60 protein-coding genes (1 of these 60 only partly in view) are annotated in these 56,256 nt (G+C 60.1%); 10 read left to right on the top strand and 50 right to left on the bottom strand.

The genetic code is table 11. From position 1 onward, the window contains the following. A protein-coding gene (locus AB4N33_RS00300; protein ID WP_476456126.1) for an NEL-type E3 ubiquitin ligase domain-containing protein crosses the window boundary here: on the bottom strand, positions 1-1,295 show its 5' end (the start). Its footprint begins 3,526 nt before the window's first position; the window shows 1,295 of its 4,821 coding nt (coding positions 1-1,295); its start codon is at positions 1,293-1,295; the stop codon falls past the left edge of the window. 239 nt (positions 1,296-1,534) lie between these two features. Between AB4N33_RS00300 and AB4N33_RS00295 the strand changes: the two genes are divergently transcribed. From AB4N33_RS00295 to AB4N33_RS00280, 4 genes are all read left to right on the top strand, one after another. Next, a complete protein-coding gene (locus AB4N33_RS00295; protein WP_476456125.1) occupies positions 1,535-3,307 on the top strand; it encodes an N-acetylglutaminylglutamine amidotransferase in 1,773 nt (590 codons plus the stop codon). A 3-nt stretch (positions 3,308-3,310) separates the two neighbouring features. Then, positions 3,311-5,056, top strand: coding sequence for an N-acetylglutaminylglutamine synthetase (gene ngg, locus AB4N33_RS00290; protein ID WP_460122009.1), 1,746 nt, complete (start codon positions 3,311-3,313; stop codon positions 5,054-5,056). 57 nt (positions 5,057-5,113) lie between these two features. Further along, positions 5,114-6,304, top strand: coding sequence for an osmoprotectant NAGGN system M42 family peptidase (locus AB4N33_RS00285; protein WP_460122007.1), 1,191 nt, complete (start codon positions 5,114-5,116; stop codon positions 6,302-6,304). Between the two features lie 181 nt (positions 6,305-6,485). Beyond that, complete coding sequence (locus tag AB4N33_RS00280) at positions 6,486-6,713, top strand: YheU family protein (RefSeq protein ID WP_003199186.1); 228 nt, start codon at positions 6,486-6,488, stop codon at positions 6,711-6,713. Positions 6,714-6,718: 5 nt separating this feature from the next. Here AB4N33_RS00280 and csrA read toward each other — a convergent pair whose 3' ends face one another. From csrA to AB4N33_RS00265, 3 genes are all read right to left on the bottom strand, one after another. After that, entirely contained in the window at positions 6,719-6,904 is a 186-nt protein-coding gene (gene csrA / locus AB4N33_RS00275; RefSeq protein ID WP_460122006.1) for a carbon storage regulator CsrA, read from the bottom strand. A gap of 142 nt (positions 6,905-7,046) precedes the next feature. Further along, positions 7,047-7,379, bottom strand: coding sequence for a YnfA family protein (locus tag AB4N33_RS00270; RefSeq protein WP_460122004.1), 333 nt, complete (start codon positions 7,377-7,379; stop codon positions 7,047-7,049). Between the two features lie 65 nt (positions 7,380-7,444). Next, a complete protein-coding gene (locus AB4N33_RS00265; protein WP_460122002.1) occupies positions 7,445-8,260 on the bottom strand; it encodes an SDR family oxidoreductase in 816 nt (271 codons plus the stop codon). Between the two features lie 278 nt (positions 8,261-8,538). Here AB4N33_RS00265 and AB4N33_RS00260 point away from each other — a divergent pair, with 278 nt between their 5' ends. After that, a complete protein-coding gene (locus AB4N33_RS00260; protein WP_174602692.1) occupies positions 8,539-8,697 on the top strand; it encodes a DUF3309 family protein in 159 nt (52 codons plus the stop codon). Between the two features lie 71 nt (positions 8,698-8,768). On the opposite strand, the gene AB4N33_RS00255 is transcribed toward AB4N33_RS00260, so the two are convergent. The 10 genes from AB4N33_RS00255 to AB4N33_RS00210 all read right to left on the bottom strand — a co-directional run bounded on the left by AB4N33_RS00255 (position 8,769) and on the right by AB4N33_RS00210 (position 18,364). Next, on the bottom strand, positions 8,769-10,862 hold the full coding sequence (locus AB4N33_RS00255) for an LTA synthase family protein (protein WP_476456124.1): 2,094 nt from the start codon (positions 10,860-10,862) through the stop codon (positions 8,769-8,771). A gap of 344 nt (positions 10,863-11,206) precedes the next feature. Then, positions 11,207-11,812: an START domain-containing protein gene (locus tag AB4N33_RS00250; RefSeq protein WP_476456123.1), complete on the bottom strand. Its 606-nt coding sequence runs from the start codon at positions 11,810-11,812 to the stop codon at positions 11,207-11,209. A gap of 40 nt (positions 11,813-11,852) precedes the next feature. After that, positions 11,853-12,107 carry a YkgJ family cysteine cluster protein gene (locus AB4N33_RS00245; protein ID WP_460121996.1) on the bottom strand — a complete coding sequence of 85 codons (255 nt, stop codon included), beginning with the start codon at positions 12,105-12,107 and terminating at the stop codon, positions 11,853-11,855. A 141-nt stretch (positions 12,108-12,248) separates the two neighbouring features. Continuing rightward, entirely contained in the window at positions 12,249-12,752 is a 504-nt protein-coding gene (locus tag AB4N33_RS00240; protein ID WP_460121994.1) for a translation initiation factor 2, read from the bottom strand. A 90-nt stretch (positions 12,753-12,842) separates the two neighbouring features. Then, on the bottom strand, positions 12,843-14,282 hold the full coding sequence (locus AB4N33_RS00235; RefSeq protein WP_460121992.1) for an aminotransferase-like domain-containing protein: 1,440 nt from the start codon (positions 14,280-14,282) through the stop codon (positions 12,843-12,845). 210 nt (positions 14,283-14,492) lie between these two features. Further along, positions 14,493-15,305, bottom strand: a complete 813-nt coding sequence (locus tag AB4N33_RS00230) for an OmpA family protein (protein WP_476456122.1) — start codon at positions 15,303-15,305, stop codon at positions 14,493-14,495. Further along, a complete protein-coding gene (locus AB4N33_RS00225) occupies positions 15,302-15,658 on the bottom strand; it encodes a DUF4398 domain-containing protein (RefSeq protein WP_460121989.1) in 357 nt (118 codons plus the stop codon). The genes AB4N33_RS00230 and AB4N33_RS00225 overlap by 4 nt, the downstream gene beginning before the upstream one ends. Positions 15,659-15,667: 9 nt before the next feature. After that, positions 15,668-16,489, bottom strand: a complete 822-nt coding sequence (locus AB4N33_RS00220) for a substrate-binding periplasmic protein (protein ID WP_476456121.1) — start codon at positions 16,487-16,489, stop codon at positions 15,668-15,670. 193 nt (positions 16,490-16,682) lie between these two features. Further along, positions 16,683-17,612, bottom strand: coding sequence for an electron transfer flavoprotein subunit alpha/FixB family protein (locus AB4N33_RS00215; protein ID WP_460141137.1), 930 nt, complete (start codon positions 17,610-17,612; stop codon positions 16,683-16,685). 2 nt (positions 17,613-17,614) lie between these two features. Next, entirely contained in the window at positions 17,615-18,364 is a 750-nt protein-coding gene (locus AB4N33_RS00210; RefSeq protein ID WP_192306085.1) for an electron transfer flavoprotein subunit beta/FixA family protein, read from the bottom strand. A 547-nt stretch (positions 18,365-18,911) separates the two neighbouring features. Here AB4N33_RS00210 and AB4N33_RS00205 point away from each other — a divergent pair. Beyond that, on the top strand, positions 18,912-20,576 hold the full coding sequence (locus tag AB4N33_RS00205) for an electron transfer flavoprotein-ubiquinone oxidoreductase (protein WP_460141136.1): 1,665 nt from the start codon (positions 18,912-18,914) through the stop codon (positions 20,574-20,576). 134 nt (positions 20,577-20,710) lie between these two features. On the opposite strand, the gene AB4N33_RS00200 is transcribed toward AB4N33_RS00205, so the two are convergent. From AB4N33_RS00200 to AB4N33_RS00175, 6 genes are all read right to left on the bottom strand, one after another. Next, positions 20,711-21,514: an IclR family transcriptional regulator gene (locus tag AB4N33_RS00200; RefSeq protein ID WP_476456120.1), complete on the bottom strand. Its 804-nt coding sequence runs from the start codon at positions 21,512-21,514 to the stop codon at positions 20,711-20,713. A gap of 60 nt (positions 21,515-21,574) precedes the next feature. Continuing rightward, the gene (locus tag AB4N33_RS00195; RefSeq protein WP_460121980.1) at positions 21,575-22,885 is read right to left on the bottom strand and encodes an MFS transporter; all 1,311 of its coding nucleotides are present in this window, start codon (positions 22,883-22,885) and stop codon (positions 21,575-21,577) included. A gap of 172 nt (positions 22,886-23,057) precedes the next feature. Next, the gene (gene dgoD / locus AB4N33_RS00190) at positions 23,058-24,206 is read right to left on the bottom strand and encodes a galactonate dehydratase (RefSeq protein ID WP_224536146.1); all 1,149 of its coding nucleotides are present in this window, start codon (positions 24,204-24,206) and stop codon (positions 23,058-23,060) included. A gap of 47 nt (positions 24,207-24,253) precedes the next feature. Continuing rightward, entirely contained in the window at positions 24,254-24,874 is a 621-nt protein-coding gene (locus AB4N33_RS00185) for a 2-dehydro-3-deoxy-6-phosphogalactonate aldolase (protein ID WP_476456119.1), read from the bottom strand. Positions 24,875-24,893: 19 nt separating this feature from the next. Further along, a complete protein-coding gene (locus tag AB4N33_RS00180) occupies positions 24,894-25,886 on the bottom strand; it encodes a 2-dehydro-3-deoxygalactonokinase (protein ID WP_476456118.1) in 993 nt (330 codons plus the stop codon). 153 nt (positions 25,887-26,039) lie between these two features. After that, the gene (locus AB4N33_RS00175) at positions 26,040-26,522 is read right to left on the bottom strand and encodes a GNAT family N-acetyltransferase (protein ID WP_460121974.1); all 483 of its coding nucleotides are present in this window, start codon (positions 26,520-26,522) and stop codon (positions 26,040-26,042) included. 192 nt (positions 26,523-26,714) lie between these two features. Here AB4N33_RS00175 and AB4N33_RS00170 point away from each other — a divergent pair, with 192 nt between their 5' ends. From AB4N33_RS00170 to AB4N33_RS00160, 3 genes are all read left to right on the top strand, one after another. After that, complete coding sequence (locus AB4N33_RS00170; RefSeq protein ID WP_476456117.1) at positions 26,715-27,917, top strand: MFS transporter; 1,203 nt, start codon at positions 26,715-26,717, stop codon at positions 27,915-27,917. A gap of 85 nt (positions 27,918-28,002) precedes the next feature. Further along, positions 28,003-28,326: a hypothetical protein gene (locus AB4N33_RS00165; RefSeq protein WP_460121970.1), complete on the top strand. Its 324-nt coding sequence runs from the start codon at positions 28,003-28,005 to the stop codon at positions 28,324-28,326. A 40-nt stretch (positions 28,327-28,366) separates the two neighbouring features. Further along, on the top strand, positions 28,367-28,621 hold the full coding sequence (locus AB4N33_RS00160) for a hypothetical protein (protein WP_460121968.1): 255 nt from the start codon (positions 28,367-28,369) through the stop codon (positions 28,619-28,621). A gap of 92 nt (positions 28,622-28,713) precedes the next feature. On the opposite strand, the gene AB4N33_RS00155 is transcribed toward AB4N33_RS00160, so the two are convergent. From AB4N33_RS00155 to AB4N33_RS00025, 27 genes are all read right to left on the bottom strand, one after another. Next, the gene (locus AB4N33_RS00155; protein ID WP_476456116.1) at positions 28,714-29,637 is read right to left on the bottom strand and encodes a PfkB family carbohydrate kinase; all 924 of its coding nucleotides are present in this window, start codon (positions 29,635-29,637) and stop codon (positions 28,714-28,716) included. Further along, positions 29,630-31,096: a purine-cytosine permease family protein gene (locus AB4N33_RS00150; RefSeq protein WP_460121963.1), complete on the bottom strand. Its 1,467-nt coding sequence runs from the start codon at positions 31,094-31,096 to the stop codon at positions 29,630-29,632. The genes AB4N33_RS00155 and AB4N33_RS00150 overlap by 8 nt, the downstream gene beginning before the upstream one ends. Before the next feature lie 234 nt (positions 31,097-31,330). Further along, the gene (locus AB4N33_RS00145) at positions 31,331-32,329 is read right to left on the bottom strand and encodes an ADP-ribosylglycohydrolase family protein (protein WP_476456115.1); all 999 of its coding nucleotides are present in this window, start codon (positions 32,327-32,329) and stop codon (positions 31,331-31,333) included. Continuing rightward, a complete protein-coding gene (locus AB4N33_RS00140; RefSeq protein ID WP_460121959.1) occupies positions 32,326-33,039 on the bottom strand; it encodes a GntR family transcriptional regulator in 714 nt (237 codons plus the stop codon). Before AB4N33_RS00140 ends, AB4N33_RS00145 begins: the two co-directional genes overlap by 4 nt. A 205-nt stretch (positions 33,040-33,244) precedes the next feature. After that, positions 33,245-34,213 (bottom strand): L-arabinose ABC transporter permease AraH, encoded by a 969-nt coding sequence (araH, locus tag AB4N33_RS00135; protein WP_460121957.1) that lies wholly within the window; start codon positions 34,211-34,213, stop codon positions 33,245-33,247. 12 nt (positions 34,214-34,225) lie between these two features. Further along, on the bottom strand, positions 34,226-35,770 hold the full coding sequence (gene araG, locus AB4N33_RS00130; RefSeq protein WP_460121955.1) for an L-arabinose ABC transporter ATP-binding protein AraG: 1,545 nt from the start codon (positions 35,768-35,770) through the stop codon (positions 34,226-34,228). A gap of 65 nt (positions 35,771-35,835) precedes the next feature. Continuing rightward, positions 35,836-36,840 (bottom strand): substrate-binding domain-containing protein, encoded by a 1,005-nt coding sequence (locus AB4N33_RS00125; RefSeq protein WP_460121954.1) that lies wholly within the window; start codon positions 36,838-36,840, stop codon positions 35,836-35,838. A 122-nt stretch (positions 36,841-36,962) separates the two neighbouring features. Then, complete coding sequence (locus AB4N33_RS00120; RefSeq protein WP_460121952.1) at positions 36,963-37,781, bottom strand: SDR family oxidoreductase; 819 nt, start codon at positions 37,779-37,781, stop codon at positions 36,963-36,965. 199 nt (positions 37,782-37,980) lie between these two features. After that, positions 37,981-38,856: an SMP-30/gluconolactonase/LRE family protein gene (locus tag AB4N33_RS00115; RefSeq protein ID WP_476456114.1), complete on the bottom strand. Its 876-nt coding sequence runs from the start codon at positions 38,854-38,856 to the stop codon at positions 37,981-37,983. Positions 38,857-38,895: 39 nt separating this feature from the next. Further along, positions 38,896-39,612 carry a FadR/GntR family transcriptional regulator gene (locus tag AB4N33_RS00110; protein ID WP_460121948.1) on the bottom strand — a complete coding sequence of 239 codons (717 nt, stop codon included), beginning with the start codon at positions 39,610-39,612 and terminating at the stop codon, positions 38,896-38,898. Between the two features lie 146 nt (positions 39,613-39,758). Continuing rightward, positions 39,759-40,319 carry a DUF1285 domain-containing protein gene (locus tag AB4N33_RS00105; RefSeq protein ID WP_460121947.1) on the bottom strand — a complete coding sequence of 187 codons (561 nt, stop codon included), beginning with the start codon at positions 40,317-40,319 and terminating at the stop codon, positions 39,759-39,761. A 16-nt stretch (positions 40,320-40,335) separates the two neighbouring features. Beyond that, complete coding sequence (locus AB4N33_RS00100; RefSeq protein ID WP_460121945.1) at positions 40,336-40,944, bottom strand: DUF4823 domain-containing protein; 609 nt, start codon at positions 40,942-40,944, stop codon at positions 40,336-40,338. Positions 40,945-41,076: 132 nt separating this feature from the next. Beyond that, the gene (locus AB4N33_RS00095) at positions 41,077-42,045 is read right to left on the bottom strand and encodes a GTP 3',8-cyclase MoaA (protein ID WP_476456113.1); all 969 of its coding nucleotides are present in this window, start codon (positions 42,043-42,045) and stop codon (positions 41,077-41,079) included. A 138-nt stretch (positions 42,046-42,183) separates the two neighbouring features. Continuing rightward, positions 42,184-42,822 carry a TetR/AcrR family transcriptional regulator gene (locus AB4N33_RS00090; RefSeq protein ID WP_008031613.1) on the bottom strand — a complete coding sequence of 213 codons (639 nt, stop codon included), beginning with the start codon at positions 42,820-42,822 and terminating at the stop codon, positions 42,184-42,186. Positions 42,823-43,163: 341 nt separating this feature from the next. Then, positions 43,164-43,949, bottom strand: coding sequence for a TatD family hydrolase (locus tag AB4N33_RS00085; protein ID WP_460121940.1), 786 nt, complete (start codon positions 43,947-43,949; stop codon positions 43,164-43,166). Between the two features lie 15 nt (positions 43,950-43,964). Further along, positions 43,965-44,321 (bottom strand): PilZ domain-containing protein, encoded by a 357-nt coding sequence (locus AB4N33_RS00080; RefSeq protein ID WP_460121938.1) that lies wholly within the window; start codon positions 44,319-44,321, stop codon positions 43,965-43,967. Positions 44,322-44,363: 42 nt separating this feature from the next. Further along, positions 44,364-45,350, bottom strand: coding sequence for a DNA polymerase III subunit delta' (locus AB4N33_RS00075; protein WP_460121936.1), 987 nt, complete (start codon positions 45,348-45,350; stop codon positions 44,364-44,366). After that, the gene (gene tmk, locus AB4N33_RS00070) at positions 45,343-45,975 is read right to left on the bottom strand and encodes a dTMP kinase (RefSeq protein WP_460121934.1); all 633 of its coding nucleotides are present in this window, start codon (positions 45,973-45,975) and stop codon (positions 45,343-45,345) included. Before tmk ends, AB4N33_RS00075 begins: the two co-directional genes overlap by 8 nt. Before the next feature lie 19 nt (positions 45,976-45,994). Beyond that, the gene (mltG, locus tag AB4N33_RS00065) at positions 45,995-47,221 is read right to left on the bottom strand and encodes an endolytic transglycosylase MltG (RefSeq protein WP_476456112.1); all 1,227 of its coding nucleotides are present in this window, start codon (positions 47,219-47,221) and stop codon (positions 45,995-45,997) included. A 3-nt stretch (positions 47,222-47,224) separates the two neighbouring features. Beyond that, complete coding sequence (gene pabC / locus AB4N33_RS00060) at positions 47,225-48,040, bottom strand: aminodeoxychorismate lyase (protein WP_476456111.1); 816 nt, start codon at positions 48,038-48,040, stop codon at positions 47,225-47,227. After that, positions 48,040-49,284 carry a beta-ketoacyl-ACP synthase II gene (gene fabF / locus AB4N33_RS00055; RefSeq protein ID WP_460121928.1) on the bottom strand — a complete coding sequence of 415 codons (1,245 nt, stop codon included), beginning with the start codon at positions 49,282-49,284 and terminating at the stop codon, positions 48,040-48,042. The genes pabC and fabF overlap by 1 nt, the downstream gene beginning before the upstream one ends. Before the next feature lie 109 nt (positions 49,285-49,393). Beyond that, the gene (acpP, locus tag AB4N33_RS00050; protein WP_368554645.1) at positions 49,394-49,630 is read right to left on the bottom strand and encodes an acyl carrier protein; all 237 of its coding nucleotides are present in this window, start codon (positions 49,628-49,630) and stop codon (positions 49,394-49,396) included. Between the two features lie 197 nt (positions 49,631-49,827). Then, entirely contained in the window at positions 49,828-50,568 is a 741-nt protein-coding gene (gene fabG, locus AB4N33_RS00045; protein WP_460121926.1) for a 3-oxoacyl-ACP reductase FabG, read from the bottom strand. Between the two features lie 16 nt (positions 50,569-50,584). Beyond that, on the bottom strand, positions 50,585-51,523 hold the full coding sequence (gene fabD, locus AB4N33_RS00040; protein WP_460121924.1) for an ACP S-malonyltransferase: 939 nt from the start codon (positions 51,521-51,523) through the stop codon (positions 50,585-50,587). 125 nt (positions 51,524-51,648) lie between these two features. Next, a complete protein-coding gene (gene plsX / locus AB4N33_RS00035) occupies positions 51,649-52,659 on the bottom strand; it encodes a phosphate acyltransferase PlsX (RefSeq protein WP_460155187.1) in 1,011 nt (336 codons plus the stop codon). A 4-nt stretch (positions 52,660-52,663) separates the two neighbouring features. Continuing rightward, a complete protein-coding gene (gene rpmF / locus AB4N33_RS00030) occupies positions 52,664-52,846 on the bottom strand; it encodes a 50S ribosomal protein L32 (protein WP_003179396.1) in 183 nt (60 codons plus the stop codon). A 13-nt stretch (positions 52,847-52,859) separates the two neighbouring features. Further along, positions 52,860-53,387 carry a YceD family protein gene (locus tag AB4N33_RS00025; RefSeq protein WP_368554651.1) on the bottom strand — a complete coding sequence of 176 codons (528 nt, stop codon included), beginning with the start codon at positions 53,385-53,387 and terminating at the stop codon, positions 52,860-52,862. A gap of 105 nt (positions 53,388-53,492) precedes the next feature. Here AB4N33_RS00025 and AB4N33_RS00020 point away from each other — a divergent pair, with 105 nt between their 5' ends. Then, on the top strand, positions 53,493-54,071 hold the full coding sequence (locus tag AB4N33_RS00020; RefSeq protein ID WP_476456110.1) for a Maf family protein: 579 nt from the start codon (positions 53,493-53,495) through the stop codon (positions 54,069-54,071). A gap of 56 nt (positions 54,072-54,127) precedes the next feature. On the opposite strand, the gene AB4N33_RS00015 is transcribed toward AB4N33_RS00020, so the two are convergent. From AB4N33_RS00015 to AB4N33_RS00005, 3 genes are all read right to left on the bottom strand, one after another. Then, a complete protein-coding gene (locus AB4N33_RS00015) occupies positions 54,128-55,114 on the bottom strand; it encodes a S49 family peptidase (protein WP_460121920.1) in 987 nt (328 codons plus the stop codon). Between the two features lie 25 nt (positions 55,115-55,139). Next, a complete protein-coding gene (locus AB4N33_RS00010) occupies positions 55,140-55,802 on the bottom strand; it encodes an HAD-IA family hydrolase (protein ID WP_476456109.1) in 663 nt (220 codons plus the stop codon). Beyond that, on the bottom strand, positions 55,789-56,256 hold a 468-nt coding region (locus AB4N33_RS00005), incomplete at its 5' end, for a pseudouridine synthase (protein WP_476456108.1). The genes AB4N33_RS00010 and AB4N33_RS00005, both read right to left, overlap by 14 nt.

The following is a 56,256-nucleotide window of genomic DNA, read 5'->3' as shown; positions in this document are numbered from 1 at the left end:
AACCCTCCCAGTATCGGAACGAAGAAAGCGGCTGCATTGAGTAGCACCATGCCGACTTGCAGCAGGGCCTGGAGCGTTTTCTCGCGCTGCTGCTCGTCGACCACATGGGTCGGCACCGCGAGTATTCGCGCGTCCTCTTCGGCCTTGGTCACAAAGTCGCTGAACAGAAAATCACCCAGGCAGGTATCGTCGGGCAGGGCTGACAATTTGCCCACCGTCTTGTCCTGATCGAACCGGCTGAAGAAATCGACGGCATCGTGGCCCGCGAGGTATTGAGTCGCAAACTGCTTGCGGAAACTGTCACTCTTCAAATGAAGCGTCAGATAGGCCTTCAAGTCCTCGACTGAGGCATATTCGTAAAACGGCCGGCGGGGATTGTTGGGCATGTAGACCACACACTTGGCTGTGGGCGCGGTATCGATGGAGACCTTGCTGAACACCAGCACGCCGTACAGGTTGACGTCATGAATCACCAGGCCTTGCCAGAGCACCGGCGCCCCGTCGTACTGAATGTTCCTGGCCTTGGCCGCCGGTAGATCCTGCTCGATGGCCTTCAACAGCATCCGGTAGGCGGCATCGCTGATGTCTTTTTTCAGAAAGGCCGTGTGGGCCGCAACCTGCATGTCCAACAACTTCAATCGCCGAACGTCCACCGAGGCTGGTGTTGCGTTGATGGACGTCGCCGTCAATGAAGTTGCAGGTGGAACCGCGAGCACTTCGTTGATGTGCTTCTGATATTTGCCCCCCAGGTCCAGCTCGCGACACAGCGCAGCGAATTTGGCAGGCGTGATGTCCGGGCCCGAGCGGTCCTTGCCATTGATCCGGACCCTGGAATCCTCAAGAAAACCGTCTGATGCGGCTTCCTCAGCGGTGAAATTGAGCATGGCCGCGTGCAGCAGGCTGCAGGAACTGGCGGTGATTTCTCCCTCGTAACCCAGGGGTAACAACCCGGTGCCGGAAAACTCCATCTTGACCACCTCGAGCGTATCCCGCTCGACATCGACATCGAGTTTCCACTGGCTCTTCAGCGCAGCAGTGAGCCGTTGCTTGCAGAACCCATCCAGCGGTTTGAGCCTTTGCAGGACCTGTGAGGCCCTGGCGTAGACCAGATGCGACTGGTCGAGCGCGGCGTTCAGAGCCTGGACCACACCCAGGTCGGCATTGGCCAGCCAGGCTGGAAGTGACCTGTGCAGCACATCGGCCTTGTCCAGATCGCCGGTATGCTCCACCAACGTCGCCAATCGGTGGGCATCGGAGACGGGGGATGAAGCCTTCGTGATAGCGGGGGTCAGCATAAGCAATGTCCTTATTGCATTCGGAAGTGCTCAGCCTACGCCCCCCCGCACGCCGATCCGGCAGCATTATCTACCACCCTGCTCAAGGACGAATCCGCCATACCAGAGGTTCGCCTCTCTGCTGCTTATTACTTATCGATCTAAAACTACTGAAATCTACACGGGTCAGTTTCTGAGTACCCGCCGTTCTGGCCGAGTACCGATTGACCCTCCCCAACGGAAAAACCGGTAAGGATTTTATGTGTGGATTAGCTGGCGAGTTACGCTTTGATCATCAACCTGCGGACCTTGCAGCCGTTGAACGAATCACCCATCACCTGGCCCCTCGCGGCCCCGACGCTTGGGGGTTTCACAGTCAGGGGCCGATTGCCCTGGGCCATCGTCGCTTGAAAATCATGGACCTGTCGGACGGCTCGGCGCAGCCGATGATCGACAACCAACTGGGTCTGTCCCTGGCCTTCAATGGCGCGATCTATAACTTCCCCGAACTGCGCGCCGAGCTGGAAAGCCTCGGCTACGCCTTCTATTCCGGCGGCGACACCGAGGTGCTGCTCAAGGGCTATCACGCCTGGGGTGAAGCCCTGCTGCCCAAGCTCAACGGCATGTTCGCGTTTGCCATCTGGGAACGCGACGCCAGGCGCCTGTTCATCGCCCGCGACCGCCTCGGCGTGAAACCGCTGTACCTGTCGCGCACCGGGCAGCGCCTGCGCTTCGCCTCGGCGCTGCCGGCGTTGCTCAAGGGTGGCGACATCAATCCGATCCTCGACCCGGTGGCGCTCAATCATTACCTGAACTTCCATGCGGTAGTCCCGGCGCCGCGTACCTTGCTGGCGGGCGTAGAAAAGCTGCCTCCGGCCACCTGGATGCGTGTCGAAGCCGATGGCCGTACCGAGCAGAAAACCTGGTGGACACTGCCCTACGGCCCACGCTCTGACGAGATGAACCTGACGCTCGAAGACTGGCGTGACCGCGTGCTAGAGAGCACTCGTGAAGCTGTAGCGATTCGCCAGCGCGCGGCGGTGGATGTCGGGGTCTTGCTCTCCGGCGGCGTCGACTCGAGCATGCTCGTGGGCCTGCTGCGTGAAGTCGGCGTGGACAACCTGTCGACCTTCTCCATCGGCTTCCAGGATGCCGGCGGCGAACGCGGCGATGAGTTCCAGTATTCGGACTTGATCGCCCAACATTTCGGCACCCGGCATCATCAGTTGCGCATCGACGAAAAAGAAATCATCGAGCAACTGCCCGCGGCGTTCCGCGCCATGAGCGAGCCGATGGTCAGTCATGACTGCATCGCCTTCTACCTGTTGTCCCGGGAAGTGGCCAAGCACTGCAAGGTGGTTCAAAGCGGCCAGGGCGCGGACGAGTTGTTCGCCGGTTATCACTGGTACCCGCAGGTGGATGGTGCCGCCGATCCTTATGCGGCCTATCGCGAGGCGTTTTTTGACCGCAGTTACGACGATTACGCTGCCACGGTACAGCCGAAGTGGCTGACCGCGAATGACGCTGCCGGTGACTTCGTCAAAGAACATTTCGCACAACCCGGTGCTGACGCTGCGGTGGACAAAGCCTTGCGCCTGGACAGCACCGTGATGCTGGTGGATGACCCGGTCAAACGCGTCGACAACATGACCATGGCTTGGGGGCTGGAAGCGCGTACGCCGTTTCTGGACTACCGCCTGGTGGAACTGTCGGCGCGCGTGCCGGGCCAATTCAAGTTGCCCGACGGCGGCAAGCATGTGTTGAAGGAAGCGGCACGCCTGGTGATCCCGAGCGAAGTCATCGACCGTAAGAAAGGTTACTTCCCCGTGCCTGGCCTCAAGCATCTGCAGGGCGACACCCTCAACTGGGTACGCGACCTGCTGCTGGACCCGAGTCAGGATCGCGGCCTGTTCAACCCGGCGATGCTCGACCGCCTGCTCACCGATCCCCAGGGCCAGTTGACCCCGTTGCGCGGCTCGAAGCTGTGGCAACTGGCGGCGCTGAACCTGTGGCTCAGCGAACAAGGAATCTGACTGATGAAACCTCACGCCACGGCGTACAGCCAACGCCTGTTGCGCGGTCAGGCGCCCTCCTACGAACGCTTGCAGGCGCGACTGGCCGAAGACGGCAGCGAGCTGGCCGCCGACCCCATCGCCGTTCATTGCGGCTGGGGCCGGTTGCTGATCGGTCATACCTTTCCGGATCCGGCAAGCCTTGCTCGGGAATTGCTCAACGAGCAGCCCGGCGAACGAGATATTGCCCTGTATGTCGCCGCCCCCCAGCAGGTCTTGGGCCTGGAGCCGGCACAGCTGTTCCTCGACCCTTCCGACACCCTGCGTCTTTGGTTCAGCGATTACCGCCAGGCCACTCGCGTGTTTCGGGGTTTTCGCATTCGCCGCGCCCAGAGCGAGGCGGATTGGCAAGGCATCAACCAGCTCTATCAGGCGCGAGGCATGTTGCCGATCGACCCTGCCCTCCTGACACCTCGTCATCTGGGTGGGCCGGTGTACTGGCTGGCCGAGGACGATGACAGCGGCGCGGTCATCGGCAGCGTCATGGGCCTCAATCACCAGAAGGCCTACAACGACCCGGAACATGGCAGCAGCCTGTGGTGCCTGGCCGTCGACCCGCATTGTTCACGCCCCGGTGTCGGCGAAGTGCTGGTGCGGCATTTGATCGAGCACTTCATGAGCCGGGGCCTGAGCTACCTTGACCTGTCGGTGCTGCATGACAATCGCCTGGCGAAAAACCTTTACGCCAAGCTCGGCTTTCGCAACCTCTCGACCTTCGCGATCAAACGCAAGAACGGCATCAATCAGCCGCTGTTCCTTGGCCCCGGCCCAGAGGCCGAGTTCAACCCCTACGCGCGGATCATTGTCGACGAAGCGCATCGGCGCGGCATCGAAGTTCAGGTGGATGACGCCGAAGCCGGTCTGTTCACCCTGGTCCATGGCAGCCGACGCGTGCGCTGCCGCGAGTCCCTGAGCGACTTGACCAGTGCCGTCAGCATGACGTTGTGCCAGGACAAAAGCCTGACCCACAAGGTGTTGAAAAACGCCGGCCTGAATCTGCCCGCGCAACAACTCGCCGGGAATGCCGATGACAACCTGGCGTTTCTCGACGAGCACGAGCGGGTGGTGGTCAAGCCGCTGGACGGCGAACAGGGCCAGGGCGTGGCAGTGGACCTGCGCGACATCGAGGAAGTGCAACAGGCCATCGAAGTCGCCCGCCAGTTCGACACCCGCGTACTGCTGGAAAGTTTCCACGAAGGTCTCGACCTGCGCATTCTGGTGATTGGCTTTGAGGTGGTGGCAGCGGCGATTCGCCGACCCGCTGAAGTCATAGGCGATGGACACCATTGCATCCGCGCGTTGATTGAAGCCCAGAGTCGCCGACGCCAGGCAGCCACCAGCGGTGAAAGCAAGATCCCCATGGACCAGGAGACCGAACGCACCCTGCAGGCAGCCGGCTACGAATACAGCAGCATTCTGCCGGCAGGCGAGCACTTGTTCGTACGGCGCGCGGCGAATCTACACACCGGCGGCATTCTCGAGGACGTCACTGCGATCCTGCACCCGACGTTGATCGATGCCGCCGTGCGCGCCGCGCGGGCGCTGGACATCCCGATGGTCGGCCTCGACCTGATGGTGCCAGCGGCAGATCAGCCGGAATATGTGTTTATCGAAGCCAATGAGCGTGCCGGACTGGCCAATCACGAACCGCAGCCTGTGGCTGAGCGGTTTGTCGATTTGCTGTTTCCGCACAGTCAGGCGGTGGTCTGAATAACGCCATCGCGGCCGTGCGATGGCGTCACCCCAGACACCCAACGAGGAGTTTCCATGACCCACAAAACCCCCGAACCGGATCTCAATTACCTGCAAAAAGTCTTGCTGGAAATGCTCGCCATACCGAGCCCGACCGGCTTCACCGACACCATCGTGCGCTACGTTGCCGAGCGCCTCGAAGAACTGGGCATCCCTTTCGAAATGACCCGACGCGGCACCATCCGCGCCACGGTCAAGGGTAAGAAAAACAGCCCCGACCGCGCCGTTTCCGCTCACCTGGACACCATCGGCGCCGCCGTCCGCGCGGTGAAGGACAATGGTCGCCTGACCCTCGCCCCGGTGGGCTGCTGGTCCAGCCGATTCGCCGAGGGCAGCCGCGTCAGCCTGTTTACCGATAACGGCGTGATCCGTGGCAGCGTGTTGCCACTGATGGCGTCGGGGCATGCGTTCAATACGGCCATCGATGAGATGCCGATCAGTTGGGACCACGTTGAACTGCGCCTTGACGCCTACTGCGCGACACGTGCCGACTGCGATTCGCTGGGCATCAGCGTCGGCGATTTCGTGGCGTTCGATCCGCTGCCGGAGTTCACCGAAAGTGGCCACATCAGCGCTCGCCACCTCGATGATAAAGCCGGTGTTGCAGCGTTACTGGCGGCGCTCAAGGCCATCGTCGACAGCGGCGAGGAACCGATGATCGATTGTCATCCGTTGTTCACCATCACTGAGGAAACCGGCAGTGGCGCGGCGGCGGCGTTGCCCTGGGACGTCAGCGAATTCGTCGGGATCGACATCGCGCCGGTCGCGCTGGGCCAGCATTCCAGCGAGCACGCCGTCAGCGTGGCGATGCAGGACTCCGGCGGCCCCTACGATTACCATTTGTCCCGCCACCTGCTACGGCTGGCCAGCGACAACGAATTGCCCGTGCGCCGTGACCTGTTCCGCTATTACTTCAGCGATGCCCACTCGGCCGTCACCGCCGGCCACGACATCCGCACCGCCCTGCTCGCCTTTGGCTGCGACGCGACTCACGGTTACGAACGTACGCACATCGACAGCCTGGCAGCGCTCAGTCGCCTGCTCGGCGCCTACATCCTCAGCCCGCCGGTGTTCGCCAGCGATGCCCAACCGGCCAAGGGCTCGCTGGATCGCTTCAGCCATCAAATCGAACATGACACGCAGATGGAAAGCGATACGCGGGTGCCGTCGGTGGACAGTCTGGTCGGGCAGCGGTCGGAGGGTTGATCTGACATTTGGGTTGCCTGACCTGGCTCTATCGCGGGCAAGCCCGCTCCTACAGGGGTTGCGGTGAACCTGTAGAAGCGGGCTTGCTCGCGATAGCCATTCACCCGGTACCCCATCATCCCGGGCTAGCCGCAACCCGTCATTCACCGTAGCATCGCGCCATTGTTTAGCCGAGGTGCCTATGCTGATCCCCCACGACCAACTCGAAGTCGATACCCTGACCCGCTTGATCGAAGACTTCGTGACCCGCGACGGCACGGACAATGGCGATGACACGCCGCTGGAGACCCGCGTACTGCGAGTTCGCCAGGCGTTGACCAAGGGCCAGGCGCTGATCGTCTTCGATCCGGAAAGCGAGCAATGCCAACTGATGCTCAAGCACGACGTGCCCAAGCATCTGTTCGACTGACAGCGTCAGGTGGCCTCGTTTTTCGCCAGTTTGGCCTGGATACGTCTGTGCACCTCCGCCCGGTGCACGGTGACACTTTTTGGAGCTTCGATGCCAAAACGCACGTTGTTGCCGTTGACGGCTACAACACGCAGGGAGATGGTGTCACCGATAGAAATCATTTCACCCACAACGCGGCTGAGTACAAGCATGGCATTCGTCCTTCAGGGTTATCGAGCCCTGAAGATGCACGGTGCGTAGCGGCCCTTCAATGCAGTGGGGGAAAAACAGTCTCGCCCTACAAGGCTAAACGTACGACTCCCTAGGAAACGTCCGACAAAGCTGGGCGAAACGTCAGGAAGCGGTGAAGCGCGGGCCAAACAGGATGACACTCGCACCGATCACGCACAACGCAACGCCAATCCAGTCCGAGCCCAACGGACGAATTCGCTCGACCACCGCCAGCCAGCCAATCGACGCAATGATGTAAATGCCGCCGTAGGCAGCGTAGGCGCGCCCTGCATAGGTTGCTTCGACACGGGTCAGCAACAGCGCGAACAGGGTCAGGCTGAGCAGCGCCGGGACCACCCACCAGACACTCTTGCCCTGGCGCAACCACATCCAGAAAGCAAAGCAGCCGGCGATTTCAAACAGCGCGGCAAGAAAGAACCACAGGTAATTGAGCATGCCAGGTGTCTCGTTAGGTTGACCAATGGCGGCCACCCTAACGACGACGTTTCGTTGGGGCAAGTTCAACCGGCGGTTTGTTTGGCCTTGGCGCGCATTTTATCGGCCATTGCAGTCATTTCATCGTAAAGCAGCTGCGGGTTTTTCTGCTTGAGCGCCCAAGCCATGCGCCCCTGCTCGTGGGGCAGGATCATGAACTCGCCCGCCTCAACCTGCCGATAAATGTAATCGGCAATATCCGAAGCGGTAATGGGCGAACTTTCCAACAGTTTGCCGACCTGGGCTTTCATCGCCGGGGTGGGGCCACGGAATGAGTCCAGCAAGTTGGTCTGGAAGAATGAAGGACACACCACATGCACACCGACTTCCTGCTGCGCCAGCTCCACCAGAAGGCTTTCGGACAACGCCACGACACCGGCCTTGGCGACGTTGTAGTTGCTCATGGCCGGGCCCTGCATCAAGGCGGCCATCGACGCGATGTTGATGATCCTGCCTTTGCTTTTTTCCAACAGCGGCAGGAAGGCCTTGCAGCCTTTGACCACCCCCATCAGGTTGATCGCGATCTGCCAGTCCCAGTCTTCCAGCGACAGCTCGCTGAAAAAGCCACCTGAGGCGACACCGGCATTGTTGACGATGACGTCGATGCCACCGAATTTCACTTCACAGGTCTGGGCAAACGCTGTCAGTTGACTGTAGTCACGCACATCGCAGCGCTGTATGAATCCGTCGCCACCGGCTTCGCGAACGAGTTTCAGGGTTTCCTGCAAACCAGGTTCGCTGACATCCGACAAGGCCAGTTGCCAGCCTTCACGCGCCCAGCGCAGCGCGATTTCGCGACCCAGGCCCGAGCCCGCGCCAGTGATCATCATGCGATTTTGCATAGCAAACAGCCTTGTTGTTCCCGAGGAAGATGCCTGAGTGTAGCGAAGGACCCTGACCGACCCACGCTCCATCAGATTGCTGAATAGCCCGAACAAACCCCGGACAGGGGCACGACAAGTTGCCCATTGAAAAGAAATAAGCGAACTCGCAAAAAACATTAAAAAAACATGGAATTTTCTTTCAAGTGCAAGAGTCGGACTTGGTAAGCAGCTTGGGTTTATAGCAATCCAGCTGACTATTTAGCGCCAGGTAATTCCAGAATGCTTCCCACAAGGAAATAGACATGGGCACAATCTTAATCATTATTCTGATTCTCCTGCTGGTAGGCGGTCTGCCGGTATTCCCTCACTCAAGAAGTTGGGGTTACGGCCCGTCGGGTATCATTGGCGTAGTGTTGGTAGTGCTGCTGATCCTGCTGTTACTCGGCAAGATATAAAGCAACAACAAGCGAAAAAAAGGCAAAAAAAGAGGCCCTGCGAAGGGCCTCTTTTTTATTGCGTCTATAACTTATTCCGGTACGCCGTGGACCACACCAGCGGTGTTGTCGATCAGGCTCTTGGTCGCGGTCTGGATGAACGACTCAAGTTTCTGCCGCAGGGCCGCTTCGTCTTCCGACGCGGGGATCATCTCACCTTTCGGATTGGCGCCCAGCTCGTAGTGGTACAGTTTGGGCGGCATTTCCTTTGGCAGCACCAACACGCGATCGGCGGTGAGCAAGGCAACCGTCTGGTCGCTGCCCGACGGCTTGATCACGCCGAAGCCCTTGTCGCCTTCCGGCAGGTTCAGCAAGTCGCGACCCCAGCACTGGTGAAGCACGTCGCCACCGATGCGCCCCATGATGGTCGGCACGATGTCGATCTGGGTGCCCACGGTGTGGTCAACCTGGCCGAACTTGTCCTGCACGCCTGGCCCGATCAACAACATCGGCACGTTGAAACGACCCAGGTCCATTTCAGTGATCTGCTGCTCGTTGCCGAAACCGTGGTCGCCAACGATCACGAACAGCGTTTCCTTGAAGTACGGCTCCTTGCGTGCCTTCTCGAAGAACTGACCCAGCGCCCAGTCGGAGTAGCGCATGGCGGTCAGATGCTCGTTGAGGCTGCCGCGGTCAGTGACACGTTCTACCGGCAACGGCGTCGGCAAGGCGTACGGCGTGTGGTTGGACAGGGTTTGCAACAAGGCATAGAACGGCTTCTTGTCCTTACCGTCGCGAGCTTTCAACTCCTCCAGGCCACGGTTGAACATGTCCTGGTCGGACACGCCCCAGGTCGGATCGGAGAACACCGGGTTGACGAAGTCATTACGCCCGATGAAGTTGGTCATGCCCTGGTTGCTGAAGAAGCCCGACTGGTTGTCCCAGGCAAAATCACCGTTGTAGACATACACGTCGTCGTAATCGCGGGCACTGAGCAATTGCGGCAGGCCGGACAGCTTGTGGCTGCCTTCCGGTGTCTGCATCAGATACTCGAACCCAGGCAGGTTCGGGAAGCAGGCCATGGTGGCGAACATGCCCTGGTGGGTGTGCGTGCCGTTGGAGAAGAAACGGTCGAACAACAGGCCTTCTTTCGACAGCTTGTCAAAGTAAGGCGTGATGTTGCCCGGACGGCCCAGCGCGCCGACCGAGTGACCGGCGAAGCTTTCCATCAGGATGACCACGACGTTCTTGATCGGCAGGGTCTTGTCGGCGTTCGGCGAATAGGTGCGGCGAACGGCGGCGGTCTCGGCATCGACCAGCTTGTCACTCGGCGTTAGCAGCATGTCGCGCACGGTCTGCTGGGCGACGGGTTGCTCAATGGTGGCTTTCCAGATGTTGTCGCGCTCTTCAGAAAACCGGCTCTTGGCCGCGGCAATCAAGGAGAGCGTGCCGTTGAGGCCCAACTGGTTGGCGAAGTTCGAATCGGTGGTGTAGACGTCACCCCAGCGCAGCGGTGGCCCCTGACGCAGGGTGCCGCGAGCCGCGACCACGCAGATCAGCAGGCAGACCACGAAAACCACTGCCCGCATGTACCACGGGGCGACCTGACGGGCACCGATGCTGCCACCGCTGAACGGCCCGCGTGGCCGGGTTGCACGGTCGGCACCCTTGAATGCCAGGGTCAGGATCAAGGTGCCCACGGCCCAGGCCAGCAGGTAGCGAACCACCGGGAAACCGTACCAGAGCATGCTCATCACGGTTTTCGGGTCTTCCTTCACGTACTGGAAAACCAGGCCGTTGAGACGTTGGTGGAACTCGCGATAGAAGTCCATCTCCATCAGGCCAAGGAACAGCGCGATGCTCGATGCGATGGTCAGCCACAGTCGGAAGAACCCACGTGCGGCCATCGCCCGGGCACTGAACAGGGCCAGTACCAATGGAATGATGAGGTAGACCACCAGGCGCAGGTCGAAGCGCAGGCCGTTGGCGAACGCCTCGACAAAGGTCGAGGCCGGTGTGTCGAGGATCATCGCGCTGTTGTAGACCAGCAGCGCCAGGCGCAGCAGGCTGAACATGACCATCATGACCAGGGCGCACAGCAGCGTGTAGGCCAGGTGGGATTTGACGGTGGGTTGCAGCAGGCGACTAGAAGCTCGCTGCTGATTCAGGGCGTCCGGGATTGCCATGTCGTTTTAGGACCCTTGGAAGTTAAAGTTGCAAAAGGCAGCTGCGCCCAGCCCTCTGTTGGCCAATTCTCGGCCCCGGGGTTTGCGCGGTGCGCAAATGTTGCACGATCAATCGTGGCATTGCCATTGATTAGTGAGCGGCACAGTTACGCGGGCGGATTGTCTTGGAGACTTTGTGAAAATTTCGTTCAACGCATATTGAGAAACAAAATAAAGTGCGCTGTCTGTAGGAGCGAGCTGGCTCGCGATTCTGCGTATCAGCTTGCATATTTGCTCCCTGAACCACCGAATCGCGAGCAAGCTCGCTCCTACCGTAAAATGAACGATCTGAATGGGGCGTTTTTTTACTTCTCGGCCTTGGCCTTCAAAGCCTTCAGGGTATTGAACGGCGCATCCACCACGAACTTGTTGGCAACCATCGACGGCACGCTGCCGCCCGGCTCCGTGTGGACCTGATAGGTCACTTCGACCTGATCACCCTTGGGAACGAACTTCCAGAAACCGTCGATCTTGGCCACCCGCACGAAACCCTTCTCCTCTGGAATGTAGTTCGGTACTCCTTCGAGTTTACGGGTCAGGCTGCCGTCGGCGCCTTCGGTGGTGGTGACATGCAGCACCGAATCACGCGGGGTCACCGGCCATGGCGTATTGAACTGGCTGTAGGTCCAGCTCTGGTTCCCTTCGTGCTTGAGCAGTTTCTGCAGTTTGCACTCGTGAATCCAGGCGCAGGCACCTGCCACGTCATCCTGCAAGGCGCGCAACTTGGCCACGGTGGTTTTCATCAGGGTGACCCCCTGATAGGCCTTGTAATCGGAGCCGGCCACTTCACTCAAGGACACCTTGATACCGTCCTCATTCTTGGCCACTTTCCAGTCTTCGGCCTGGGAGACACTGGTCGCCAGCATCAGCGTCAACCCACACAGCACAGCCATTCGATGCAGCGAACTCATAGTCTTATTCCTTATTGTTGAAGTTCCGTTCGTAAACACATCACGCCGCCGTCATCTGCTCCCACCAGCCCAGCAACCTGATCGCCTCTTCGCTGCTGGCGCCGCAAACCTCGACGTCGGCCTTGAAGCCCGAGCACACGGCAGGACGCTCCGGTTGGCCGAAAATAGCGCACAGGTTTTCGACAGACAGCTGCGCGCAACGTTCTCCTGCGGCTTTGCCATGGGGCATGCCGGGAATCGGGGAGCTGATGGAAGGGGCAATGCAGCAGGCGCCACAGCCTTCACGGCAGTTCATGACGAAGGGTTCCTCGCGACGGGCGATGTGTGATTGGACGGCCACAGAATAACGACTAAAACAGTTGTTTTAAATTACTGGCCGCGAGTTTTTACGCGCAAACGGGCGTGACTGACCAGTCTGCGACAAAGCGCCTGCGAATCAGCGCTTGAATTCGAACTCCAGCGCGGCGCCGTCCACCTCACGGCGCTCTTCGTTACGCAGTTGCAATTGCATTTCGTTGCTGATCAGCCGCCCGTTGAGCTGGAAGGGAGAGGCCTTCTCACCGAACATTTGTGGCAATACCGCCGGACGCTTGGGCAGCGCAACGGTGCCGACCGGCTCCAGCTCCTCGACCATGTCCCGGGGCAGGCTCAAATCCAGGTTCGCCGAAGGCAGCGCAGTCTTCGCGACTTCGCTCGCTGGTTTGGACTTGGAGACAATCGGCGCGCGCTTTTTCACCTTGGTCGCATTTTTTGTGACTGGCGCGGCTTTCTTGACGGGTGTGGCTTTCTTGGCCGGAACAGCTTTCTTGACGGGAGCGGCTTTGTTCGCAGCCGCTTTCGCCGCAGGTTTTTCCTGCACTGAAGCCGCCTTGACGCTTGGCGCCGGTAGGATCAGCGCCAGACACACCGCCAGGCATACAGAGGAAAACAATGATTTCATGGACCCAACGGAGCTCACGGCACTATCGGCGAGGGACATATGCTCGCTCGTTGGGCACAACAAGACAAGCTTGCTGGAGGGCGACTTGTATCAAAAGACGCCAGTCGTCTCCTGGCACAGTTGTGTGGCCAACATGCCCAGGGTCATCAACGCCCGTTCCGCCTCACGATTCCATGGCGTACCGCAGTTGAGCCGGATGCAATGGTTGAACTGCTCGGTGTTACTGAAAATCAGCCCCGGCGCGATACTGATGCCTTGTTGCAGTGCACGCACATGCAGTTCCTGCGTGTTGACCCTGCCGGGCAGGCTTACCCATAGAATGAAACCGCCGGTGGGCCGGGTCATCTGAGTGCCTTCCGGAAAGTACTGCTGCACCGCGAGCTGGAAGGCGCTGAGATTCTTGCGGTATTCCTGGCGGATGAACCGCAGATGCCTGTCGTATCCACCGTTTTCCAAATAGGCAGCGATGCCCATCTGCGTCACGCTGCAGGCGGAATGGGTACTGAACGTCTGCAGCCGCTGGATTTCCTGCTGGTACTTGCCGGCGATCATCCAGCCAATGCGCACCCCCGGTGACAAGGTCTTGGAGAAGCTCGAGCAATAGATCACCCGGTCCAGCCGGTCGTAGGCCTTGAGCGCTTTGGTCCGCCCCTGTTCGAACATCAATTCGCCGTAGATGTCGTCTTCGACCACCTGGATATCGAAATCCGAGGCCAAGCGCAGCAATTGTTTCTGCCGCTCTTCGGGCATCGTGCCCCCCAGCGGGTTGCCCAGGCGCGTGGTCAGCACCAACGCCTTGATCGACCACTGGTTGGCCGCCAGCTGCAAGGCTTCCAGGCTCATGCCGGTGGCCGGATCACTGGGGATCTCGATGACTTTGAGGCCCAGCAGGTCGGCCAATTGCAACAAGCCGTAGTAAGTCGGTGACTCGGCGGCGATCAGATCGCCTGGCCGTGTCAGCACGCGCAGGGACATCTGCAGGGCATCGACGCAGCCGTGGGTGATCACCACTTCGGAGGGATCGACCACCACGCCCGCATCGCGCATGCGAATTGCCACTTGGCGGCGCAGCGGTTCGAAACCGGGGCTGAACATGTAGCTGAACGCCCGCGGACTATGGAATCGGGTGACTTTGGCCAGTTGCTGATGCAATGCGCGAACGGGCAGATAGTCAACGCTTGGCACGGCCGCGCCCAGGGGAAACACCCCTTCACGGCGCGACTCGACCAACACTTGCTGGATGATGCTGCTGCGAGTAACCAGCCCAGGGCGCTCTACCCGTGCGATGTCCGGCGTCGGCGCCGTCAGGGCTGGCGTCTGGTGCACGTAGTAACCGGACTGCGGCCGGGCACGGATCAGCCCCTGATCCTCGAGGTTTGCGTAAGCCTGCAACACAGTGGCATGGCTGACGTTGAGCTGCGAGCTCATCTTGCGTACCGAAGGCACGCGCTCCCCCGGTTGATAGACACCCCGACGGATGTCTTCGGCCAGTTGTTGAGCAATACGTTGGTAGAGCAAGAGGTTGGTCATGACGCAGCACTCGATTTCACGGGCATTTTATTCTTGTGTGAAACAATACCGGAACAGTTTAGAAGTGTACGGGGACAGTTACCACAATAGTCGACAGTACAGTGCAGTGTCAGCAAAATCTGTACTGCTTACATCAAGAGTGTGAGCCGTTGGCAGGCGTAAAAAAACCCGGCACTGACTGGCAGGCCGGGTTTTCCAGTAACGCCGCCCTCAGCGGGCGGCGCCGAGCTGGCCTTTTTCGTCGGAGAACACGATTTCCACTCGACGGTTCTGCGCGCGGCCCCGTTCGGAGGCGTTCACGTCCACCGGGTATTCGTCGCCGTAACCTTCGACCTGGATGCGCTTGTCGTCGATGCCCAGGTCCATGAGTACATCCGCCACCGACTGTGCGCGGTCACGGGACAGCTTGAGGTTTTCCTGCTTGCCGCCGGTACTGTCGGTGTACCCTTCGATGCGCACGACGCGCTTGGGGTTGAGCTGCAGGAACTGGACAATCTTGAGCACCACGCGGTTGGCAGAGCTTTTCAGCTCAGCTTCACCGGTATCGAACAGCATGTCGCCGAGTGTCATCACCAGGCCGCGATCGGTCTGGGTGGTGGCGAGCGCGACGATCTGTTCTTCCAGCCACTTGCCCTGCTGCTGCACGCTGAGCAGCTTGGATTCGCGCAAAGCCAGTTGCAGGCGCTGTCGCTCCAGCTCGAGCTTGGCCGCACGCTCTTCATTGAGCACCAGATTGGTGTGCTCCCGGGCGATTTCGCTGTAGCGGCGACTCAGGTAGGCGTAATGCACCACGTCTGAACCGCTGCCCCAGTAACTGGACAGGCGGTCGGCACGCGCCAGGGATTCGCCGGCGCGAATCACGTCCTTGGGGGCGATGCGCAACACGTTGGCATCTTCCTTGACCTTCTGGAAATCGGCACCGGCATCCTGCAACGCAGTTTCGCTGCGTTGACCGGCACAGCCGTACAGACTGGCGCAGCCGGCGAGGATCAGGGCCCCGACAATCTTGGAATCGAGATTCATTGGGCATCCCCCACTTGCTTGCGCAGTCGGGTAATGCGGCTGTTGAGCACCTTCAATTGCTCTTCGCTCTTGAGCGTCAGCACCTTGGCTTCGGCCAGGCGTGCGTCCAGCTCGGCCTGTTCAGCCCGCATCCGCGCATGTTTGTAGGATTGATCGGCCATATCGCCCTGAGCGCGACTGAACTTGTCTTCGGCCAGTTTCATTTCCGGCACTTCGTCGGCGGTGGCCCCTACGGCCTTGGCTTGTACCAGTGCCTGCTCGGTCAGGCGGAACTGTTCATTGGGCGCCGGATCGGCTGCACACCCCGCCAGGGCCATAACGGCCAAGGCAGCGAAAAGAGGTCGAATACTCACTAAAAATCCCTACTGTTTTGGGGCACCGGCGGGGGGCTGTTGGGGTTGGGAGAGTTGGGTTTTCCAACGCTCGATATTGCGCAACAGCGCGGCCTCGGCCAGTCCGGACGCGGGCAATTCTGTCATCTTTTTGGCCATCTGTCCGCGCAACCACGGATCGTTACAGGCCGAATTATGGGATATCGCCAGGTACAGGCCCGGTTTATCCACCGGTTGGGCTCGCGCCACCAAGTCGTTGGCCATGCCCAATGCCTGCACGGCGGCCATGCCTGAGTAACGCCCTGCCAGTACATATTCCACCTCGCCCAGCAGCAGTTTCTGGAACGCCTGCGTCAGGTTGGCTGTACGAACGAGGGCCAGTTGTTGCTCGGCGAACAGGCTGAATGCCGACGTAATCCGGGACTTTTCCGACAGTGCACCAGGGTGGCCGTGAAGGTCATGCGCGTCGTTGTAGACCAGCGCCGAGTCCTTGCGTGTCCAAACCAGGTAATCGTTTTCCAGCAATGGCGGATGGATGTAGTCCAGGCTTTGCAGTTCACTGAGCGTCAACGGCGCGTCTGCCAGCATGTCCATGCGTCCACTGCGCACCTCTTCCAGGGCTTGGGCGCGTTTACCGGCATAGAGCAACTCGACCTTGATCCCCAACTCCCCTGCCACTTGCTGCAGCAGATCGGCACTGGCCCCGATCAGGTGCTTCGGATTTTGCGGGTCCTGCCAAAGGTACGGCGGCGCATCCGGGCTACCGGTGACCACCAGGCGCTCGCACTTGCCGGCGGCGACAGACAACCCCGGCAACAGCACCAGCGCACTCAATATCAGACGCAGATTCATACACCTCCCGTAATCCCCCCTGTAGGAGCGAGCTTGCTCGCGATGGACGACAGAGCACCGCGGGGTGTCAGGCGCCCAGCGTTTTCGTTGACGACCATCGCGAGCAAGCTCGCTCCTACAGGGGGGCAGAAAAATCGAAAGCAAAAAAAAGCCCGACCAAAAGGTCGGGCTCTTTATAGGTCAAGCGGCTGGATTAGACCAGCTTCTCGAACTCGGGGATCGCTTCGAACAGGTCTGCCACCAGGCCGTAATCGGCCACCTGGAAGATCGGCGCTTCTTCGTCCTTGTTGATCGCAACGATCACTTTGGAGTCTTTCATGCCGGCCAGGTGCTGGATCGCGCCGGAGATACCGACCGCGACGTACAGCTGTGGCGCAACGATCTTGCCGGTCTGGCCGACCTGCATGTCGTTGGGTACGAAACCTGCGTCGACCGCAGCACGCGAGGCACCGACAGCAGCGCCCAGCTTGTCGGCCAGGGCGTACAGGTGCTTGAAGTTGTCACCGTTCTGCATGCCACGGCCGCCGGAAACGACGATCTTGGCAGCGGTCAGTTCCGGACGATCGGACTTGGCCAGTTCCTCACCAACGAAGCTGGAGATACCAGCGTCGTGAGCCGCAGCGACGGCTTCAACGGCAGCTGAACCACCTTCGGCGGCAACCGGGTCGAAACCGGTGGCACGTACGGTGATCACCTTGATCGCAGCGTTCGATTGCACGGTAGCGATGGCGTTACCCGCGTAGATCGGACGCTTGAAGGTGTCGGCGCTTTCTACCGAGATGATCTCGGAGATCTGGTCAACGTCCAGTGCAGCGGCAACGCGCGGCAGGATGTTTTTGCCGTTGGAAGTCGCGGCAGCCAGGATGTGACTGTAGCTTTTGCCCAACTCTGCAACCAGCGGAGCAACGTTTTCTGGCAGCTGGTGCGCGTAGGCCGCGTTATCAGCATTCAGGACCTTGCTCACGCCAGCGATTTTCGCGGCGGCTTCGGCCACGGCGCCAGCGCCCTGGCCAGCGACCAGAACGTGGATGTCGCCACCGATTTTGGCGGCGGCAGCTACGGTGTTCAGCGTGGCCGGAGCCAGGGCTTTACCGTCGTGTTCAGCGATTACCAAGATAGTCATTGTTAGATTACCTTCGCTTCGTTTTTCAGTTTCTCGACCAGTTCAGCCACCGACTTGACCTTGATGCCTGCGCTGCGTGCCGCAGGCGCTTCGACTTTTACGGTCTTGTTGGTGGAGGCGGTGGAAACGCCCAAAGCGTCCGGAGTCAGCGTCTCGAGAGGCTTCTTCTTGGCTTTCATGATGTTTGGCAGGGACGCATAGCGCGGCTCGTTCAAACGCAGGTCGGTGGTGACGATGGCCGGCAGCTTCAACGAAACGGTCTGCGCGCCGCCATCGATTTCGCGAGTCACGGCAACGCTGTCGCCAGACACTTCGACCTTGGATGCGAAGGTGCCCTGACCGTAGCCGCTCAGTGCAGCCAGCATCTGGCCAGTCTGGTTGTTGTCGCTGTCGATGGCTTGTTTGCCCAGGATCACCAGTTGCGGCTGCTCCTTGTCGACAACGGCCTTCAACAGTTTGGCGACGGCCAGGGATGTCAGATCTTCAGCGGATTCGACGAGGATGGCGCGGTCGGCACCCAGAGCCAGCGCGGTGCGCAGCTGCTCCTGAGCGGTGGACGGGCCGACGGAGACGACGACGATTTCAGTCGCAACGCCTTTTTCTTTCAGGCGTACGGCTTCTTCCACTGCGATTTCGCAGAATGGGTTCATCGACATCTTCACGTTGGCGAGGTCGACGCCGGAATTGTCCGCCTTGACGCGGACCTTGACGTTGTAATCCACAACGCGTTTGACAGCTACAAGAACCTTCATGGATTCCTCGTTACTCTCCGGTGAAAAGAAAGTCGCCTGGGCGTACCTGGCGGTTGATGCTCATCGGGCGCAAGGGCACCTCCAAAAACGCCGGCCTGTGTGTCAAGTGATGGACGCTCATGATGTTGATGACCGTTCGTCAGGGGTGACTACTCGGTCATCGCATTACACGGCGTGTAAACTGCGCGGATAACCCACGCGTCGCATCACCTTCTACTGCCATCGCCCTGTCTTTAGAGGTGCTCTTGAAACCACCGGTCAGCCTACGGCGAGCGCAAAACCGACCGTATCTTGACCGGAACGCCTATTCCGGTCAATACGGCAAAATAGCCGTTCATAAGCCGCGTGACTTTGATTTATCTGGCTTTGAGCCATTTCAAACAAACGTTTGTATTGGACGCTGAGAGTGGTGTAGATATAATGCGCCACCCAGAGAGAAAGGTGGCTCATCGATTGTCCTCTTCCCCGTTCACGCAGGGATTCATGGATGCGACACCAAACCTCCAAATAGAAAAAAAACCGTTGAGCCTTGAGTAGGAGAAAACCTGTGGAACGCGAATACATGGAATTCGACGTGGTCATCGTCGGTGCCGGCCCCGCTGGTCTTTCCGCCGCCTGCCGGTTGAAGCAGAAGGCTGCTGAAGCTGGTAAGGAAATCAGCGTCTGCGTGGTCGAAAAAGGCTCTGAAGTGGGTGCTCACATCCTGTCCGGTGCCGTGTTTGAACCGCGCGCCCTGAACGAATTGTTCCCGGACTGGAAAGAACTCGGTGCACCGCTGAACACGCCGGTCACCCGCGACGATATCTACGTGCTGAAGAACGCTGACAGCGCGCAGAAGATTCCTGACTTCTTTGTGCCCAAGACCATGCACAACGAAGGCAACTACATCATTTCCCTGGGTAACCTGTGCCGCTGGCTCGCCCAGCAGGCCGAGAACCTGGGCGTGGAAATCTACCCGGGCTTCGCCGCCCAGGAAGCGCTCATTGACGAAAACGGCGTAGTTCGCGGGATCATCACCGGCGACCTGGGTGTCGACCGTGAAGGTCATCCCAAAGAAGGCCTGTACACCCCCGGCATGGAACTGCGTGGCAAATACACGCTGTTCGCCGAAGGTTGCCGTGGCCACATCGGCAAACAGCTAATCAAGCGTTTCAACCTCGATACCGAAGCCGACGCCCAGCACTACGGCATTGGTCTCAAGGAAATCTGGGAAATCGACCCGGCCAAGCACCAGCCAGGCCTGGTGGTCCACACCGCCGGTTGGCCAATGGACATTATGGGCACCGAGAACACCGGTGGCTCGTTCCTCTATCACCTGGAAAACAATCAGGTGTTCGTCGGCCTGATCGTCGACCTTTCCTACAGCAACACCTACCTGTCGCCGTTCGACGAGTTCCAGCGCCTCAAGCATCACCCGGTGCTCAAGCAGTACCTGGAAGGCGGCAAGCGCATCAGCTACGGCGCACGCGCGATCTGCAAGGGCGGCCTGAACTCGCTGCCGAAAATGGTCTTCAAGGGTGGCGCGCTGATCGGTTGCGACCTCGGCACCCTGAACTTCGCGAAGATCAAGGGCAGCCACACCGCGATGAAGTCGGGCATGCTCGCTGCCGAATCGGTGGCTGACGCGCTGTTCGCCGACAAGGACGGCAGCGAAGAGCTGACTTCCTACGTCGACGCGTTCAAAAACAGCTGGCTGCATGAAGAACTGTTCGCCAGCCGCAACTTCGGCCCGGCGATCCACAAGTTCGGCGCTATCGTCGGTGGTGGTTTCAACTGGCTGGACCAGAACATCTTCGGCGGCAAAATGCCGTTCACCCTGCACGACAACAAGCCGGATTACGCCTGCCTCAAGCTCGCGGCCGACTGCAAGAAGATCGACTATCCGAAACCGGACGGCAAACTCAGCTTCGACAAATTGAGCTCGGTGTTCATTTCGGGGACCAACCACGAAGAAGAACAACCCTGCCACCTGAAGCTCACCGACCCGAGCATTCCGCTGAGCAAGAACCTGCCGCTGTACGACGAACCGGCACAGCGTTACTGCCCGGCCGGCGTTTATGAAGTAGTGACTCAGGAAGACGGCGAGAAGCGCTTCCAGATCAACGCCCAGAACTGCGTTCACTGCAAGACCTGCGACATCAAGGACCCTGCACAGAACATCACCTGGGTGACACCGGAAGGTGCTGGCGGCCCGACTTACCCGAACATGTAAGCCGGTTGCTCTGATAAAAAGGCTCCCTACACGGGGGCCTTTTTGTTACCCGCAATTCCTGTCGGAGCGAACACGTCAGGAACTGCGCTCGAAACAGCGCCTGTGCCGCAATTGTGCGTCGAGCACCTTGAAGTTCAGACCTTCAGGCCAAGCTCCGCCGACAGCCGGGCTGTGACTCCTTTGATCAGGGGAATCAGCTCGGCCATTTTTTCCAGTGGCATGTACGGCACCGTGCTCGCAATGCTGATGCCGGCGACGATGCTCTTGCTGGCATCGCGTATCGGTGCGGCGACGCAGCGGATCGACGGCTCGTTGTCTTCCAGGTCGAAGGCGTAGCCACCGGCCACGTACTCAACCATGCGCTGGCGGAACTGCGCCCAGGATTGCTCCGGGTGCTGCGGCCAGAACTGATTTTTCCCACCTTCTGGCAAGCTGACTTCGTACAACCGTTGCCATTCTTCCTCGGTGTCATCCAGCATCAGCGCCTTGCCGATGCCGGTGCGCGCCAACGGCATGCGGTGACCAACCCGTGAACGCATTTCCGGGCCGTTGCGTCCTGGGTTCTTGTGCAGATACAAGACTTCGTCGCCTTCGCGAATCGCCAGGTGAATGGTGTCGCCGGTCAACGCCGACAACTCATCCAGATACGGCCCGGCCAGGGTCACCAGCGGCAGCTCTTCACGGGCCTGGAAACCCAGCTCGATCAACTTCGGCCCCAGCAGATAACCGATCTGCGGCACCACGCGTAAGTAACGCTCGTCCACCAGGCAACTGGCCAGTCGATGCGTGGTACTGCGCGTGGTGCCGATCAGACGGGCGATTTCCTTCAGGTCGCGTGCACCACTGGCCACGGCCTGCACGACACCCAAACCGCGAAGCAAAGTCTGGGTGCCAGTGGGCGCAGCGTCCTTGGTGTGTTTTGCAGCGTCTTCCTGCATATCCAGCCTTTAGCGTTGAGCGAGTGAACGGGCGGCATTATGGTCGCCCGAGGGCTGCGACTACAACTCGATACGCTCGACCTTGCCCACCAGCAGGATGTAGGAAAGCGCACCCAGCAAGGCCAGAACCGAGATGTAGGTAATGGCTGGCGCGAAGGAATCTCCGCTGGCGAGGAAACCGATGACGATCGGCGTGGCGATGGCCGACAGGTTACCGATGAAGTTGAACACGCCACCGGTCAATCCCAGCAGACGCGCCGGTGCCAGGGTCGAAACCAGCGACCAGGTAATGGACGCCAGGCCGTTGCCGAAAAAAGCCAGCGCGAGGAAGGCAATCACCAGCGGCGTCGATTCGACGAAGTTGGCCCCGATGATCGAGGTCGAAATCAGCAAACCGCCGATGATCGGCAACTTGCGGGCAAAGCCCACGGAGTAACCACGACGGATCAGGAAGTCCGAGAAGAAACCCGAGCAGAGCACGCCCACGAAGGCCGCCAGGAACGGCAACGATGCCAGCAACCCGGACTTGATGAAGTCCATGCCCCGGTATTTCACCAGGTAGGTCGGGAACCAGGTGAGGAAGAACCACAACGTCGAGTTGAGGCAGAACTGGCCCAGGTAGATGCCCCAGAGTTTGCGTTTGGTCAGGACGATGCCCAGGTCGGTCCAGCTGAATTTGGCTTTGACTTTGGCTTGTTCCTTCTGGATGTCCACCAACCCGCCGCCTTCGCGGATCAAGTCGATTTCAGCCTGGTTGGCGCCCTTGAAGTCCCGTGGCTCACGATACACGGCGTACCAGATCACCGCCCACAGGATGCCCACCGCGCCGGTGGTGACAAACACCATGTGCCAGCCGAATTCATGCTGCAGCCAGGCGAGGACCGGCGTCAGGAACGCCAGGCCGACGAACTGCCCGGAGGTGTAGAAACCGATGGCCGTGGCGCGCTCGCGCTCGGGGAACCAGGTGGTGACCACGCGGCTGTTGATCGGGTACGCAGGGGCTTCCAGGGCGCCGACCGCCATGCGCAGGACGAACAGCGCGATGAAGCTGCCAGCGAAGCCGAGCATCACCGTGGCGATCGACCACAGCAACAATGCGGCAGTGTAGAGAATGCGCGGCGGAACACGATCGACCAGCCAGCCGCCGGGGATCTGCATGGCGGCATAGGTCCAGCCGAACGCGGAGAAGATCAGCCCGACATGGATCGGGTCGATGCCCAGGTCGCTGGTCAGTGCCGGGGCGGCGATGGACAGGTTGCTGCGGTCCAGGTAGTTGATCACCACGGTGATGAACAGCAGGACCATGATGAAAAAACGCTTACGGCTGGGCGTCACCAACGACGCCTGCCCGGTGAGGGTTTGCGATTGCATGGGGGGTGCCTCTTTTTATCTTTATTGAGGTCGAGCTGAAGCGCTGAGGCAGTCCCTTGTGGGAGCGGGCTTGCTCGCGATAGCGGTGTGTCATTCGACATCGATGCCGGCAGACAAACCATCGCGAGCAGGCTCGCTCCCACAGGGGGCTCTAAGATGAATCAAACGAGACTCACCACTCGGCAAAACTGCCATCGGCATGACGCCAGATCGGGTTGCGCCAGCGGTGGCCGACCGCTGCACGCTCGATCACGTATTCCTCGTTGATCTCGATGCCCAGGCCCGGGCCGTTGGGGATCTTCACCATGCCCTGGTCGTAGTCGAACACCCGCGGGTCCTTCACGTAGTCAAGCAGGTCGTTGCTCTCGTTGTAGTGGATGCCCAGGCTCTGTTCCTGGATGAACGCGTTGTAGCAGGCCGCGTCCAGTTGCAGGCAAGCCGCCAGGGCAATCGGGCCCAGCGGGCAATGCAGCGCCAGCGCGACGTCGTAGGCCTCGGCCATGTTGGCGATCTTGCGGGTCTCGGTGATCCCCCCGGCGTGAGAGGCGTCGGGCTGGATGATGTCGACGTAGCCTTCGCTCAACACACGCTTGAAATCCCAGCGTGAGAACAGGCGTTCGCCCAGCGCAATCGGCGTGCTGGTCAGTGGTGCCAGTTCCTTCAACGCTTCGTAGTTTTCACTGAGCACCGGTTCTTCGATGAACATCAGCTTGTACGGGTCGAGTTCTTTCATCAGCACCTTGGCCATTGGCTTGTGCACCCGGCCATGGAAGTCCACGCCAATGCCGACGTTCGGGCCGACCGCATCACGCACGGCGGCAACGTTGGCCAGGGCCAGGTCGACTTTTTCGAAGGTATCGAGAAATTGCAGCTCTTCGGTACCGTTCATTTTGACGGCCGTGAAACCACGAGACACCGCTTCTTTCGCCGCGCGGGCGGTGTCTGCAGGGCGGTCGCCGCCGATCCACGAATACACGCGAATCTTGTCGCGAACCTGACCACCGAGCAGGTCGCTGACCGACACGCCCAGCGCCTTGCCCTTGATGTCCCACAACGCCTGGTCGATGCCGGCGAGTGCGCTCATGTGGATGGCGCCACCCCGGTAGAAGCCGCCGCGGTAAAGCACGGTCCAAATGTCTTCGATGTTGCGTGGGTCTTTGCCGATCAGGTAGTCGGACAATTCTTCGACGGCAGCCGCGACAGTGTGAGCGCGGCCTTCGACCACGGGCTCGCCCCAACCGGTCACGCCTTCATCGGTTTCGACCTTGAGGAAGCACCAGCGCGGCGGAACGATGAAGGTGGTCAGCTTGGTGATTTTCATCTGATTGTCTCTCTTGTTAGATGCAGCGCTTGCAGCGCCGAAAATGCTTAGCGAAGAGCCTTCCAGGCCGCGACGTAGGCCTTGGCATTGGCCGCTACTTGCTCGGGCGACATGCCCGGCTTGAACAAACCGGAACCGAGGCCGAACCCTCGAACGCCAGCGTCGATGAACACTTGCATGTTGTCCGGGGTGATCCCGCCGACGGGCGCGAGGATGGTTCCGACCGGCAACACGGCCAGCCAGGCCTTGACCACCGCCGGACCCATTTGCTCAGCCGGGAACATCTTCAGCACATCGGCGCCTTCAGCCAGCGCGGCAAACGCTTCGGTAGGCGTCGCCACACCCGGTGACAGGAACAATCCCGCCGCCTTTGCCGCGCGCAACACCTTGGCATCGCTGTGCGGCATGACGATCACCTGGCCACCAGCGGCTTTCACCTGCTCGACCTGTTCCGGCGTCAACACCGTGCCGGCGCCGATCAGGCAATCGGCAGGTAAGGTGCTACGCAGGATGCGGATACTTTCGTACGGTTCGGGTGAATTGAGCGGCACTTCGATAACGCGAAATCCGGCGGCGTACAGCACTTCGCCGATGGCCGCCGCTTCTTGCGGACGCAGGCCGCGCAGGATGGCAATCAGACCGTTTTGCGCCAGGGCTTGCTTGAGCATGTCAGACCTCCAGTCAGGTTTAACGCGAGGGTTGTTGGGGGACGAGGCCAGCGGCAACCGCCAGTTGCCACAAACCGCGCTCGGTGGCCTGCTCGGCCAGCGTCACACGAGCAAAACCGCAGGCGTCGAGGGCCCGGCTGTAGCGGGAGCAGAGCTGGCTGTTGCCAATCAGAATGACCGAAGGCAGGTGCACGCTGCAGCGCCGACGACGCAGTACGGCGGCCATCGCCGTCAGTTCATGGCCGATGAGCAGGCCGGACAGGTAATCCGCTTGAGCACTGGCGCTGAGCTCGCCGGTCAGGCCGAGGCTACGGGCACTGAACATTGTCGACAGCGGACCGGTTTCGCCCTCGATCGACAGCGCCACTTGCACTCCACGGTCAAATGCAGCGCTGTCAAAGGACCCGCCGCGTTGTTGGGTGCGTCCCAGAATGCTGTGATCGCTGAGCACCGCGAAGACTTCGCCGGTCATGAACGTGTCGAAATGCACGATGCAACCGTCGGCCACTTCCACCCACTTCGAATGACTGCCGGGCAGGCCGATCAGCAGATCGTCACCCTTCTCTTCCGGCAGACGTTGCATAACGCCCAGGACCTGGGTTTCTTCGCCGCGCATCACATTGGGCAGGCGCGAACGCTGGATCACGCCCGGCACGATATGCACGTCGACACCACGCACACTGCGCACGGTTTGCAGCGAAGTGCCCAGATTGGCGACATTGGCCGGTGTGTCGCAATACGCCGCTTCGCGCCAGCCCTGGGCGCTGCCGACCATGCCACAGGCAATCACCGGCAAATCGGGCTGCGCATCCAACCAGTCGCCGCAGGCATCAAGGAACGCCAGTTCAAAACCGTCGGTGCACATCACCCCGCCAATGTCTCGCGGCGTGACGGGCAACTGCATGATGCCGCACGACAGCGAGCGCTGTTCCAGCACCTGGCCATCTGCAGCGAGTTTGTAAGCACGTAATGAGGTTGTCCCCCAATCGAGCGCGATCAATTGCGCCAGCATCGCTTCACCTGTTTTGTTTATTGGGCAGTGAGTGAGCCGGACTATAAACCCGCGAAGGGATAAATCTCAATATATAAATACTTATCCCATATTGTGAGACAAAACCAAAAAAAGACCGCGGCCATTGCGATCTTTTCAATCGTTCGGCAGCGGTCAGTTGCCTTGGGCAAACTCACGCAACACCGCACCATCCATCCGGTAGCGCACCCACTCCTCTTGCGGTTGCGCCCCCAGCGACTTGTAGAACTCGATAGCCGGCGTGTTCCACTCCAGCACGCTCCACTCGAAACGCCCGCAATCATTGGCGCAGGCGATTTTCGCCAGGTGGCGTAGCAGGGTCTTGCCTGCTCCGCCGCCGCGCTGTTCGGGTGTGATGTACAGGTCTTCCAGGTACAGGCAATTGCTGCCCAGCCACGTCGAATAGCTGAAGAAGAACACGGCGAAACCGATCGGCACGCCGTCACGCAGGCAGATCAGGCCATGGGCCGTGGCGCCTTCGCTGAACAGGCTGCGTTCGATGTCGGCAACGCTGGCGATGACTTCGTGGCGGGCGCGTTCGTAGTCGGCCAGTTCGGTGATGAACCCGAGGATTTGCGGGGCATCGCTCGGGGTCGCCGGGCGGATCTCGATGGTCATGGACGGGCCTTCGTCAAAATGGAAAACGTCATGGTATGTCGACGCGGCGCACGCGTCACAGGGATTTATCGCAAGCCCTGCGCATTACTCCGGCCATTACTCATCCTGAAATCGAGAACCAGAGACCTAACATCCTCGCCTCGCGTGATAGATAGAAGACTCTTTGCAATGAACGGGTCAAGGAACCGCGTCATGTCCAGTGCTCCACCCCAAGTCTCGCGCAAGCTGTTTGGCATGTTCTGCCTGGCCAGCTATCTGTTGTCGCTGTCGTACGGCTCGACGTTTCTGTTGTCACTGCTGATCGGGGCACGCGGAGGAAACGAACACGATGCCGGCAGCGTGATCTCTGCGGCAATGCTCAGTACGTTCGCGGCGGTGATCGTCTCCGGGCATTTGTCCGATGTGTTCGGTGCGGCGCGCTCGATTGCGCTGTTCGGCGTTCTGCTGGTGGCCGCCAGCCTGGGGTTCGCCATGACGCCGGGCTTCGGTCACCTGCTGCTGTTTTTCGGCCTGTTGCTGGGGTTGGGCTGGGGCGTCTTCTACACGCTCGGGCCGATCATCGTCGCCAGCCTGGTCGCGCCCGCGCAACGCGCCAAATACTTCGCCCTGCTGTCGGGCAGCATGATGACCGGCATCGGCAGCGGCCCGTTGTTGGGGCGTGCGGCCAGCGCATTGGGCTACCCGCTGACTTCGGCATTTTACCTCGCGGCACTGGCCAGCCTGATCGGCGTCGTGCTGTTCTGGCGCCTGGACGCGCGGTTGAAAAAGGCGCCCTCGCCCACCGCCAGCGTCGCGCGCATCTCGTGGAGAGCCACCTTTGAAGTGCTGTCGTCCAGAGCGGTGCTGCCGATCGTCATGGTGGGGCTGGGCGGTTGCGTCTTTGGTGGCCTGTCGAGTTTCCAAACCAGCTATGCGACATCACGTTCGCTGGATTACTCGCTATTCTTTTTCGGCTTCATGGGCGCCGCAATCAGTAGTCGCATGTTGATCGCCGGCTTCGTGGTCAAGCGCGATCCGCTGCGCGCTTCATGCCTGTTGTCGGGGTTGATGATGGGTTCGATCGTGCTGTTCGGCTTTGTCGTCGACAACAGCTTCACCTACGTGCTGGCGGCGATGACACTCGGCGTAGGCTATGGACTGACGTACTCGGTGATCAACGGCCTGGCCGCCAACGAAGCACCCGGCGGAGTCACCGCGCAAGCGTTGCTGCTGTTCAGTCTGTCGTACTTTATCGGCGTGTTCGGCTTCCCGTTGCTGGCGGGCAAGATCATCGTCGAACAAGGCATGGGTACACTTTTGCTGACAATTCTGGCGGTGGCGTTGTTGAACTGGTTGATCACCGTAGGCCGCCTGCTCTGGCGCCGGTTCAACCTCAAGACGCCACAGCCGGCCTGAACCGTTCGTCGTTCATCAGGCACCAATCCAAAGGGAGGGTGGACCAACATCAGGTAAGGACTCTTAATGAAATGGAGACGACACCATGCTCATGTCCCGACTGACCGCCCTCACCTTCGCTACCCTGTTGTCCTCTGCGGCGTTCGCTGACACTACCGCCTCAGGAACAGGCCCGACCGACCCGGTCACCAAACCTCAATCTCCAGCCATTCAAAGCGCGCCCGGTATCAACACCGATGGCGGCGGCGTCGATCAGAACCTGCCGCCGTCTACCGGCACCGACCCACGCACCAAAGGCAACGACACGGGACGCCAAGGCGTACCAGACGGCGCCACGCCCGACAATACCGGCACTCGCTCCAAAACCACCACTGGTGGTTCGGGCTCCGAAGGCGGCGCCAATCAGTAAATCGCCACGCCAGTAATCCATTGCCATGAAAGAGGTAACCATGAACGTCGATGAAAACCTTGAGAAAGAAGTCCTGACCCGTTTGCTGCACGCTCATCCGAGCGGGCTGGGTAAAGAGGTCCTGGACAATTACCGGGGAGAGAAAGTCGTGGCCAGCACCCTGGCCACACTGCAGGAGCGCGGGCTGATCCAGCAGGGTCACGTGGTGTGCAACGAGGCTGGCGAGCACTCGTTGAACCTGCCGATCAAGCTCAGTGCCGCCGGGGTCGAGGCGGCGCGCAAGCTGGATGTCTGACCCGAAGTCCGCAATCGCGAGCAGGCTCGCTCCCACAGATTGGACACGCCCCTGCAGGAGCGGGCTTGCTCGCGATGGGGCCAGCTCAGGCTCTATAAGGACTGGCAGATAAACGCATCCACCTGCGCAGCCCCAGGCGCCGTCGCCGGCCCCCAGCGAGTCACCGCCAAAGCCGCCGCTGCATTCGCCCGCCGCGCCGCCGCGAGCACCGGCAGGCCTTGCGCCAACCCGGCGAGGAACACCCCGGCATGGGCATCACCGGCACCGTTGCTGTCCACCGCTTCGACTTTGAAACCCGGTACATGACTGCGGATGCCACCCTGATTGATCCAGCAGCCCCGAGGCCCGTCACGCACCACCATCATGACCTTGGGCGAAAGCAATCCAGCCAACTGACCGAGTGCTGCGTCGAGGTTCGATTCCCCGGTGATCTTCAGCGCCTCAACGCTGTTGCTGGTCCACACATCAATGCGCGGCATCAAGGCCCGCAACAACGGCGCATCCGGTGAGTCCACCAGTGGCCCCGGATCAAACACTACGCTGATTGCCGCAGGCAGTCCCAGCACCCAATCCAACAGGGCCTGGGCCTTGCCGACCTGCGACAGGCTATAGCCACTGACGTAGACAAAGTCTCCCGCCTCGACCGGCACGCCGGCCAGTTCCTCGGCGGACACCTCACCTTCTGCACCGATGTAGGAAATGAAGCTGCGCTCGGCTGACGCCTCGGTAACCGCCACGCACAAACCGGTATCGCGCTCGGCAGGCTGGACGATGCCAAGGTGAATGCCTTCAGCCGCCATCGCCGCCCGGGCCAGGTCGCCGAAACGACCATTGCCATGACGCCCGAGGTAAACCACTGGCAAGCCATTGCGCTGCGCAGCGGCCATCACATTGAAGCCGCCGCCGACCTCAAAATCGGCGGACTGGGCCAACACATCGCCACCCGGTGGTGGCAGCTTGTCTACCGCCATGACCAGGTCGATGATGACCTGGCCGGTGTGTAACAACTTAGGCATGAGCATTCTCAATCACGGCAGCACGACGATCCCTGGCCCCGCCGAGTACAGCGTAAATCCCACCGGCGACCAGGAACGTCACGATCCAGCCCAAGCCGTTATGACCGAGCCAGGAGTCGGAGAGGAAACCGCGAAACCAAACGGTCTGTTCGGTGGTGCCAATCGTGGTGAAGCTGAAACCCAGCACAATCGCCACGGCCCAGGCACCGAACGCCCGCCATTCGACGCCGCCGCGATACCAGTAGGCGCTGCTCGGGGTGACATCCAGCAAGTCGGCAGGGCTGTAGTAGTGACGGTGAATCAGGTCGACCACAAAGATCCCGACCCAGGCCGTGATCGGCACCGCCAGCAGGGAAATGAACGTGATGAACGGGCCGTAGAAGCTGTCAGCGATCAGCATGAAGTAGATGGAGCCGGCGAAGATCGCCACGATGTCGACCACCACCGCGTACACGCGCTTGACCTTCAGGCCCAGGGTCAACGTAGTCAGGCCAGCGGAGTACACCGACAGGTTGTTGGACAGCAGCAGACCGCCAAATGCGGTGATCAGGTACGGCACCGCCATCCAGGTCGGCAGCATGTCGCGAATCGCGACGATCGGGTCAGTGGCCGACGCCAGGTCATTGTTGCCCACCGACAGCAGGCCGCCGAGGGTGATCAGCAGCACCAGTGGAATGCCGGCACCAAACGCTGCCGATGCAACCAGGCGCACGGCCTTGACGCTGCGATGCTGGTAGCGCGACATGTCGGCACCGGCATTGGCCCAACCGATACCGGTGCCCGCCGCCATGGTGCCGATGCCGATGATCATTGCGCTCATCGGCGCCGGCGTGGCGTTGAACACGGCGCTCCAGTCGATGGTGGCGCAGAGGAAGCCGCCCACCAGAATGTTCAGCGCCCCAAACACATAGGTCGCCCATTTTTGGATCACCAGCAGCGTCGCGTGGCCTAGCCCCGACACCGACAACGTCAGGAGCACGAAAATCGCGATGAAGACCAGCGTCAGCAAAGGTGCGCTTTTCGCTTCCACCGGCGAGCCGAACAGGATCGAACACAACGACAGCAGTACGAAGGCCGCAGTGGTGGTGTTGACGGTTTCCCAACCCAGACGCGACATCAGCGAAACCAGCGTCGGGCCGATGTTGCCGCGCACGCCGAAGATCGCCCGCGACAGCGTCAGGCTCGGTGCTCGGCCACGACGACCGGCAATGGAAATGATCCCCACCACCGCGAAGGAACCGGCGGCCCCGAGAATCGCGACGATGATCGCCTGCCAGATCGCCAACCCGCGAAACGCTACCAACGTGGCCCCCAGCGGCAGGCCGAGGATGGAAATGTTGGCGGCGAACCAGACCCAGAACAGTTGCAGCGGATGCCCGTTGCACTCCGCTTCCGGTACCGGTTCGATCCCCCGGGTCTCCAGTTGCCCGGCGCTTTGCCCGACGTTTGATGAACTCATGTAAAAGGCTCCTGTTGCCATTTTTGTGCTTGTGGGCAATTGCAGAAATCGACAAAACATCCCGGCGGTCCTGGCCGTGTTGTGCGATCCATTGCGGTGAATAATTCGATAAAGCGGTGCGCCCCTGTAGGAGCGAGGTTGCTCGCGATGGTAGCCCAGACACCGCGGGGATTCAGACATCCCGCGTTATCGTTGACGACCATCGCGGGCAAGCCCGCTCCTACAGGGTGTGCGTCAGCGCAGTGCGAGAAGCCCTTGCACCAAAGGCTCCAGCTTCAACCCGTTGACAGTCTTGACCTGCTCGATCATCGAGGCTGGCCAGCTTTCAAGGCCCAGGCAGGCCCCCAGCATAGCCCCGAGAATCGCCGCGATGGTGTCGGTGTCGCCACCCAGGCCGGCGGCCATGCACAGCGCGTCGAAGGCATTCATCTCACCGATGGCCACTTGCTGCGCCAACGCGAACGAAACCACCACCGACTCCTGCGACGCCACGGACGTGCCGATCACGTCGTAAAGCAGATCCGCAAGCAACGCCTTGTCACGATCAACGCTGATGGTACGCGCCCAACTGATCCGCGGGGCAATGCGCCCGCCCGCGACCCAGTGTCCATGCTCTTCGGCCTGCTGTGCGATCTGCTGGCCGAGGTTCAACGCCTCGCCCAGATCCATGCCGTTGATACCGGCCGAGACCACCGCCGCCACCGCCGCCGCACTGGAGATGCCCAGCGTGGTGTTATGGGTGACCTGGCAGGCCTGCACCACGGCAGCGATGAATGGCTGTGGCTTGGCGACATCGGCGGCAATGCCCACCGGTGTAATGCGCATCGCCGCGCCGTTGGTGGTGCCGTAGCGCCCGGCTTCTTCAGGCGAATGGCCGGCAAGGATCATCTCGATGGCGCGCTTGGTCGACGGGCCGAGCAAATCCTGCGAGCCCTTGGCCTGCATCGCCGCTTCCCATTCGATCAGTCGCTGCGCCAGCAACGCAGGTTCGATAGTGCCCCGACCATCAACCAGCAACTGGCCGACCAGGATCGCCTGCTCGGTGTCATCGGTGATGGAGCCCTTGGGCATGTTGGCGGCAATCGGCTGATGGGGGCCTGCATCTTCCAGGCGTGTGATCTCGCCGAAACGGGACTGGATTTCGGCACGGCTCAGCGATTGGGTCGGCATGCCCAGCGCATCACCCAGGGCCAGTCCGTAGAATGCGCCCAGGGCACGATTGAGCGCCGTCATTGTGTATTTCCAAATTGCAGGTGCAGGCGAAAATGTACGGGATCGAGCAGGCTTTCGACCTGTTCCATGAAACGGTTTTGCCGGTCGTAGGTCGTCCGCAACGCTTTGAGGAATACGGTGCCGGTGGGGCGTCCGAGTAGCTGGGCGTCTTCGGCACTCAAGGGTTCGGCGCCAATCCACTGGTCGCCGCGTTCGCCGATGTAGCCGTAGGCGGCCAGGGTAATGGTCAGGGAGTTGTCGATCAGGCCGACTCGCGGCAGGCTTTCCAGGCCCCCAGTGGCAGGCATCAATGAGCGTTCAAGGGAGACCAGCGTGCCGTCGTTGGCGCGACGGCGGCGGTCGAGTGTGATGAACTGGTCGGTGCCAAAGCGCGACAGCAGGTCCGGTCGCGTGACCGCCTCCAGCCGCAGCACTTCGGTATTGACCAGCGCCCCGCTGTCGGCCAGTGCCTGCGCCCAGCCGCTGCGCTGATCAAGCACCACGCCGTCGAAAGTGACGATGGAACCTACTCCGCTTTGGGTCGCAATGTATTTGCGCCGTTTCAGTTCGGCCAGCGCTTCACGCAGCGTGCCGCGGCTGACCTTGAATTCTTGAGCCAACTGATGCTCACCCGGCAATAGAAAACCGTCCTCCAACAGACCGCTTTCAATGCGCCGGATGAGTTCGTCGACCACCCGTTGTTTCTTGTCGAATCGTACCTGTCTAATCATGTACAAATTGATACCCGAAACATGCTGTTACGGGCAAGGAATATTTAAGGGAGGTGACAGGTGGAGGGCTGACCGCTGCGCGGTCAATCGCGACGGTTCGACGCCTCGACAAGCTCGCTCCTACAGGGATCGCATTTCAACTGTAGGAGTGAGCTTGTCGAGGCGTCGAACCGTCGCGATTGACAATATCAGATCAACACGATTCTCAACGCTGCTTCAACCGGTCAATCACCACCGCCAACAGCAGGATCGAACCGCGAATCACATACTGGTAGAAGGTGTCGATGTTCTTGAGGTTCATGGCATTCTCGATGATCGCCAGAATCAACACCCCGGCAATCACATGCCGGATCATGCCAATACCGCCACTGAGCGATACGCCACCCAGAACGCAAGCCGAAATTACCGTCAGTTCAAAACCCTGGCCAATCATTGGCTGGCCCGAAGTCATGCGCGACGCCAGGATCACCCCGGCCAATGCGCCGATCACGCCGTGCACGGCGAAGATGATGATCTTGGTCCGGTCAACGTTGACGCCGGCCAGCAACGCCGCTTCCTGGTTGCCACCGATGGCCATGGTGTTGCGTCCGTACGTGGTGTAGTTCAGCAGCCAGCCGAAAAACAGGAAGCAAACGATGGTGATCAGGATCGGCACCGGTACGCCGAACAACTGGCCGTTGCCGTAGACGAAGAACGATTCCTGGGACACGCCCACCGCTTTGCCATTGGCGAAGATGTAGGCCAGGCCACGCACGATTTGCATGGTCGCCAGCGTGGTGATCAAGGCATTGACCCGCAGCTTGGCAATCACGATGCCATTGATCAGCCCGACGATCAGCCCCATGCACAGCGCCGCCGCCACGCCGAGGAATACGCTGTCGGTGTCACGCATCACCACCGCCGCAACCACGCCGGCACAGGCAATCACCGAGCCTACCGACAAGTCAAAATGCCCCGATGCCAGGCAATACAGCATCGTGCACGCGGCAATGCCAGTGGTGGAGATCGCCAGGCCCAGGCCGCGCATGTTGAGCGGCGAGAGGAAGTTGTCGATCAGCAGTGTGCAAAGCACGAAGATACCGACCGCTGCCGCCAGCATCGCCCAGTCATCGAGAAAGCGCCGCAGGTCCAGCGGTTTGCGCGTCGTCGGCAGGGTTTCGTTTTGGGTTGTCATCATAGTCACCTCTCAGTTCGCCACGCCGTCAGCGCGTTGGCGCGGCAAAGCCAGTTGCAGCAGGTTGGATTCATTGGCCTGTTCGCGGCTTAGCTCGCCACGCATTGCCCCTTCGCACATCACCAGGATCCGGTCGGAAATGCCCATGACTTCCATCAGGTCGCTGGACACCACGATGACCGCGATCCCACTGTCGGCCAGGTTGTGAATGATCTGGTAGATCTCGGCCTTGGCGCCGATGTCGATGCCACGAGTGGGCTCGTCGAGCAGCAGCACCTTCATCGGCATCGACAGCCATCGACCGAGGATCGCCTTCTGCTGGTTGCCGCCGGAGAGAAACTTGATCTGTTGTCCGGCATGGGGCGTTTTCACCCTGAGCGCCTTGATCTGCTTGTCAGCATTGTCCTTTTCCCAGAGCCCGCGAATCAGGCAGCGGAAACCGGAATGGGCCGGGCGTGCGCTGATGTTGATGTTCTCGGCGACACTGCCCAACGGAATGATGCCCTCCTTCTTGCGGTCCTCCGGACACAGCAGAATGCCGGCGGCGATCGCGTCCCGGGGTGAGCGTAGTTGCAGTTCATGACCGCGCAATTCCAGGCGTCCGGCGCTGCTGCGCTCCAGGCCACTGAGCAGGCGGAACAGCTCCGTGCGCCCGGCACCCACCAGCCCGAACAGGCCGAGGATCTCGCCTTTGTGTGCGTCGAAACTCATCGGCTCGCGCAAGCCCGGCCCGAGGAGGCCATCGGCTCGCAACGCCACCGCCCCCCGCTTGCGCGGACGGTAATCGTAGATGTCCTGGATGTCGCGGCCGACCATGCAAGTGACCAGTTGATCGTGGGTCAGCTCGCTCATGTCCTCGAAGGTACGCACGTAGCGGCCGTCCTTGAAGACCGTCACCGCGTTGCAGATGCGGAACACTTCTTCCATGCGATGGGAGACGTAGAGCACCACTTTGCCTTCATCGCGCAGGCGACCAATGATTGCCATCAAGCGATCGATCTCCCGCGCCGACAGGCTGCTGGTCGGTTCGTCAAAGGCGATCACGTGCGCGCCTCGGGACAGCGCCTTGGCGATTTCCACCAGTTGCCGCTGGCCAAGAGACAGGCGCCCGACTTTCTCCTGCGGGTCGATTTCGTCCGCCAGGCCCTTGAGGCAGGCCAACGCCTGCTGGCGCAACGCGCCGCGATTGATCAGGCCGAAACTGGCGGGCAGATGCCCGAGAAACAGGTTTTCGGCGACGGTCATTTCCGGCACCAAGTGCAGCTCCTGGTGAATCACCGCCACCCCGCTGGCGATGCTGTCGGCCGTGGACTTGAAGGCCATCGTCCGTTCACCGATCTGTAAATCGCCGCTGCTGGGCGTGTAGGCACCGCCGAGGATTTTCAGCAGGGTCGACTTGCCGGCGCCGTTCTCGCCCATCAAGGCATGGACCTGGCCTGGATGGGCGACGAAACTGATGCCGTCCAGCGCCTTGACACCGGGAAAGGTCTTGCCGATCCCGTTGAAACGTAAACTGCCGCCGGCGCTGTCTTGTTGTGTTTGTACTTGCGCGTGCATAAACCACCTCATCCCACGGATCAGGCAGCCCCGTTGCCAGGGCCACCGGGGAAATCAATCGAGCCTCAGTTCCACAGGCCGATTTTTTCCAGTTCCTGCTTGAAGTTGTCTCGAGTGATCAGCGTCACGTCGTCCATGGCGGTGTACTTCGGCGGCTCCTTGCCGGTGGTGACCCACTCGAACATCATGCTGGCGGTGTTATAGCCTTCGATGTGCGGGCTGGGCAGCATCGAACCGAAGAAACCGCTGTTGGGCTTTTTCAGTTCACCGATGGCATCGGTGCCGTTGATGCCGATGCCGATCACGTTGGCCGCCGCAAACCCGGCGCTTTCGGTGGCGCGCACGCCGCCCAGCACGGTGTTGTCGTTCATGCCGCCAATGATCAGGTTTTTTGCCGCGCCCGGCAGTTTCACCAATGCAGAGTTGGTGGCGTCCATGCTGCCCGGCACGTCGAGGGTCTTGAGCGCCGAGAACAGGATGTGATCCTTCGGCATCCCGGCGTCTTCCAATGCCTTGACCGAACCGTCGGTGCGCTTCTTGCCTGTGTCCAGTTCGTTGTAGGTGTTGATCACCGCGTAGGTGTCTTTCCAGTCCCAGCCACGTTTTTTCGCTTCGGTGGCCATCGCCGCGCCCTGCTTCTGCCCGACCTCGTAAGCCGCCATCCCGAGGTACGGCACGTCTTCCATGAATTTGCCGCTGGCATCGACGAAGCGGTCATCCACGGCAATCACTTTCAAACCGTTGAGCTTGGCCTTGGCCATGATTGCCGGGCCCAGGGAGACGTCCGGCGGGCAGATCACGAAACCCTTGGCGCCGTTGGCGGCAAGGCTGTCGATGGCAGAGAGGGTTTTCTCGCCGTCCGGCACGGCGATCTTGATCACGGTGAAGCCCTTGTCCTTGCCGGCTTTTTCCGCGAAGGCCCATTCGGTTTGGAACCAGGGCTCTTCCGCCTGCTTCACCAGGAAACCGATTTTGATTTCCTCGGCAGCCAGCAGCGTACTGCTCAGGCTGACGGCGGTAACCGCCAAGGCAACACGGCACAGGGAACGGATCCCACGACGACGATTCATAAGCTGACTCCTTGTTATTTTTTTTGAGCGTTAGTTGAAAGCCAATCAAAGGTTACTGCAAATAGTCATATTATATGATGATTGAATTACAGCCGCACTTTAGCGCCTGGAACCCCGGTTACTCAGTCGTGGTACAGCACCGAGCGACCACCATCGATGGTGATGCATGAAGCATTGATGAAGGGCGCTTCATCACTGGCCAGGAACACCGCGGTCATCGCCACTTCCATGGGCTGGCCGATGCGCCGTGGTGGATGCAGGTCGAACGCCCGTTGACGCTCGGCGTGCGGGTCGGCAAAACCGTTCCAGTAATCGATGTTCAGTTGGGTTTCGATGTAGCCTGGGGCGATGGCGTTGACCCGAATGCCCTTGGGCGCGTACTCGATGCCCAGCGCACGGGTCAGGCCGAGCAACCCGTGCTTGGCCACCGGATAGGGAAAACAGCCTGGAATGATGTGGCTGGAATGGGTCGAAGCGATGTTGATGATGCTGCCGACACCCTGTTCGATCATCTGTGGCAGTACGGCCTTGCAACCGAACCAGGCTCCGTCCAGGTCGATGGCGAAACAACGGCGCCAGTCTTCCTCGGTCATTTGCAGGGGATCGCGAAATACATTGACGCCTGCGCAGTTGACCAGCACGTCGATGCGGCCGTAACGCTCGACCGCCAGCCGTGCCATAGCATGCAAGTCCTGTGGGCTGGATACGTCGGCCCTGATCGCCTGGACGTCGAAGCCCTTGTCGCGCCAGAGAGCAGCGACTGCCTCGACCTTCTCGCCCTGGATATCACTGATGATCAATCGGGCCTGCTGGCAGGCGAAGGCCGCAACGATTGCCTCGCCGATGCCCTGGGCTGCGCCGGTCAGCAGTACGACCTTGTCTTTCAGGCGCTCACCCTGCGGCGGCTCGGGCACCGCTGGCAGCGAAAGGAGCTCAGCCATGCAGCGCGACTCCCTTTTCCAGGCACGACAAAAACCGGGCATCCATCGATGTCCGGTTGAAAATCCTGTAGGTAAATCGTTTCATCACTTCACCTGTTTTATTCTTTTTAAGTGTGAGTGCGTGCAACTGATGGATCTGACTATAAACCCGGCGGGCAAATAATCTCAATATATAATTTTACATCCCATATTTTGGGATTTAACCGGAAAATCTCGTACAGAGCTTTCCGGGCACATCGACCTCAATGGCCAGCACCGCGCCGTCCAATGGATGATTCTTCGGGCTCGCGGCACTGGTGACGTAGAGCGTTTTCAGGTCCGCGCCGCCAAATACACAGCTGGTAGGGCGACTGACGGGTAGCTCGATCACCTGATCGACCTGCCCCTGCGGGGTCAGCCTGAGCAGACAACTGCCGTCCCACCGTGCGTTCCAGATGAAACCTTCAGCATCCATCGCCGACCCGTCCGGCCCGCCGCGCTCATGGGGGCCGAACCACACTTGCGCCGGCTCCAGACCGCCATCGGTGCGGATGAAATGCCGGTAGAGCGCGCCGTCCAGGCTGTCGGCGAAATACAGCGTGGTGGCGTCATCGCTCCACAACAGGGTATTGGGAATACCCAGCCCACGCAGCAACGGCGTGACCCGCGCATCCCGGTCGACGCGAAACAGACCGCCGCTACGTCTCTCCAACGGCAGGTCTTCACCGCTTTCACCAATGTTGTTCTGCATGGTGCCGAGCCAGAGCCGGCCCTGCGCATCGCAACGGGCTTCGTTACCCCGATTGCCAGGTTGGGGGTCGGCAACGCAGAACAGCGTCAGCCTGGGTTCAAGGCCGGGCGAATCGAGGTCCAGCCGATAGACGCCACTGCTCAAGGTCACCAGTGCGTCGCCACTTTCACAGGGAATGAAGGCGGACACATGCTCGGGCATCTGCCAGATCTGCACGTTGGCTCCGATCAGGCGCAGTGCCTGACGCCCGGCGATATCGACCCAATACAGCGCCTGGGTCGGTGCGTCCCAGAACGGCCCTTCACCCAATTGCGCACGGTGTTCGGTGACTGCGGTGAAACTCATGAAACCTCCGGCATTGTTGTTTTTATTGGGAGAGCCAGGTCAGCCTGCTTTCTTGTCGGCCATGACCTGTGGGTAAAAACGTTTGATCGCCAGGTCCGCATTATCGATCAGTGTCATGCAAGCCCACACGCCCCGCGCCGAATCCCGAGCGGCGATGGCGTCGGCCATCTCCTTGTGGATGGGCAGCGTGCGGCGCAGTTCGTCAGGGTCGGCGGCGGACACTTCGAACGACACCGCCAGCAACGCGCCGAGTGCCGGGACCATCTGCTCGATGAATTGGTTGTGGCTGGCGGCGAGGATGCACTCGTGGAAGCAGCGATCAGCCCGGTTGTAATCCGCATCGCTGCTGACCGCGCGCTCCAGGGCGTTGTAAGCCAGCAGAATCGCCTCCACCTGCTCGACCGTCGCTCGCTCGCATGCCCAGCGCACCGCCATGGGTTCGATGGTGCGACGCAAGTCCAACAGGTCGTCGACGAAGTTCTCCGGCAGACCGCTGCGCGACAGCCAGCCGACAACTTGCGGATCGAAGAGGTTCCAGCGTCGCACCGGTAGCACCCGTGTGCCGACCTTCGGCCCGACTTCGAGCATGCCCTTGGCAACCAGGGTTTTGATGGCTTCGCGAATGACCGTACGACTGACGCCGAGTTGCTCACCCAGATCGGCCTCAACCTTGAGGGCTTCGCCTGGCTTCACATGGCTCGCGGCAATCCAGCAACCCAGCCAATCGACTGTTGATGCATGAAAGCTGCTGGACATGGACACCTCGGACCTGATTACTGTGGAGGCCTACGCTAATCATCATATGATTGGGTGTCAATTTGAATTTCAGGAGAACCACTTTTTTACATGTGGGAGCGGGCTTGCCCGCTCCCACAGGGATCTCTCACACGTGAGATTTCAGGTCAGGGCTCGAGACCAATGGGGAAGAATTGGCCACCACTCCAAACCCCCAACCACTGCTGCCCATCGATCTCGCGACTCACCGCCAGCTCCACCATCTGGTAGAACACATTGCGATGAATCAGGGCTTCGAGATTGGTGCGCACATGCACGTAAGGGGCGGGTTCGTCGGTCCGAGTATCGATCACCACGCGAATCGGATGGTCGGGCCCGGCTTCGGTGGTTTCCTCGACGTTGGTGGTAAAGCGCAGGATTTGCGACTCACCCTCGCCTTGCACATCCAGGGTCACCGCCACGAACGGCGCATCGTCAACCTTGATGCCGACTTTCTCGACCGGGGTGACCAGGAAGTAATCATCGCCATCGCGGCGGATGATGGTGGAGAACAGCTTGACCATCGGCTTGCGCCCGATCGGCGTGCCCAGGTAATACCAAGTGCCGTCGCGGGCGATGCGCATGTCGATGTCGCCGCAGAACGCGGGGTTCCACAAGTGGACCGGTGGCAAGCCTTGGGTCTTGGGGATCTGCCCCAACAGGTCGTTGGCTTTTTGCGGGCCACTCATGGCGTTCTCCTGACGATTACTGGTCACTGAGCCCCAGCAGGCTGCGCGCATATTGCTCCAGCGGCGGGCCCATCAGGTCTTCCGGCTTTTTGTCGTGGAACGTCAGTAAACCGCCACGACTCTTGATGCGTGCAGTATCAATCAAATACTGGGTGCTGGTCTCGATCAACATGACCTGAATGACACCCGTGTCGACGCCGAGGCGGTCCACGGCTTCCTGGTCCAGCCATTCGTCAGAGTTACCGATACGGTCATCGGACTTGGCGAAACGGGTATAGAGCAGATAATGGGCACCCACTGCACGGGCTTCACCCATGGCCTGGTCCAGGCCTTCCGGCGCCCGAGCACGGCGCACCATCGGGAAGTATTCGATAAAGCCGTCAAAGGCGACTTCGGCGATCACGTTGGGTCGCGGATACACGGCACTGTTCGGCGGCGCAAAGGCACCCTGGGCGATGTACACAAACGAATCCGGCTGAATGCGCAGGTTGTTCACGCGACGGCTATCGCTGTGGTCGAGCAGACCCGCGTCGCTCATGTGGTAGCGAGTCCCTTCAGCCATGTCGCTGACATTCATGCAGCCACCAAGCGCCAAAACGGCCAGCAGCAAAACCAGGCTACGCATCCTACCCTCCAGGAGCCGGTGACGGAAAACCGGCGAATGGCCATGGGATGCAGCTTCCGCGCCAGCTTGATACCTCGGCGGTGTCTGAGCCACCATCGCGAGCAAGCTCGGTCCTACGGGATCAGGACAGGATCAGCCGCCGATGATTTTCATGACAGTCGCCCCGCCGGAAAACGCCACGTCCTGCTTGTCGCCCAAGGCTTTCATCAGCAAGCGCTGCAAGGCCGGCAAGGCTTGATGACGTGGCTTGTCCAGCAGATCGCCAACGTAGTGGCGGTTGCTCGACGACAGGCAGCCATGCAGCCAGCCGGTCGAGGACAGGCGCAAGCGCGAGCACGTTCGGCAGAAGGGCACGCTTTCGTTGGCAATCACGCCGAAATACCCTTGGCCCGGAATCTCGTAGCGCACCGCTGTGGCATCGACCGGTGCATCGGCCTGAAGGTATTCATGGTGATGGCCGATCAGGCTCAACAGTTGTTGCAGGCTGACGAATTGCTGCACGAACGCATTGGAGTCACTGGCAAGGTGGCCCATGCGCATCAGCTCGATAAAGCGCAACTCATAGCCGCGCTCCAGACAGTATTCGAGCAGGGGCATCACCTGGTCCAGGTTCTGTCCGCGCAACGGCACCATGTTGACCTTGATCTTCATCCCGGCGGCACTGGCCTGCGCCATGCCATCGAGCACCGTCGCCAGATCGCCGCCGCGAGCAATACTGCGGAATGCACCGGCATCCAGGGTATCGAGCGAGACGTTGAGACGGCGGATACCGGCGTCGAGCAGCAATGGCAGTTTTTTTGCCAGCAACTGGCCGTTGGTGGTCAGGCTGATGTCTTCAAGCCCCATATGGCCGACGGCGGCCATGAAGGCTTCGAGCTTGGGACTGACCAGTGGCTCGCCACCGGTTATCCGTAAACGCTCGATGCCGGCGGCTTCGATCAGGTACGCCACGCCTCGGGCCATGGCCTCGGCCGACAGTTCATCCTGCGCAGCGACCAGCCGCTTGCCGTTCGGCACGCAGTAGGTACAGGCGTAATTGCAGGCTGAAGTCAGGCTGATTCGCAGATTGCGGAAACGCCTGCCTTGACGGTCAACGATCATGATCACTCCGGCACAGGGAAATCGGACTCACTGAAACTTGACTCACAAATCAAGTTTTAGCAAGTCCCATGCCTGAGTATATTACTGTGGTACTGCGCCATATAGCGAAATCATGGCGCGATGACGCAGCGGGATAACTCAGCTGCTCGGGGTGTCGGTATCACGCTTGCGCTTGTTGCCCATGCGTACACCGATGTCCATCAGGAACTGGAAGAAACCTTCCTGATCTTCCAGCACATTGCTCCAGAACGGCGAGTGATACAGCGCCACCGCGCCGTGCACCAGCGCCCAGGATGCGCAGTAATGGAAGTATGGAGGCACGTCTTCAAGTTTGCCTTCGCTGATCCGGCCCTTGATGAGCAGCGTCAGGCGTTCGAAGTTCGAGGCGCGGATCTTGTGCAGCTCCTCGATCATCTCCGGGACCTGATTGCCCTTGACCACCTTTTCCTCAAGGCGATCGAACAAGCGGTAGCGTTGCGGATCGCGCATGCGGAATTCGAAGTAGGCCCGGGACAGGGCTTCCTTGTCCTTGTCGACGTCGGCCGAATGCAACAGCTCGTTCAGGTCGCGCTCGTAGTCGAGCATCAGGCGCAGGTAAATCTCCGCCTTGGACTTGAAGTGCTTGTAGATTGTGCCTTTGCCGATACCGACGGCATCAGCAATCATCTCGACGGTGACACTGTCTTCACCTTGGTCGAGGAACAGCTTGAGCGCGGTATCGAGAATTTCCTGCTCGCGGCGACGAAATTCACGGACCTTACGAGGTTCTTTATGCATAAGAAAAGGTCTGTCGGGGTCAAAATTCGAAGCCGCGTATTATGCCTAACTTGCGCAAAAATGCACGGATCATCCGCGCATTCCTCTGTTTGTCGATGATTTCTCGCAAGGTTCTGTTTTGATGAGAACGCTTCCGAAGCGGCTGTATTCCAAAATTGTTTAAAAACCGCGACCGGTGAACTGGACTCGGCGCAATCCTGATCAATACTTCAACTGTCGGCGGGGCATCTCCCCCAAGTGTCTCGCCGATATTGGTACCAACGGACCGCGTACCATTGTTTTACTCCTAATGGTCTTAACCCGGATTCACCCCCAGAACCCGGGTTTTTTTTGCCTGCGATTCAGCCTTTTACATGAGCCAGCGGGAACAGACGCTTGAAGTTCGCCGTGGTCTGTTCGGCAAATCGTGCGTAGGATTCGCCGCGCAACATCGCCAGGAACTCTGCCACTTCCCGCACATATTGCGGCAGGTTCGGCTTGCCGCGATACGGGATCGGGGCCAGGTATGGCGAGTCGGTTTCCACCAGCAATCGGTCGGCAGGCACCTTACTCGCTACATCCCGCAGCGCATCGGCATTGCGAAAAGTGACAATACCGGACAGAGAAATGTAATAACCCATGTCCAGCGCTTCCTTGGCCATCTCCCAATCTTCAGTGAAGCAGTGCAGGACACCGGCCTGGGGCAACGCGGCTTCGCGCAGTAGGCTCAAGGTGTCGGCCCGGGCACCCCGGGTATGGATGATCACCGGCTTGCCGGTCTGCTGCGCGGCTTGCAGGTGCAGTCGAAACGACTCCTGCTGTAACTGCGCCGCTTCGGGCTCGTAGTGATAATCCAGCCCGGTCTCACCGATCGCCACCACCCGTGGATGGTTGAGCTCGCGCAGCAGCCAGTCCAGCGCTGGTGCGGCACCGGGTTGCACGTCCAACGGGTGCACGCCCACCGAACAGTCGACATCCTCGTAGCGCTCGGCCAGGGCTTTGACGTCGGCCGCATTATCGGCACTCACGCCAATGCACAGAAAATGTCCTACGCCGCGCTGCCGCGCGGCATCGAGTGCGGCATCGAGAGAGCCGTCGTGTGCGGCGAGGTCAAGGCGATCGAGGTGGCAATGGGAATCTACAAGCATAAAAAAGTTGGCAACTTACATCGTATGGGTGGGACGGTCGGACTTTAGGGCTCCGACCAGATGGGTTTCGATTCGACTGCGCGCGGCGTTATCGCCATCGTTGAATTGAACACCAACGCCAGCGGCACGATTGCCTTGGGCACCTTTGGGTGTGATCCAGGCAACTTTGCCAGCCACCGGAATTTTCTCCGGCTCGTCCATCAGGTTCAGCAGCATGAATACCTCGTCACCCAACTTATAGCTCTTGTTGGTCGGGATAAACAGCCCGCCATTCCTGAGGAACGGCATGTAGGCCGCGTAAAGCACGGACTTGTCCTTGATGGTCAAGGACAAAATGCCGTTGCGCGGCCCCGGGTTCTCGGCTTCATTCATGCTGACCTCCACTGCTGATAGTCAGAGTCTAGGCATAGTCGATCACTTCTGGATAGGCAAAGACGCCCATTGCACCAGCAAGGCTTCCAGCAACAACACACGATTGAGATTGGCCTTGCTGAGCACTTTCTGGCGCTGGGCGAGGATCCAGTCCTGAATATTCAAGGTTTTTTCCTGGCTGGTTTTCTGCGCCAGGTACTGCACGACCTTGCGCATATCGGACAATCCCAACCCGTCTTCATCCTGGGTCAACTGATAGCGCAGGATCAGGCTCGACCAGTCGCAAAACCAGTCGAACAGCAACAGCAGCGGCACCGAATTCCAGCCCTCGGCCAATTGCGTGGGGGATTGTTGCTGCTTGAGCAGCTTCTTCACACCGTCGACAACCAGTGCTCGTTGCTCCTGTACGCCCTGAGCGTGCAGGCTGACCGCTGCCAAGGGCGAACCGGCAGCGAGGGTCAGCAGTTCGTTGCGCTCTTGTTCATTGCAATCGGGCAGAGCGGTCGCCAACCACGCCAGGCTCACGGCCTCGCTCGGCAACGGGCAGGCTTGCTGCACGCAACGGCTCTTGATGGTCGGCAACAGGCGGCTGCTCTGATGGCTCACCAGCAATAGCACCGTATCGCCGGACGGCTCTTCAAGACTTTTGAGCAAGGCGTTGGCGGCGTTGATGTTCATCGACTCGACTGGCTCGATCAGCACCACCTTGCGCCCACCCAACTGCGAGGTCTGAACCACGAAGCTGACCAGGTCACGCACCTGGTCGACCTTGATCGCCTTGTCGGCTTCTTCGGGCTCCAGAATGTAGTTGTCGGGGTGGCTGCCGGCCTTTAGCAACAGGCAGGATTTGCATTCCCCGCAGGCGTTCTGAGCCGTCGGCTGCTGACACAACAGCTGTGCCATCAGGCGCTCGGCCAACGCACGTTTGCCAATTCCCGCCGGCCCGTGCAGCAAATAGGCGTGCGCATGCTGCTTGCGACCGGCCAATTGCTGCCAGAGGCTGTCCTGCCACGGGTAGGCTTCAGCCACGGCTCAGCTCCAGCAGGCGCGGTAGCAGCGCATCCAGCGACTGTTGAACCTGCGCCAGCGGCTGTGCGGCGTCGACGAGCACGTAGCGCGCTGGCTCGGCGGCGGCGCGCTTGAGGAAAGCACCGCGCACCGCATCGAAGAATGTGCGCCCTTCCCGCTCGAAGCGATCCAGGCGACCCCGTGCGCTGGCACGGGCCAGGCCCACTTCCACCGGCAAGTCGAAGATCAGCGTCAGGTCAGGACGCAGATCACCCTGGACGAAGGTTTCAAGGGTCGCGATGCGCTCCATCGACAGGCCGCGGCCACCACCCTGGTAGGCGTAGGTCGAATCGGTAAATCGGTCACACAGCACCACCGCACCCCGCCCTAGCGCCGGGCGGATCACCCCGGCCAGATGCTGGGCGCGGGCAGCGAACACCAACAGCAACTCGGCATCCGGATCCATGATTTCTTCGACAGGCGTCAGGAGGACTTCGCGGATCCGTTCGGCCAGCGGCGTCCCGCCCGGCTCCCGGGTCAGCACCACTTCAAGACCGGCGGCACGCAAGCGCTCGGCGAGGTACTCGCGATTGGTGCTCTTGCCCGCACCTTCAGGGCCTTCCAGGGTAATAAACAAGCCAGTCACAGGCAGTCCTTAGTCGAGTTCATTGCGAGCCTTGCGGCGTGGCGGCGTCCGTTTCGGGCGCAACAGCAGGTTCTTTGGCAGGTTCTTCAGTCGATTGCGGGGCCGATTGTTCAATGGGCGCAGACGGCGTCACGGGCGGCAATGCCTGCGGCGAAGTGTCTGGTGAATCTGGCGTGATCGGCGCCGGCTCACCCGTGGCTTCCGGCGCCGTGACTGGCGCGGGGCTTGAGCGGTAATCGGCGCGACGCTTGAGCTGGAACTCACGCACAGCGTTGTTGTGGGCATCCAGGTCATCGGAGAACACGTGACTGCCATCGCCCCTTGCCACGAAATACAGGCTGTTGCCAGCCACCGGGTTCAGAGCGGCATGGATCGCCTCGCGGCCAACCATCGCAATCGGGGTCGGCGGCAGGCCCGCAACCATGTAGGTGTTGTAAGGGTTGGATTCCTTGAGGTGGGCGCGGGTCAGCTTGCCGGTGTAACGATCGCCCAGGCCATAGATCACCGTCGGATCGGTCTGCAGCAGCATGCCCAGTCCCAGGCGGCGCACGAACACCCCGGCGATCTGCCCACGTTCTTGCGGCACACCGGTCTCCTTCTCGACCAGCGAGGCCATGATCAGTGCCTGGTAAGGCTCGGTGTACGGCACATCTGCGGCGCGTTGCGCCCATTCCTTGGCCAGGACTTCATCGAGGCGATCATAGGCTTTTTTCAGCAGTTCGACGTCGGTCATGCCCCGCACAAAGCGGTAGGTGTCCGGGAAGAAACGTCCCTCCGGGAAGATGCCCTTGTGGCCGAGCTTGTCCATCACCTCGCTATCACTCAAGCCGTCGAGCGTCTGGTCCAACTTTTCAGCCTTGGCCAGGGCAGCACGTACCTGATGGAAATTCCAGCCTTCGACCAGGGTCAGGCTGTACTGGACCATTTCGCCACGCTTCCACAGGTCGATCAGCCCGTCGACAGTCATGCCGGGCTGCATGCGATACTCGCCGCTGTGCAATGGCTGGCCGGCCAGGTTGAAGCGCCAATACACGCGCAACCAGAAGGCATCCTTGATCACGCCATCGGCTTCAAGTCGGTAAAAAGTGCGGGTGGGCGTGGTGCCCTTGGGCACGTCCAGCAGCTCTTCCTGGGAAATATTCAAAGGCTGGTGTAACGCCGTATGGATCTTCCAGGCCGAAGCGCCCAGACACAACCCTGCCAGAACCAGGCCGGTTTCCAGCAACAGCAAGAGTTTACGTCTCACGTATCAAACATCCAGTAGCGCACGGGAAATGTGTTGGAGTTTACGGGTGAGCGGCCCAACCGGCCAGCTCAGCGCTGCATAGGCGCGCACTGGCCAGACGCCGTAGACGCTGTTGCAGACAAACACTTCGTCGGCCCATTGCAGTTGTTCGAGGGTGATATCGGTGATTTGCGTGGGAATTGCCGACGACTCGGCTTGAAACAATAATTCCGCACGCATCACCCCGGCCACGCCGCAGCGCTTGAGATCGGCGGTGATCAAGACACCATCGCGTACGATGAACAGATTACTGAATACCCCCTCGATCACCCGCCCCGCGTGATCGAGCATCAAGCCTTCGGCGTGTTCGGTGTCCTGCCATTCGGCACGGGCAATGACTTGTTCGAGGCGGTTCAGGTGCTTGAGCCCGGCGAGCAAGGGTTGCGCGGACAGACGCGTGGCGCAGGGGAACAGCCGTACCCCCTGTTCTGCATGAACGGCAGGATAAGCAGCGGGCGGATTGCCCTGCAGGATGCGTCGAGCCACAGCTGCCGGGTCGAGCGCGTAACCGCGCAGACTGTCGCCGCGCGTGAGGATAAGCTTGAGTACACCCTCGCCCAGTGCTGCGGCATAGGCCAGCAACTCGCTGCGGACCAAGCCGTGATCGGCGCTGATCGAAAGCCTCGAACAGCCATGGGCCAGACGCGCCAGGTGGCGATCCAGCAGCAACGGCTGGCCGCTACGCACGGCAATGGTCTCGAACAGACCATCACCGTAAGCCAGGCCGCGATCCTTCAGCGACAGAGCGTCAGCCGGCTGACCGTCGACCCAACTGTCCATCAGCCTGCGAACCGCCGGAACACGAGCGAGCCGTTGGTGCCACCAAAGCCGAAGGAGTTGGAGATGACCACGTCGATATCCATGTTGCGCGCCGTGTGCGGCACGAAATCGAGATCACAACCTTCGTCCGGCTCATCGAGGTTGATGGTTGGCGGCGCCACCTGGCTGTTGATGGCCAGCACGCTGAAGATCGCCTCGACCGCGCCCGCCGCACCCAGCAGGTGACCGGTCATGGACTTGGTCGAACTGACTGCCAGCTTGTAGGCGTGATCACCGAATACCGACTTGATCGCAGAGGCTTCAGCCAGGTCGCCAGTCGGCGTCGAGGTGCCATGGGCGTTGATGTACTGGACCTGATCGGCATTGATCCTGGCATCGCGCAGGGCATTGGTGATGCAGCGCGCAGCACCGGCGCCGTCTGCAGGTGGCGACGTCATGTGGAACGCGTCGCCACTGGTGCCGAAACCCACCAGCTCGGCGTAGATGGTCGCACCACGAGCCTTGGCGTGTTCCAGCTCTTCAAGCACCAGCGCACCGGCACCGTCGGACAGGACGAAACCATCACGCCCCTTGTCCCATGGACGACTGGCACGGGTGGGCTCGTCATTGCGGGTGGACAATGCACGCGAAGCGCCAAAGCCGCCCATGCCCAGGCCGCAAGCAGCCATCTCGGCACCGCCGGCAATCATCACGTCCGCTTCGTCGTACATGATGTTGCGTGCCGCCATGCCGATGCAATGCGTACCGGTGGTACATGCGGTGGCAATCGCGTAGTTGGGCCCCTGTGCACCCAGGTGGATCGACAGGAAACCGGAAATCATGTTGATGATCGAGCCTGGCACGAAAAAGGGAGAAATCCTTCGTGGGCCGGAATCGTGCAGGGTGCGGCTGGTTTCTTCGATATTGGTCAGTCCACCAATACCCGACCCCATGGCCACGCCAATGCGCTCACGGTTGGCATCGGTGACTTCAAGGCCGGCATTACGCACCGCCTGGAAACCGGCCGCCAGCCCGTACTGAATGAACAGGTCAAGCTTGCGAGCTTCCTTGACCGACAGGTATTCCTCGACATTGAAGCCCTTTACCGAGCCGCCAAAACGGGTGGAATAGGCAGAAAGGTCGGTGTGTTCGATCAGACCAATGCCACTGCGGCCAGCCAGAATGCCCTGCCAACTGCTTGGCACATCCGTGCCCAGTGGCGACAACATACCCATACCGGTGACTACGACGCGTCTACGCGACACAACACTCTCCTTTTTCTAATGACGACTTTGCATCAGGCCTAAAGAAAAAAACCGCACGCCGTGACGGCAGTGCGGTTTTTCCACGACAGCAAGCAACGATTACAAACGATTAACCCTGGTGGGAGTTAACGTAGTCGATTGCAGCTTGTACGGTAGTGATCTTTTCAGCTTCTTCGTCAGGGATTTCGGTCTCGAATTCCTCTTCCAGAGCCATCACCAGCTCAACGGTGTCAAGGGAGTCGGCACCCAGGTCTTCAACGAAGGAAGCAGTGTTGATCACTTCTTCTTCTTTAACACCCAGTTGCTCGGCAACGATTTTCTTGACGCGCTCTTCGATGGTGCTCATACCTTGTTTTCACTCCTAATGGACAAATTCAGGCAGCTGGCCAGTGGGTAAGTGTATAGAAAGGCTTTTCAGCTTTTCAACTGAAAGCTTCACTCCCCGTACCCGGTGACCCTCTGCCTATAAATAGATTGCAGCTTTATAACGGATTTTAGACAGCTCGTATGACATTTTTTTGAAGCAATCCGTCACATTTTAACCTACATGTACATCCCGCCGTTCACCGGGATTGTAGCTCCGGTAACGTAAGCCGCACCGTCGGATGCAAGAAAAGCGACCACGGACGCGATCTCTTGCGCTTGACCCAGACGGCCCAGCGGAATTTGCGTCTGCAAGGCTTCACGCTGCGCCTCGGGCAGTTCGCGAGTCATATCGGTGTCGATGAACCCAGGGGTCACCGAGTTTACCGTAATCGAACGCGAACCGACTTCACGCGCCATGGCACGACTGAAACCTTCCAGGCCAGCCTTGGCGGCGGCATAGTTTACTTGGCCTGCGTTGCCCATGGCACCCACTACCGAGCCAATACTGATAATTCGCCCCCAACGCGCCTTGGTCATGCCACGCAAAACGCCCTTGGACAGGCGATATAGACTGTTCAGATTGGTATCGATCACGTCGAACCATTCGTCGTCTTTCATGCGCATCATCAGGTTATCGCGGGTGATACCGGCATTATTGACCAGGATCAAAGGGGCACCGAACTGCTCCTGGATGCTCGCCAGCACGGCGGCAACAGACTCATCGTTGGTGACATTGAGCTCCAGGCCGGTGCCTTGAATACCGTTTTCCTTCAGGGTCGCGGCAATACGCTCGGCGCCGGAAGCGGAGGTCGCGGTGCCGACGACGATGGCACCCTGACGACCCAGTTCCAGGGCGATAGCCTGGCCAATACCGCGGCTCGCACCGGTGACCAGTGCAACTTTACCTTGCAGACTCATGCAAGCTTCTCCTGATTCAGGCCAATGCTGCACGGGCGGCAGCGAAAGCGTCTGGGGTGTTGAGGTTGGATGTCGATACGCCTTCGGCGCAGCGTTTGTTGAGACCGGCCAGTACTTTGCCAGGACCGCATTCGACCAACTGGGTCGCGCCTTTGGCGGCCAGGGTCTGAACCGATTCTACCCAGCGCACTGGCTTATAGAGCTGTTCGAGCAGATCGCGCTTGAGGGTTTCCAGATCGGCCGGCACCTGAGCGCTGACGTTCTGTACCAACGGAATCTGCGGCGCCTGCCAATTGATGGCCGCGATCGCCTCGGCGAAACGCTCAGCCGCCGGACGCATCAGTTCGCAATGGGACGGCACGCTGACCGGCAATGGCATGGCACGCTTGGCACCACGAGCCTTGCAGCCTTCGATGGCGCGTTCGACCGCTGCCTTGGCGCCGGCGATGACCACCTGGCCAGGGGAATTGAAGTTGACCGCACTGACCACTTCGCCTTGCGCCGCTTCGGCGCAGGCAGCCAGCACGTCAGCATCTTCCAGGCCAAGGATGGCAGCCATGCCGCCCTGCCCGGCCGGAACGGCTTCCTGCATCAACTGGCCACGACGCTCGACCAGTTTCACCGCGTCGCCCAGGCTCAGGCTGCCAGCAGCGACCAGTGCGCTGTACTCGCCCAGGCTGTGACCCGCGACATACGCAGGACGCGCGCCACCCTCAGCCAGCCACAGGCGCCACAGGGCGATCGAGGCGGTCAGGATGGCCGGCTGGGTTTTATCGGTTTGATTGAGTTGCTCTTCCGGCCCTTGCTGGGTCAGTGCCCACAGGTCGTAACCGAGCGCGTCGGAGGCTTCTTTGAATGTTTCGAGGACCACCGGATGTTCCGCGCCCAGCTCGGCCAGCATGCCGAGGGACTGCGAACCCTGTCCTGGAAAGACGAATGCGAGGGAAGCAGACATGTAACAAGCCCCTAATGATCTTGTCGTCGAAGAATTGGCGTCCCGGCAGGGGACGCAAGAAACTGACAGTTTGGATGGCCAATTGAACCAAGCGGTCACATTTAAGCATTGTCCGACGAAAACGCCTAAAGCAACAAATCCTCGAGCCGACCGTGAATGCGCTCTGGCAGGTTTTCCTGAATCTCGATCACGGCCCGCGAAATGGCGCTCTGAAACCCCTGAACACCAGCAGAACCATGACTTTTCACCACAATTCCCTGCAAACCCAGGAAACTTGCGCCGTTATGCCGCGCAGGCGCGAGGTCCGCTTGCAGGCGCCTCATCAGTGGCAGCGCCATTGCACCGACCAATTTTGATGCAAAGTTTTTTTTGAACAGCGCTTCGATGCGCCCCGAAATCATGGTCGCCAACCCTTCACTGGACTTGAGCAGGATGTTGCCGACAAAGCCATCACACACCACCACATCCGCTTCGCCACGATACAGGCCATCGCCCTCGACAAAACCGATGTAATTGATACCGCGTGCGCTTTGCAGCAAGGTTGCCGCCAACTTGACCTGCTGATTGCCCTTGATGTCCTCGGTGCCGATGTTCAGAAGAGCCACGCGCGGACGAACAATTCCCAGCGTTTCTGCGGCCACCGAACCCATGACGGCAAACTGCAACAGGTGCTCGGCGCTGCAATCGACATTCGCCCCCAGATCGAGCAACTGACAATAACCCTTCTGCGTCGGAATCGCCGCAACCATGGCCGGCCGATCTATCCCCGGCAGCGTCTTGAGCACGAACCGCGACAACGCCATCAGCGCACCGGTATTGCCCGCACTGACGCATGCCTGGACCTTGTCATCGCGCAGCAGCTGCAGCGCCACACGCATTGACGAATCGGGCTTGCCACGCAACGCCTGGGCAGGTTTTTCATCCATGGCAATGACTTGCGACGCTGGGGCAATCGACAGGCGCGAGCGATCCACAGCCGAATGGCCAGCGATCAATTCTTCAAGGAGGGACGGTTGACCGACGAGGGTCAGGTGCAGCGAGGGGGTAGCAGACAGGCAAGCGAGGCTGGCCTGGACAATGCTGCGGGGACCGAAGTCCCCGCCCATTGCGTCAATCGCGATGACTTGAGCGGACAAGTGATTACTCGTCAGCGCCCTTGTCGATCACTTTACGACCACGGTATACGCCTTCTGGCGATACGTGGTGACGCAGGTGAACTTCACCGGTGGTTTTTTCTACAGACAGGGTGCTAGCCTCGAGAGCATCGTGCGAACGACGCATGTCACGGGCAGAGCGGGATTTTTTGTTCTGCTGAACAGCCATAATTGATTAACTCCTAAACGTTTGGGTCACGCTTTAACTGCGCCAATACACTGAACGGGTTGGACCGCGTTACCTCGTCCTCGCTCGGTTCGGGTTCATCTGCTCCCGCCGGCTGCTGGCATTCTTCCGGATGATGAGCAGGCACAATGGGCAAGGCGAGCAGAAGCTCCTCCTCGATCAGTGACTGCAGATCCAAAGGATCTTCGCCCAGTTCCAGCACGTCATAACCTTTCGGCAACGACTGGGTATTCGCACCCTCCTTCACCACAGCATAACTGCACTCGCTATGGATCGGCAGGGTGACCAGCTCAAGACAACGCTGGCAAACCATTTTGACTTCGGTGTCGATAAAGCTGTGGATCACCACAGATTTACGTTCATCTCGCTCAAAAACGAGTTTGGCCTGGACCGTACCGACAGTGTCGGAAAGCGGGTCGCAGAGTCTCTCCAAATTGGCCAGCAGCAGTTCACCTTGAAGGGTGGTGCCACGGTCAGCCAATTTGCGCGGGTCAACGTGAGGTGGAATCGGGTCATTCAACATAGGCGCAGCATTATAGGGATGCCCCCGGCCATGTCAAAGGAAATTCGGCCCTGTCCGTCACCTGCAAGCCTCGCTAGAATTCGCGCCTGCCATCCGGAGATGCCCATGCTGCCTTTATTACTCGCTTCAAGCTCGGCCTATCGCCGAGAATTGCTGGCCCGACTGCAGTTGCCGTTCATCTGCTGCTCGCCGGATATCGATGAGAGCCGCCTCCCGGACGAGCCCGCCGCTGAGCTGGTGAAGCGCCTCGCCCGGGAAAAAGCCCTGGCCCTGGCCGACCGTCACCCCAACCACCTGATCATCGGTTCTGACCAGGTGGCGGTGCTGGGCGATCGCATTATCGGCAAACCCCATTCCTTCGAAAAGGCCCGCGAACAGTTGCTCGCCTCAAGCGGCGCCAGCGTGACCTTTCTGACTGGCCTCACCCTGCTCAACAGCCAGACCGGCCACTGCCAGGTCGATTGCGTGCCCTTCACCGTGCACATGCGCACACTGAACAGCGCACGTATCGAACGCTACCTGCATGCCGAGCAACCTTATGATTGCGCCGGCAGCTTCAAGGCCGAAGGCCTGGGCGTCAGCCTGTTCCAGAGTACCGAAGGCCCTGATGCCACGAGCCTCGTTGGCCTGCCACTGATTCGCCTGATCGACATGCTGATGGCCGAAGGCGTTGAAATACCCTGAAACCCAAGCAGAAAAAAACCGGCCACAAGGGCCGGTTTTTTAGGCAACGAAGGCGATCAGCGCAGCGAAGGCCCCTGAAACCCCATCCACATTGCCAGATGCTCCGCGACGCTGGCACCGAGCTTCTTCGAGAAACGATCGAACGGTGATTCCTGCACGGTGAAGTCCACCAGCTCTTTTTCGCCGATCACATCACGGGCAACCGAACTGGCATTACCCAGGCCGTCGATCAAGCCCAATCCCAGCGCCTGCTCGCCAGACCAGACCAGCCCGGAAAACAGCTCCGGATGCTCCTTGTCCTTGAGACGATCACCGCGCCCCTGCTTGACGCTATTGATGAACTGCTTGTGCGTGGTATCGAGCACCCCCTGCCAGAACGCCGTCTCTTCAGGCTTCTGCGGCTGGAACGGATCGAGGAACGCCTTGTGCTCACCGGAGGTGTAGGTCCGACGCTCGACACCGAGTTTTTCCATGGTCCCGACAAAACCATAGCCGGCCGCCGTGACACCAATGGAACCCACCAGGCTCGCCTTGTCGGCATAGATCTGGTCGGCGGCACTGGCGATGTAGTAGGCACCGGACGCACCCAGGTCGGAAATCACCGCGTACAACTTCGTATCAGGGTGCAAGCCGCGCAGGCGGCGAATTTCGTCATAGACATACCCCGACTGCACGGGACTGCCACCCGGACTGTTGATACGCAGGATGACACCCTTGACCTTTTCGTCCTCGAACGCGGCGCGCAGGCTGCCGACGATATTGTCAGCGCTGGCCGGCTCCTTGTCCGCGATCATGCCATTCACATCGATCAGCGCCGTGTAGGCGCCACTGCGGGTGGCGGCCTTTTCCATGTCCATCAAGGGCGTGAACAGCGCCAGCGCAACGAACAGGTAAACAAAGGTCAGGAGTTTGAAGAATATCCCCCAGCGGCGCGATCTGCGCTGCTCCTGCACACCCGCCAGCAGGGTTTTCTCCAACAGCTTCCAGCTTTTCTCGTCGCCGCTCTCTGCACTCGCCTTTGGCGCCTTCCATTCGTCGGTCATGCCCATCTACCCCAGCAAAATCCTGTTAAGCCCGCTGACTCAGCCAGGCATGCAACTCTGAAAAACGATCAATCGCCAGCGTCGGCTCGAACAATTTCAACGCCTCGATCGATTGGGCGCCGTAGCTGACCGCCACCGACCCCATGCCGGCGTTGCGCGCCATCTGCAGGTCAAAGGAGGAGTCCCCGATCATCAGCGCCTGTTCCGGACAAACTTCGCAGTGCGCGAGGATCTGCTCGAGCATCAGCGGATGCGGCTTGCTGGCGGTTTCGTCAGCGGCGCGAGTGATGTCGAAGTAGTTCTCCCAACCGTGAGACTTCAGCACGCGATCCAACCCGCGACGCGCCTTGCCGGTTGCGACCGCCAGATGGTAGCCCTCGGCTCGAAACGCCTCCATCGATTCCACAACACCTTCAAACAGTGGCGAAGGTACGGCTTCCGAAGCAATGTAGTGATCTGCATAGTGCTCACGAAACGCAATCAACTCGCTGTCACTGATCTGCGGGTATAACGTACGAATGGCTTCCGGCAGGCCCAGGCCGATGATGCCCTTCACGGCAAAATCGTCGCGCAGCGCAAAGCCCGAGCGTTCGGAAGCGACGTGCATTGCCTCGACTATCCGACCAATGGAGTCGGCCAAGGTGCCGTCCCAGTCGAAAATCAGCAACTTGTAATCAGAGGGGTGCACTCAAACGCTCCACAGTCCTGGCCCACATTTCGTCGACTGGCGCCTGTAGCTTCAATTCGCCACCATCGGGGAGCGGAACGGTCAGCATGTAGGCATGCAGAAACAGACGCTTGCCACCCAGATCGCGGATTTCCTTGCTGAAACCCTCTTCGCCGTACTTGGTGTCACCCGCAATGCAGTGCCCGGCATGCAGAGTGTGCACGCGGATCTGGTGAGTGCGACCAGTAATCGGTTTTGCTTCAACCATGGTGGCAAAATCGCCGAAACGACGCAAAACCTTGAATACCGTCAGAGCATCCTTACCTTCTTCGTCAACTTCGACCATACGCTCGCCAGACCGCAGGTTGCTCTTCTGCAAAGGCGCACGCACCTGCTTGATCGACGACGGCCAATTGCCGCGAACCAGCGCCATGTAGCGCTTGTCGACGCCATCACCGCGCAACTGCTCGTGCAG

The organism is Pseudomonas sp. S1_E05 (genome assembly GCF_056337105.1).
This window is presented reverse-complemented; position numbering and strand designations above follow the sequence as displayed.

Excerpts from the sequence above, each read along its gene's own strand:
- AB4N33_RS00295 (WP_476456125.1), top strand. The coding sequence starts at position 1,535 with ATGTGTGGATTAGCTGGCGAGTTACGCTTTGATCATCAACCTGCGGAC.
- ngg (WP_460122009.1), top strand. The coding sequence starts at position 3,311 with ATGAAACCTCACGCCACGGCGTACAGCCAACGCCTGTTGCGCGGTCAG.
- AB4N33_RS00285 (WP_460122007.1), top strand. The coding sequence starts at position 5,114 with ATGACCCACAAAACCCCCGAACCGGATCTCAATTACCTGCAAAAAGTC.
- AB4N33_RS00280 (WP_003199186.1), top strand. The coding sequence starts at position 6,486 with ATGCTGATCCCCCACGACCAACTCGAAGTCGATACCCTGACCCGCTTG.
- csrA (WP_460122006.1), bottom strand. The coding sequence starts at position 6,904 with ATGCTTGTACTCAGCCGCGTTGTGGGTGAAATGATTTCTATCGGTGAC.
- AB4N33_RS00270 (WP_460122004.1), bottom strand. The coding sequence starts at position 7,379 with ATGCTCAATTACCTGTGGTTCTTTCTTGCCGCGCTGTTTGAAATCGCC.
- AB4N33_RS00265 (WP_460122002.1), bottom strand. The coding sequence starts at position 8,260 with ATGCAAAATCGCATGATGATCACTGGCGCGGGCTCGGGCCTGGGTCGC.
- AB4N33_RS00255 (WP_476456124.1), bottom strand. The coding sequence starts at position 10,862 with ATGGCAATCCCGGACGCCCTGAATCAGCAGCGAGCTTCTAGTCGCCTG.
- AB4N33_RS00250 (WP_476456123.1), bottom strand. The coding sequence starts at position 11,812 with ATGAGTTCGCTGCATCGAATGGCTGTGCTGTGTGGGTTGACGCTGATG.
- AB4N33_RS00245 (WP_460121996.1), bottom strand. The coding sequence starts at position 12,107 with ATGAACTGCCGTGAAGGCTGTGGCGCCTGCTGCATTGCCCCTTCCATC.
- AB4N33_RS00240 (WP_460121994.1), bottom strand. The coding sequence starts at position 12,752 with ATGAAATCATTGTTTTCCTCTGTATGCCTGGCGGTGTGTCTGGCGCTG.
- AB4N33_RS00235 (WP_460121992.1), bottom strand. The coding sequence starts at position 14,282 with ATGACCAACCTCTTGCTCTACCAACGTATTGCTCAACAACTGGCCGAA.
- AB4N33_RS00230 (WP_476456122.1), bottom strand. The coding sequence starts at position 15,305 with ATGAATCTCGATTCCAAGATTGTCGGGGCCCTGATCCTCGCCGGCTGC.
- AB4N33_RS00220 (WP_476456121.1), bottom strand. The coding sequence starts at position 16,489 with ATGAATCTGCGTCTGATATTGAGTGCGCTGGTGCTGTTGCCGGGGTTG.
- AB4N33_RS00215 (WP_460141137.1), bottom strand. The coding sequence starts at position 17,612 with ATGACTATCTTGGTAATCGCTGAACACGACGGTAAAGCCCTGGCTCCG.
- AB4N33_RS00210 (WP_192306085.1), bottom strand. The coding sequence starts at position 18,364 with ATGAAGGTTCTTGTAGCTGTCAAACGCGTTGTGGATTACAACGTCAAG.
- AB4N33_RS00200 (WP_476456120.1), bottom strand. The coding sequence starts at position 21,514 with ATGCAGGAAGACGCTGCAAAACACACCAAGGACGCTGCGCCCACTGGC.
- AB4N33_RS00195 (WP_460121980.1), bottom strand. The coding sequence starts at position 22,885 with ATGCAATCGCAAACCCTCACCGGGCAGGCGTCGTTGGTGACGCCCAGC.
- dgoD (WP_224536146.1), bottom strand. The coding sequence starts at position 24,206 with ATGAAAATCACCAAGCTGACCACCTTCATCGTTCCGCCGCGCTGGTGC.
- AB4N33_RS00185 (WP_476456119.1), bottom strand. The coding sequence starts at position 24,874 with ATGCTCAAGCAAGCCCTGGCGCAAAACGGTCTGATTGCCATCCTGCGC.
- AB4N33_RS00180 (WP_476456118.1), bottom strand. The coding sequence starts at position 25,886 with ATGCTGGCGCAATTGATCGCGCTCGATTGGGGGACAACCTCATTACGT.
- AB4N33_RS00175 (WP_460121974.1), bottom strand. The coding sequence starts at position 26,522 with ATGACCATCGAGATCCGCCCGGCGACCCCGAGCGATGCCCCGCAAATC.
- AB4N33_RS00170 (WP_476456117.1), top strand. The coding sequence starts at position 26,715 with ATGTCCAGTGCTCCACCCCAAGTCTCGCGCAAGCTGTTTGGCATGTTC.
- AB4N33_RS00165 (WP_460121970.1), top strand. The coding sequence starts at position 28,003 with ATGCTCATGTCCCGACTGACCGCCCTCACCTTCGCTACCCTGTTGTCC.
- AB4N33_RS00160 (WP_460121968.1), top strand. The coding sequence starts at position 28,367 with ATGAACGTCGATGAAAACCTTGAGAAAGAAGTCCTGACCCGTTTGCTG.
- AB4N33_RS00155 (WP_476456116.1), bottom strand. The coding sequence starts at position 29,637 with ATGCCTAAGTTGTTACACACCGGCCAGGTCATCATCGACCTGGTCATG.
- AB4N33_RS00150 (WP_460121963.1), bottom strand. The coding sequence starts at position 31,096 with ATGAGTTCATCAAACGTCGGGCAAAGCGCCGGGCAACTGGAGACCCGG.
- AB4N33_RS00145 (WP_476456115.1), bottom strand. The coding sequence starts at position 32,329 with ATGACGGCGCTCAATCGTGCCCTGGGCGCATTCTACGGACTGGCCCTG.
- AB4N33_RS00140 (WP_460121959.1), bottom strand. The coding sequence starts at position 33,039 with ATGATTAGACAGGTACGATTCGACAAGAAACAACGGGTGGTCGACGAA.
- araH (WP_460121957.1), bottom strand. The coding sequence starts at position 34,213 with ATGACAACCCAAAACGAAACCCTGCCGACGACGCGCAAACCGCTGGAC.
- araG (WP_460121955.1), bottom strand. The coding sequence starts at position 35,770 with ATGCACGCGCAAGTACAAACACAACAAGACAGCGCCGGCGGCAGTTTA.
- AB4N33_RS00125 (WP_460121954.1), bottom strand. The coding sequence starts at position 36,840 with ATGAATCGTCGTCGTGGGATCCGTTCCCTGTGCCGTGTTGCCTTGGCG.
- AB4N33_RS00120 (WP_460121952.1), bottom strand. The coding sequence starts at position 37,781 with ATGGCTGAGCTCCTTTCGCTGCCAGCGGTGCCCGAGCCGCCGCAGGGT.
- AB4N33_RS00115 (WP_476456114.1), bottom strand. The coding sequence starts at position 38,856 with ATGAGTTTCACCGCAGTCACCGAACACCGTGCGCAATTGGGTGAAGGG.
- AB4N33_RS00110 (WP_460121948.1), bottom strand. The coding sequence starts at position 39,612 with ATGTCCAGCAGCTTTCATGCATCAACAGTCGATTGGCTGGGTTGCTGG.
- AB4N33_RS00105 (WP_460121947.1), bottom strand. The coding sequence starts at position 40,319 with ATGAGTGGCCCGCAAAAAGCCAACGACCTGTTGGGGCAGATCCCCAAG.
- AB4N33_RS00100 (WP_460121945.1), bottom strand. The coding sequence starts at position 40,944 with ATGCGTAGCCTGGTTTTGCTGCTGGCCGTTTTGGCGCTTGGTGGCTGC.
- AB4N33_RS00095 (WP_476456113.1), bottom strand. The coding sequence starts at position 42,045 with ATGATCGTTGACCGTCAAGGCAGGCGTTTCCGCAATCTGCGAATCAGC.
- AB4N33_RS00090 (WP_008031613.1), bottom strand. The coding sequence starts at position 42,822 with ATGCATAAAGAACCTCGTAAGGTCCGTGAATTTCGTCGCCGCGAGCAG.
- AB4N33_RS00085 (WP_460121940.1), bottom strand. The coding sequence starts at position 43,949 with ATGCTTGTAGATTCCCATTGCCACCTCGATCGCCTTGACCTCGCCGCA.
- AB4N33_RS00080 (WP_460121938.1), bottom strand. The coding sequence starts at position 44,321 with ATGAATGAAGCCGAGAACCCGGGGCCGCGCAACGGCATTTTGTCCTTG.
- pabC (WP_476456111.1), bottom strand. The coding sequence starts at position 48,040 with ATGGACAGTTGGGTCGACGGTCAGCCGGCTGACGCTCTGTCGCTGAAG.
- acpP (WP_368554645.1), bottom strand. The coding sequence starts at position 49,630 with ATGAGCACCATCGAAGAGCGCGTCAAGAAAATCGTTGCCGAGCAACTG.
- fabG (WP_460121926.1), bottom strand. The coding sequence starts at position 50,568 with ATGAGTCTGCAAGGTAAAGTTGCACTGGTCACCGGTGCGAGCCGCGGT.
- fabD (WP_460121924.1), bottom strand. The coding sequence starts at position 51,523 with ATGTCTGCTTCCCTCGCATTCGTCTTTCCAGGACAGGGTTCGCAGTCC.
- rpmF (WP_003179396.1), bottom strand. The coding sequence starts at position 52,846 with ATGGCTGTTCAGCAGAACAAAAAATCCCGCTCTGCCCGTGACATGCGT.
- AB4N33_RS00025 (WP_368554651.1), bottom strand. The coding sequence starts at position 53,387 with ATGTTGAATGACCCGATTCCACCTCACGTTGACCCGCGCAAATTGGCT.
- AB4N33_RS00020 (WP_476456110.1), top strand. The coding sequence starts at position 53,493 with ATGCTGCCTTTATTACTCGCTTCAAGCTCGGCCTATCGCCGAGAATTG.
- AB4N33_RS00015 (WP_460121920.1), bottom strand. The coding sequence starts at position 55,114 with ATGACCGACGAATGGAAGGCGCCAAAGGCGAGTGCAGAGAGCGGCGAC.